Origin of the sequence: Arhodomonas sp. KWT2, from assembly GCF_041949875.1 — a bacterium.
Classification (GTDB): domain Bacteria; phylum Pseudomonadota; class Gammaproteobacteria; order Nitrococcales; family Nitrococcaceae; genus Arhodomonas; species Arhodomonas aquaeolei.
In genome coordinates, this window is the sequence record NZ_JBHFPQ010000048.1 from 52,662 (window position 1) to 107,551 (window position 54,890).

51 protein-coding genes (1 of these 51 only partly in view) are annotated in these 54,890 nt (G+C 70.6%); 19 read left to right on the forward strand and 32 right to left on the reverse strand.

Annotated elements, in window-relative coordinates:
- Positions 1-80 precede the first annotated feature (80 nt).
- Entirely contained in the window at positions 81-1,316 is a 1,236-nt protein-coding gene (locus tag ACEZHJ_RS12035) for a diguanylate cyclase (RefSeq protein WP_375036534.1), read from the reverse strand.
- A gap of 212 nt (positions 1,317-1,528) precedes the next feature.
- Between ACEZHJ_RS12035 and ACEZHJ_RS12040 the strand changes: the two genes are divergently transcribed.
- Both ACEZHJ_RS12040 and ACEZHJ_RS12045 read left to right on the forward strand, forming a co-directional pair.
- Positions 1,529-1,678: a DUF3149 domain-containing protein gene (locus tag ACEZHJ_RS12040; protein ID WP_018718826.1), complete on the forward strand. Its 150-nt coding sequence runs from the start codon at positions 1,529-1,531 to the stop codon at positions 1,676-1,678.
- A 95-nt stretch (positions 1,679-1,773) separates the two neighbouring features.
- Positions 1,774-2,607 carry a patatin-like phospholipase family protein gene (locus ACEZHJ_RS12045; protein ID WP_259201725.1) on the forward strand — a complete coding sequence of 278 codons (834 nt, stop codon included), beginning with the start codon at positions 1,774-1,776 and terminating at the stop codon, positions 2,605-2,607.
- Positions 2,608-2,639: 32 nt separating this feature from the next.
- On the opposite strand, the gene ACEZHJ_RS12050 is transcribed toward ACEZHJ_RS12045, so the two are convergent.
- The 4 genes from ACEZHJ_RS12050 to irrA all read right to left on the reverse strand — a co-directional run bounded on the left by ACEZHJ_RS12050 (position 2,640) and on the right by irrA (position 5,644).
- A complete protein-coding gene (locus ACEZHJ_RS12050) occupies positions 2,640-3,224 on the reverse strand; it encodes a DUF3501 family protein (RefSeq protein WP_163143092.1) in 585 nt (194 codons plus the stop codon).
- Between the two features lie 23 nt (positions 3,225-3,247).
- The gene (locus ACEZHJ_RS12055; RefSeq protein WP_259201723.1) at positions 3,248-4,588 is read right to left on the reverse strand and encodes a heterodisulfide reductase-related iron-sulfur binding cluster; all 1,341 of its coding nucleotides are present in this window, start codon (positions 4,586-4,588) and stop codon (positions 3,248-3,250) included.
- Positions 4,589-4,649: 61 nt separating this feature from the next.
- The gene (locus ACEZHJ_RS12060; protein ID WP_018718822.1) at positions 4,650-5,075 is read right to left on the reverse strand and encodes a rubrerythrin family protein; all 426 of its coding nucleotides are present in this window, start codon (positions 5,073-5,075) and stop codon (positions 4,650-4,652) included.
- Positions 5,076-5,218: 143 nt separating this feature from the next.
- On the reverse strand, positions 5,219-5,644 hold the full coding sequence (gene irrA / locus ACEZHJ_RS12065; RefSeq protein WP_163143992.1) for an iron response transcriptional regulator IrrA: 426 nt from the start codon (positions 5,642-5,644) through the stop codon (positions 5,219-5,221).
- A gap of 101 nt (positions 5,645-5,745) precedes the next feature.
- Here irrA and ACEZHJ_RS12070 point away from each other — a divergent pair, with 101 nt between their 5' ends.
- A complete protein-coding gene (locus ACEZHJ_RS12070; RefSeq protein WP_259201722.1) occupies positions 5,746-6,579 on the forward strand; it encodes a DUF3750 domain-containing protein in 834 nt (277 codons plus the stop codon).
- Here the strand turns inward: ACEZHJ_RS12070 and ACEZHJ_RS12075 are convergent.
- The gene (locus ACEZHJ_RS12075; protein WP_259201721.1) at positions 6,492-7,652 is read right to left on the reverse strand and encodes an MFS transporter; all 1,161 of its coding nucleotides are present in this window, start codon (positions 7,650-7,652) and stop codon (positions 6,492-6,494) included. The genes ACEZHJ_RS12070 and ACEZHJ_RS12075 overlap by 88 nt on opposite strands.
- 117 nt (positions 7,653-7,769) lie before the next feature.
- Between ACEZHJ_RS12075 and ACEZHJ_RS12080 the strand changes: the two genes are divergently transcribed.
- Genes ACEZHJ_RS12080 through ACEZHJ_RS12095 form a run of 4 tightly spaced genes read left to right on the forward strand, consistent with a single transcriptional unit; the run spans position 7,770 to position 10,645 of the window.
- Positions 7,770-8,672 carry a LysR family transcriptional regulator gene (locus ACEZHJ_RS12080; RefSeq protein ID WP_375036535.1) on the forward strand — a complete coding sequence of 301 codons (903 nt, stop codon included), beginning with the start codon at positions 7,770-7,772 and terminating at the stop codon, positions 8,670-8,672.
- The gene (locus ACEZHJ_RS12085; RefSeq protein ID WP_163142847.1) at positions 8,669-9,193 is read left to right on the forward strand and encodes an NUDIX domain-containing protein; all 525 of its coding nucleotides are present in this window, start codon (positions 8,669-8,671) and stop codon (positions 9,191-9,193) included. The genes ACEZHJ_RS12080 and ACEZHJ_RS12085 overlap by 4 nt, the downstream gene beginning before the upstream one ends.
- Entirely contained in the window at positions 9,190-9,912 is a 723-nt protein-coding gene (locus ACEZHJ_RS12090) for a DUF72 domain-containing protein (RefSeq protein ID WP_163142850.1), read from the forward strand. The genes ACEZHJ_RS12085 and ACEZHJ_RS12090 overlap by 4 nt, the downstream gene beginning before the upstream one ends.
- Positions 9,905-10,645, forward strand: a complete 741-nt coding sequence (locus tag ACEZHJ_RS12095; RefSeq protein ID WP_375036536.1) for a class I SAM-dependent methyltransferase — start codon at positions 9,905-9,907, stop codon at positions 10,643-10,645. The genes ACEZHJ_RS12090 and ACEZHJ_RS12095 overlap by 8 nt, the downstream gene beginning before the upstream one ends.
- A 6-nt stretch (positions 10,646-10,651) precedes the next feature.
- On the opposite strand, the gene ACEZHJ_RS12100 is transcribed toward ACEZHJ_RS12095, so the two are convergent.
- From ACEZHJ_RS12100 to ACEZHJ_RS12110, 3 genes are all read right to left on the reverse strand, one after another.
- Complete coding sequence (locus ACEZHJ_RS12100) at positions 10,652-11,485, reverse strand: NAD(P)-dependent oxidoreductase (RefSeq protein ID WP_259201717.1); 834 nt, start codon at positions 11,483-11,485, stop codon at positions 10,652-10,654.
- A 256-nt stretch (positions 11,486-11,741) separates the two neighbouring features.
- Complete coding sequence (locus ACEZHJ_RS12105; RefSeq protein ID WP_375036537.1) at positions 11,742-13,535, reverse strand: PA14 domain-containing protein; 1,794 nt, start codon at positions 13,533-13,535, stop codon at positions 11,742-11,744.
- 207 nt (positions 13,536-13,742) lie between these two features.
- Entirely contained in the window at positions 13,743-14,606 is an 864-nt protein-coding gene (locus ACEZHJ_RS12110; RefSeq protein ID WP_375036538.1) for a YheT family hydrolase, read from the reverse strand.
- Positions 14,607-14,915: 309 nt separating this feature from the next.
- Between ACEZHJ_RS12110 and ACEZHJ_RS12115 the strand changes: the two genes are divergently transcribed.
- The gene (locus tag ACEZHJ_RS12115; protein ID WP_375036539.1) at positions 14,916-16,802 is read left to right on the forward strand and encodes a DUF294 nucleotidyltransferase-like domain-containing protein; all 1,887 of its coding nucleotides are present in this window, start codon (positions 14,916-14,918) and stop codon (positions 16,800-16,802) included.
- Between the two features lie 324 nt (positions 16,803-17,126).
- On the opposite strand, the gene ACEZHJ_RS12120 is transcribed toward ACEZHJ_RS12115, so the two are convergent.
- The 7 genes from ACEZHJ_RS12120 to gluQRS form a co-directional block, all read right to left on the reverse strand.
- Positions 17,127-18,914 carry a sodium:solute symporter family protein gene (locus ACEZHJ_RS12120; protein WP_375036540.1) on the reverse strand — a complete coding sequence of 596 codons (1,788 nt, stop codon included), beginning with the start codon at positions 18,912-18,914 and terminating at the stop codon, positions 17,127-17,129.
- Between the two features lie 19 nt (positions 18,915-18,933).
- The gene (locus ACEZHJ_RS12125) at positions 18,934-19,206 is read right to left on the reverse strand and encodes a DUF4212 domain-containing protein (RefSeq protein WP_026321169.1); all 273 of its coding nucleotides are present in this window, start codon (positions 19,204-19,206) and stop codon (positions 18,934-18,936) included.
- A gap of 276 nt (positions 19,207-19,482) precedes the next feature.
- On the reverse strand, positions 19,483-21,420 hold the full coding sequence (gene acs, locus ACEZHJ_RS12130) for an acetate--CoA ligase (RefSeq protein WP_375036541.1): 1,938 nt from the start codon (positions 21,418-21,420) through the stop codon (positions 19,483-19,485).
- Positions 21,421-21,664: 244 nt separating this feature from the next.
- On the reverse strand, positions 21,665-23,011 hold the full coding sequence (locus ACEZHJ_RS12135; RefSeq protein WP_375036542.1) for a sigma-54 dependent transcriptional regulator: 1,347 nt from the start codon (positions 23,009-23,011) through the stop codon (positions 21,665-21,667).
- 14 nt (positions 23,012-23,025) lie between these two features.
- Entirely contained in the window at positions 23,026-25,947 is a 2,922-nt protein-coding gene (locus ACEZHJ_RS12140) for a sensor histidine kinase (protein ID WP_018718806.1), read from the reverse strand.
- Positions 25,937-26,134 (reverse strand): hypothetical protein, encoded by a 198-nt coding sequence (locus ACEZHJ_RS12145; RefSeq protein ID WP_163142114.1) that lies wholly within the window; start codon positions 26,132-26,134, stop codon positions 25,937-25,939. Before ACEZHJ_RS12145 ends, ACEZHJ_RS12140 begins: the two co-directional genes overlap by 11 nt.
- A 96-nt stretch (positions 26,135-26,230) precedes the next feature.
- Entirely contained in the window at positions 26,231-27,145 is a 915-nt protein-coding gene (gluQRS, locus tag ACEZHJ_RS12150; RefSeq protein WP_375036543.1) for a glutamyl-Q tRNA(Asp) synthetase, read from the reverse strand.
- Between the two features lie 170 nt (positions 27,146-27,315).
- On the opposite strand from gluQRS, the gene ACEZHJ_RS12155 reads away from it, so the two are divergent.
- A complete protein-coding gene (locus ACEZHJ_RS12155; RefSeq protein ID WP_259201710.1) occupies positions 27,316-28,500 on the forward strand; it encodes a pyridoxal phosphate-dependent aminotransferase in 1,185 nt (394 codons plus the stop codon).
- Here the strand turns inward: ACEZHJ_RS12155 and cysZ are convergent.
- Positions 28,479-29,279: a sulfate transporter CysZ gene (gene cysZ / locus ACEZHJ_RS12160; RefSeq protein WP_375036544.1), complete on the reverse strand. Its 801-nt coding sequence runs from the start codon at positions 29,277-29,279 to the stop codon at positions 28,479-28,481. The genes ACEZHJ_RS12155 and cysZ overlap by 22 nt on opposite strands.
- Positions 29,280-29,621: 342 nt before the next feature.
- Here cysZ and galE point away from each other — a divergent pair, with 342 nt between their 5' ends.
- Entirely contained in the window at positions 29,622-30,596 is a 975-nt protein-coding gene (gene galE / locus ACEZHJ_RS12165) for a UDP-glucose 4-epimerase GalE (RefSeq protein WP_259201708.1), read from the forward strand.
- On the opposite strand, the gene ACEZHJ_RS12170 is transcribed toward galE, so the two are convergent.
- The 13 genes from ACEZHJ_RS12170 to ACEZHJ_RS12230 form a co-directional block, all read right to left on the reverse strand.
- The gene (locus tag ACEZHJ_RS12170; protein ID WP_375036545.1) at positions 30,581-31,423 is read right to left on the reverse strand and encodes an alpha/beta hydrolase; all 843 of its coding nucleotides are present in this window, start codon (positions 31,421-31,423) and stop codon (positions 30,581-30,583) included. The two genes, galE and ACEZHJ_RS12170, sit on opposite strands and share 16 nt — an antisense overlap.
- A 38-nt stretch (positions 31,424-31,461) precedes the next feature.
- Positions 31,462-32,151 carry an ABC transporter ATP-binding protein gene (locus ACEZHJ_RS12175; RefSeq protein ID WP_018718799.1) on the reverse strand — a complete coding sequence of 230 codons (690 nt, stop codon included), beginning with the start codon at positions 32,149-32,151 and terminating at the stop codon, positions 31,462-31,464.
- Entirely contained in the window at positions 32,151-32,918 is a 768-nt protein-coding gene (locus ACEZHJ_RS12180; RefSeq protein WP_163143738.1) for an ABC transporter ATP-binding protein, read from the reverse strand. Before ACEZHJ_RS12180 ends, ACEZHJ_RS12175 begins: the two co-directional genes overlap by 1 nt.
- Positions 32,915-33,898, reverse strand: coding sequence for a branched-chain amino acid ABC transporter permease (locus ACEZHJ_RS12185; protein ID WP_375036546.1), 984 nt, complete (start codon positions 33,896-33,898; stop codon positions 32,915-32,917). The genes ACEZHJ_RS12180 and ACEZHJ_RS12185 overlap by 4 nt, the downstream gene beginning before the upstream one ends.
- Positions 33,891-34,808: a branched-chain amino acid ABC transporter permease gene (locus ACEZHJ_RS12190; RefSeq protein ID WP_375036547.1), complete on the reverse strand. Its 918-nt coding sequence runs from the start codon at positions 34,806-34,808 to the stop codon at positions 33,891-33,893. Before ACEZHJ_RS12190 ends, ACEZHJ_RS12185 begins: the two co-directional genes overlap by 8 nt.
- Positions 34,809-34,884: 76 nt before the next feature.
- Positions 34,885-36,066: an ABC transporter substrate-binding protein gene (locus tag ACEZHJ_RS12195; protein WP_018718795.1), complete on the reverse strand. Its 1,182-nt coding sequence runs from the start codon at positions 36,064-36,066 to the stop codon at positions 34,885-34,887.
- A 49-nt stretch (positions 36,067-36,115) separates the two neighbouring features.
- Positions 36,116-37,741, reverse strand: a complete 1,626-nt coding sequence (locus tag ACEZHJ_RS12200) for an AMP-binding protein (RefSeq protein WP_375036548.1) — start codon at positions 37,739-37,741, stop codon at positions 36,116-36,118.
- Positions 37,742-37,956: 215 nt separating this feature from the next.
- Complete coding sequence (locus tag ACEZHJ_RS12205; protein ID WP_018718793.1) at positions 37,957-38,349, reverse strand: RidA family protein; 393 nt, start codon at positions 38,347-38,349, stop codon at positions 37,957-37,959.
- A gap of 19 nt (positions 38,350-38,368) precedes the next feature.
- Entirely contained in the window at positions 38,369-38,797 is a 429-nt protein-coding gene (locus tag ACEZHJ_RS12210; RefSeq protein ID WP_018718792.1) for a thioesterase family protein, read from the reverse strand.
- Positions 38,794-39,969: an acyl-CoA dehydrogenase family protein gene (locus ACEZHJ_RS12215; RefSeq protein ID WP_375036549.1), complete on the reverse strand. Its 1,176-nt coding sequence runs from the start codon at positions 39,967-39,969 to the stop codon at positions 38,794-38,796. Before ACEZHJ_RS12215 ends, ACEZHJ_RS12210 begins: the two co-directional genes overlap by 4 nt.
- Position 39,970: 1 nt before the next feature.
- Positions 39,971-40,780, reverse strand: a complete 810-nt coding sequence (locus ACEZHJ_RS12220; RefSeq protein ID WP_375036550.1) for an enoyl-CoA hydratase family protein — start codon at positions 40,778-40,780, stop codon at positions 39,971-39,973.
- Between the two features lie 76 nt (positions 40,781-40,856).
- Entirely contained in the window at positions 40,857-41,621 is a 765-nt protein-coding gene (locus ACEZHJ_RS12225; RefSeq protein WP_163139570.1) for an SDR family NAD(P)-dependent oxidoreductase, read from the reverse strand.
- The gene (locus ACEZHJ_RS12230) at positions 41,618-42,073 is read right to left on the reverse strand and encodes a thioesterase family protein (RefSeq protein ID WP_018718788.1); all 456 of its coding nucleotides are present in this window, start codon (positions 42,071-42,073) and stop codon (positions 41,618-41,620) included. Before ACEZHJ_RS12230 ends, ACEZHJ_RS12225 begins: the two co-directional genes overlap by 4 nt.
- Positions 42,074-42,298: 225 nt before the next feature.
- Between ACEZHJ_RS12230 and ACEZHJ_RS12235 the strand changes: the two genes are divergently transcribed.
- A complete protein-coding gene (locus ACEZHJ_RS12235; RefSeq protein ID WP_375036551.1) occupies positions 42,299-44,665 on the forward strand; it encodes a bifunctional salicylyl-CoA 5-hydroxylase/oxidoreductase in 2,367 nt (788 codons plus the stop codon).
- Between the two features lie 42 nt (positions 44,666-44,707).
- Here ACEZHJ_RS12235 and ACEZHJ_RS12240 read toward each other — a convergent pair whose 3' ends face one another.
- Positions 44,708-45,220, reverse strand: a complete 513-nt coding sequence (locus ACEZHJ_RS12240) for a MarR family winged helix-turn-helix transcriptional regulator (RefSeq protein WP_163139574.1) — start codon at positions 45,218-45,220, stop codon at positions 44,708-44,710.
- A 241-nt stretch (positions 45,221-45,461) separates the two neighbouring features.
- Here ACEZHJ_RS12240 and ACEZHJ_RS12245 point away from each other — a divergent pair, with 241 nt between their 5' ends.
- From ACEZHJ_RS12245 to ACEZHJ_RS12255, 3 genes are read left to right on the forward strand one after another with little or no spacing between them, the layout of a single operon-like run.
- On the forward strand, positions 45,462-46,250 hold the full coding sequence (locus ACEZHJ_RS12245; RefSeq protein WP_018718785.1) for a cyclase family protein: 789 nt from the start codon (positions 45,462-45,464) through the stop codon (positions 46,248-46,250).
- 57 nt (positions 46,251-46,307) lie between these two features.
- Complete coding sequence (locus ACEZHJ_RS12250; protein WP_163139576.1) at positions 46,308-48,449, forward strand: indolepyruvate ferredoxin oxidoreductase subunit alpha; 2,142 nt, start codon at positions 46,308-46,310, stop codon at positions 48,447-48,449.
- 19 nt (positions 48,450-48,468) lie between these two features.
- Positions 48,469-50,049, forward strand: a complete 1,581-nt coding sequence (locus tag ACEZHJ_RS12255) for an indolepyruvate oxidoreductase subunit beta family protein (RefSeq protein WP_163139578.1) — start codon at positions 48,469-48,471, stop codon at positions 50,047-50,049.
- A 31-nt stretch (positions 50,050-50,080) separates the two neighbouring features.
- Here ACEZHJ_RS12255 and ACEZHJ_RS12260 read toward each other — a convergent pair whose 3' ends face one another.
- Positions 50,081-50,527, reverse strand: a complete 447-nt coding sequence (locus ACEZHJ_RS12260) for a MarR family winged helix-turn-helix transcriptional regulator (protein ID WP_018718782.1) — start codon at positions 50,525-50,527, stop codon at positions 50,081-50,083.
- Between the two features lie 225 nt (positions 50,528-50,752).
- Between ACEZHJ_RS12260 and ACEZHJ_RS12265 the strand changes: the two genes are divergently transcribed.
- The 5 genes from ACEZHJ_RS12265 to ACEZHJ_RS12285 form a co-directional block, all read left to right on the forward strand.
- Positions 50,753-51,769, forward strand: a complete 1,017-nt coding sequence (locus tag ACEZHJ_RS12265) for a TRAP transporter substrate-binding protein (protein ID WP_018718781.1) — start codon at positions 50,753-50,755, stop codon at positions 51,767-51,769.
- Complete coding sequence (locus ACEZHJ_RS12270; RefSeq protein WP_163139581.1) at positions 51,769-52,281, forward strand: TRAP transporter small permease; 513 nt, start codon at positions 51,769-51,771, stop codon at positions 52,279-52,281. The genes ACEZHJ_RS12265 and ACEZHJ_RS12270 overlap by 1 nt, the downstream gene beginning before the upstream one ends.
- Before the next feature lie 11 nt (positions 52,282-52,292).
- Entirely contained in the window at positions 52,293-53,582 is a 1,290-nt protein-coding gene (locus tag ACEZHJ_RS12275; protein ID WP_018718779.1) for a TRAP transporter large permease, read from the forward strand.
- Between the two features lie 26 nt (positions 53,583-53,608).
- On the forward strand, positions 53,609-54,622 hold the full coding sequence (locus ACEZHJ_RS12280) for a TRAP transporter substrate-binding protein (RefSeq protein WP_018718778.1): 1,014 nt from the start codon (positions 53,609-53,611) through the stop codon (positions 54,620-54,622).
- Positions 54,623-54,714: 92 nt separating this feature from the next.
- Positions 54,715-54,890, forward strand: partial view of a PDR/VanB family oxidoreductase gene (locus tag ACEZHJ_RS12285; protein WP_375036552.1) — the beginning only. Its footprint extends 802 nt past the window's final position; 176 of the gene's 978 nt are visible here — the first part of the coding sequence; it begins with the start codon at positions 54,715-54,717; the stop codon falls past the right edge of the window.

Here is a 54,890-nt window from a genome sequence, read left to right on the forward strand (position 1 = left end):
GTCATTCCTCCGCCCCGGGCTTTTCCGCTCCCGGAGCCGGTATGGCGGTATCCCTGCGCGAGGCGCGGCGATTACCTCCTCTACGGGACACTGTAGCCCGGGGTGGCACCGGCCGTGGTCGTCACCTCGCTCTGGCGGTGGATGACCTGATCACGGCCGGTCTCCTTGGCCTGGTAGAGGGCGTCGTCGACACGCTGGAGGGCGTTCTCCAGTGCCTCCCCCGGCTCGTAGGCCGTTACGCCCAGGCTCGCGCGCAGGGAAATGGTGGCGCCGTCCACGCCCTCGACCGTGGTGCCGGCGATGGCCTGACGCAGCCGTTCCGCCACCTCGACGGCCTGCGTGCTGCCAACGCCCGGGAGTATTGCGAGGAACTCCTCGCCGCCGTAGCGGCCGATGAGGTCGCCCAGGCGCAGCTGGCGGCGCATGACCTCGGCCACGTGCTGGAGCACGCGGTCGCCGCTCTGGTGGCCGTGGTCGTCGTTGATGCGCTTGAAGTGGTCGATGTCGAGCATGACCAGCGAGAAGCCCTGCCGCGGCCGGCCGCCGGACCACTGGCGTTGCAGCGAGCGGGTCAGCACCCGGCGGTTGATCAGGCCGGTGAGTGGATCACGGGTGGATTCGCGGTACAGGCGCAGCAGCATCCATAGCTGGCCGGCCTGTACCCAGAGGGTGATGCCGGCGACGAAGGCGAGCATCCACAGGGTGTTGAGCGTGGCGATGCTGGTCAGCGTCCCGCGCGTGAGCTCGACGACCAGGTGCATGCCCAGGGTGATGGCGATCAGGCCCACGCCGGTCACCAGGGTCACCGGGAACAGTGCCGTAAGCCCGATGAGCACGAACGGCAGTGCCTCGTAGCCGCCGATGGCCGCCGCCGTGCGCAGCCCGCTGCCATGCAGCCCCATGACCACGGCATAGAACACGGCAATGGCGAACACGCTCGCCGCGATCAGTCCCAGTATCCGCCGGTAATTGCCGCGGACCGGGCGGGCGGCGAGCCAGAGCGCGCACAGGGCCGCCGCGAGGCTGCCGCGGGCGATGGCGATGAGCAGCGCCTCGCGGGTGTGAAGCAGCAGAAAGTCCAGCGGGATCCAGGCAAGGAAGCCGAGCGCGAATACCAGCTGCATCACCTGAAGCCGGGCGCGCAGGTAGTCCGCGCGGATCGCGGTGAAGTCCGGCGAGTGGTGGCGGGCGCTCAGCAGGTCGTCAATGGTTACCCGCAGCACCTCGGTGGTCGTCTGCTCGGTGCCGGGACCGCCCATGGTGGGGGCGGTGCGACGCTCGTTGGGCTGCCCGCCCGGAAGAGGTTGATCGGCCATCGTTCATTCCGCGGTTACTGGATGTGCACCCCGTCCGGCGCCGTCGCCGGCCGGCATGCCGAAGCGCCGCATTAGCATGGCATACCTGGAATAAGCGGGAAGGCCTCCCGGTGTCCGGTGTTGACGCAAATCAACATAAATCGTGCCCGGCCGCAGCAAGCTGGCCCGAAATCGGCTTGCAGACAATCACAACCAACGGGAAGACGACGGTCATGGAAGCACTCACGAATCTCCTGTCCGGGCGACCGGATTTCTGGCTCAGCCTCGTTGTGATCCTGTTCATGCTCGGGATGGGCGGTTTCTTCGTGGTCTTTTTCCTTCGCCATATCCGGCGCGAGGACGCCGAGCGCCGCCGGCACTGAGCATCGCCGCCGATGGTGGCCGGCCCGCTTGCCCACCGGCGCGCGCTGCCGGATAGTGCGGGGCACGGCGTGGCGGTTGATCAGCGGAGGTGCCAGTGCGTATCGGTCTCGCCCTGGGGGCCGGGGGAGCCAATGGATTCGCCCATATCCTGATGCTCGAGGCCTTCGAGGCCCTCGGGCTGCGCCCGGCGCGCATCGCCGGGACCAGCGTCGGCGCGGTGATCGCAGGGCTCTACGCCTCGGGGCGCTCGGCGGCGGAGATCGACGCCATCGCCGGCGAGCTCGCGGTGCGGGACAGCCATGCCTGGCGGGAGCTGCTCCTCGAGCGCAAGCTGCTGCGCTGGCTGGAGCTGTTCGACCCGGCCATCGGCCGGGGCGGACTGGTGAGCAGCCGGGCGTTCCTGAATGCGCTCTACGGCCAGCGTATGCCCGAGACCTTCGAGGAGCTCCACATCCCGCTCAGTGTCGTGGCCACGGACTTCTGGGGCCGTGGGCAGGTGGTCCTGGATGCGGGGCCGCTACTGCCGGCGGTGCAGGCGAGCATGGCGCTGCCCGGCGTGTTCACGCCGGTGCGGATCGACGGCCGGCTGCTGGTCGACGGCGGCACGGTCAATCCGCTGCCCTATGACCTGCTCGTCGACGACTGCGATCTGACCGTGGCCATCAACGTCACCGGCAAGCGCTCGCCCAAGGCGGCGCTGTCCTTCGTCGACTCGGTGCTCAACACCTTCCAGATCATGCAGAGCGCGATCATCGCCGAGAAGCGTCGCCATCGCGAGCCCGACATCTACATCGAGCCGGACATCGTCGACGTCCGGGCGCTGGAGGTGGGGCGGCGGGACACGGTCTACGCCCAGTCGGGGCCCGCCCGCGACGAACTCAAACGCCGCCTCGCCGAGGCGGTCGAGGCCCGTATCCGCGGTGGCTAGCCGGCCCAGGCGGGTCTGGCTCCGACGGGCAGCTAGTCGAAGTCCCCGGCAAGGGCGGCGCGCACGTCCGCGGGCATGCCCGCCGTGTGGGTGTAGTTCGGGTGCTCGATCGCAAGCACGACCTCGGTCTCCGGGTCGGAGAAGCGCCGGACCTGGGCGTCGGTGAACGGGAAGTGCAGGAAGTGCACCGACGACGCCTTGCCCTCGGCGGTGGTCCGGTCCACGTCGGTTTCCGCCTGCGCGGCGATACGCTCGTCGCCCAGGTGCAGGCAGACGGTCTCCTCGACGCCGCCAAGCCGGCCGAGCACCTGCTGGCGGCGTTCCCGGTTGGGGATCTCGAACATCAGTGTCGCCACCAGCTCCCGCCCCTGGGGGATCAGCGGGTTGTAGGCCTCCAGCTCGTCGTCGATCTGGGCCTCGCCGCCGCGCTCGATGAACAGCATCTCGTGGATCTGGCGCCACATGGTGTCGTAGTTCTCGAAGTAGATCGTCGCGTCCGGGCCGACGCCCATACGCCGGTGGCGCTTGGCCGCGGAGATCTCGCGGGCCTTGTCGCGGCGAATGGCGCCGTAGGCCTCCATGCTCAGGATGTCGTCGCGGGTGATCTGTCTGGCCATGATCGCTGCCCTCCCGCCGGCGCTCAGGCGAGCCCGTAGGCCTGTGCCAGCAGCTGGATGGGGTGAACCGATGACTGGTGCGGCGGCGTGTCGCCGTCGCCGGCCTGGCGTTCCAGGCCCTGGACGATGTGGGCACCGGCCAGCGGGCACTCGGAGGCGAGGTGCTGCCTGCCGGACTTGAAGACCCGTCGCGCCAGGGGGCGGCCGACCTTGATCGCGACCTCGAAGTTCTCCTTCTTCACGCCCCATGCGCCGCCGTGGCCGGAGCATCGCTCCTGGACGTCGAGGTCGATGTCCGGGATCAGGCGCAGCATGTCCGCCGCCTTCGGCCCCATGTTCTGGGCCCGGGCGTGGCAGGCAAGGTGCAGCGAGACGCCGCCCTCCAGGGGCTGGAGGCCGTCGGCGAGACCCTCGTTGCGGGCGATGTCGACCACGTACTCGGCGACGTCCATGGTGTTTTCCGCCAGCCGCTGGATCCGCGGGTCGTCGACGATGAGGGGCCACTCGAACTTGAGCATCAGCGCGCAGGAGGGGACCAGCGCGATCACCCGGTAGCCGTCGTCCACCCAGGGCAGCAGTGCGTCCGCGGTGCGTGTCGCCGCCGCGGCGACCGCCTCCAGGTCGCCCTGCTCGAGCTTGGGCATGCCGCAGCATCCGGGATAGGCCACCTCCGTCTCGACCCCGTTGTGGGTGAGCACGGCGCGGGTGGCCTCGCCGATGTCGGGGTTGTTGTAGTTGCCGAAGCAGGTGGCATAGAGCACCGCGCGCCGCCCGTGGGCGGGGGCCGCGGTGTTCACCGCCGGGGTCCGGTCGGCGCGCCGGAGCAGGGTGTCGCGATGGAATGCGGGCAGCGCCGCGTCCCGGTGGACGTGGACGATGCGCTCCAGGGCCGGCCGGGTGAGGTGGTTGTCGCGCCGGTTCGCCCAGTTGGTCAGCGGTGCGAGCCTGCCGGCGAGGCGGCCGTTGCGGTCCGTCTCGGTGAGCGCCCGGTCGGCGAAGCCGGGCCGGCCCTGGTGCTGTTCCACCGCGCGGTGTCGCAGCATCAGGTGGGGGAAGTCCACGTCGAACTCGTGGGGCGGCACGTACGGGCACTTCGTCATGAAGCACATGTCGCAGAGCGTGCACGCATCCGCGACCTGCTGGAACGCGCTGTCCGGGACGCTGTCGAGCTCCATCGTCTCGGACTCGTCGATGAGGTCGAACAGGCGCGGGAACGCGTCGCAGAGATTGAAGCAGCGCCGGCAGCTGTGACAGATGTCGAAGACCCGTCGCTCCTCCGCGGCGAGCTTCTCCGGGTCGTAGAAATCCGGGTCCTGCCAGTCGATACGATGGCGCACGGGTGCGCCGAGACCGCCCTCGCTCATGGCTCTCTCCTCCTGGCGTGCGGGGGGCGATGGGCGGCCCGGTCCGGGCCGCCCGCCGGTCTCAGAGCACTTCCATCCCCTCGAGGGCCTTCTTGAAGCGCCCCGCGTGGGAGCGTTCGGCCTTGGCCAGGGTCTCGAACCAGTCGGCGATCTCGTCGAAGCCCTCGTCGCGGGCATCCCGGGCCATTCCCGGATACATATCCGTGTACTCGTAGGTCTCCCCCGCGATCGCGGAGCGGAGGTTGGCGTCGGTGTCGCCAATGGGCTCGTTGGTGGCCGGGTCGCCGACCTCCTCGAGGAACTCGAGGTGGCCGTGGGCGTGGCCGGTCTCGCCCTCGGCGGTGGAGCGGAATACCGCGGAGATGTCGTTATGGCCTTCCACGTCGGCCTTCTGTGCGAAGTAGAGGTAACGGCGGTTCGCCATGGATTCGCCGGCGAAGGCTTCACAGAGGTTCTTGTGCGTCCTGGAGCCCTTGAGATCTGTCATGACACACCTCCTCCCATAGGGCGGCTTGTCGGGTGGTTCAGTGCGCTCCCGTACATTGCGGGAGCGTATCCCCTGTAATAGCAGCACCCATGCCGTCGTCAACAATATAGAATGATTCTAAAGACGGGCGGTATGTCCGGCAGCTACGCCTCGTCGCGGCGCACGCGGATGACGATGTCCACACTCTCGATGTGGGTACCGTCCGGGATCTCGGGCAGGCCGTTGAGCTCGACCGCGCCCACGGGGACGTCCTCGAGCCGGCCTGCGTCCTCGTCGAAGAGGTGGTGGTGGGGCTGGGTATTGGTGTCGAAGTAGGTCCGGCGGCTGTCGAGGACGATACGCTGGAGCAGGCCGACGGCGGCGAGCCGGTTGAGGGTGTTGTAGATCGTCGCCAGGGAGACGTCGATGGCGGCGTCGCCGGCCTCGCGGTGCAGTGCCTCAGCGGTGAAGTGGCGGTCGCCCTCGCCGAAGATGAGCGTCGCCAGATCGAGCCGTGCCCGGGTCGCGCGCAGACCGGCGCGGCGCAGGTGTGTTCGGAGCTGGTCGCGGTTGATCGACGTGGTGGGCATAATCGGGGATCCGGCATCTCTATGGTGACCTTTATCGACAGGTTAGCGTGTCGCTGCCGCCGGTGCGAGGGGCTGGGGCGTCCGAGGCGGGGGGAAACCGGATGAGCGGGCGTCGCCGCCGCCTCGCCGTCGTCACCCTGCTGGCCCTGATGGTGACCGGCCCGGCGGTCATGTGGGCCAGCGGGGGCTTCGTCGTCGAGGGCGACTGGCGCACAGCGAGCCGTGCCAGCGCGGGCATTGCGCCCGTGCCCGGGGCGGCCCCGGAGGCCATCGTCCAGGTCTACGCCGCCCGCGCCTTCGAGTGGCGCGGCGCCTTCGCCGTGCACACCTGGATCGCCACCAAGCCCGCCGGCGGCGGGCGCTACACCGTCTATCAGGTCACCGGCTGGGGCGGCGGCCGGGTCCACCGCAGTGCCGCCGAGCCGGACCGCGCCTGGTTCGGGGCGCCACCGCGTCTGCTTGCCGATATCCGCGGCCCGCGTGCGGCGGCGTTGATCCCCCGCATCGACGGGGCGGTGGACGACTATCCCTTCCCACACACCTATCGCAGCTGGCCCGGTCCCAACAGCAACACGTTCACCGCGTGGGTGATCCGCCACGTGGACGGGCTGTCGGTGGCCCTGCCGCCCACGGCCCTGGGCAAGGACTACCTCGCCGACGGCGTGCTCGCCCGCGTGCCGAGCGGTAGCGGCTACCAGCTCTCGCTCTACGGCCTCGCCGGCGTAAGCGTCGCCGCGGTGGAAGGGCTGACGGTCAACGTGCTTGGCCTGGAGCTCGGTGTCGCGCCCTGGCCGCCGGCGCTGGTGCTCCCCGGCGTCGGCCGTTTCGGACCGTTCGGGCCTGGCATTCAGCGGCCGCCGCCGGCGGGGGACGCCCAGGCCAGGGCGACGGCGGCGAGCAGGGCGGTCGAGGAGATCGCGAACAGCGCCAGGTAGCTGCCTGTGTGCTCGAATACCGCCGCCAGCGCGTAGCCCGCGCCGGCCTGTAACAGGGCGAACGCGGTGGTCGCCCATCCCCAGACGCGGCGGTGATCGGTGATCCCGGCCAGCTCCGCCATTCGTGCCGAGGTCACCGCCACGGTGCCGGGTACCAGGGCGCCCATGACCAGCGAACTGGCCGCCAGCACCGCGGGCCCCGGCGCGGCCAGCGGCAGGGCAACGATCCCCGCCTTGGCCGCGAGGATGCCCACCAGCGCGCGTCGCCAGCCGAGATGCCGGGCCACGAAACTCGCGAGCGCGGGCCCGGCCACGGCGCCGAGCCCGAAGAGCGCCCACTGTACCCCGGCGGCGTCCATCCCCAGGCCGCGGCCGCGGGCGAGGTAGTCCACCCAGAATACCGTGTGCGGGATAAAGCCCACTGCATCCAGGGCATAGGCGGCAAGGGTGGTGCCGGTGAGCGCGAGCAGGTGCCCCGCCGGCCGGCCGGTATCCGTCGTCGCGCCGTCCGGTACGGGCAGCCTCCCCCATGCGGGCCAGGCGAGGAGGCAGGCGGCGAGGGCGAGACCGCCGAGGGTCAGCCAGGCGGTGCCGACGCCGGCGCGCAGCAGCATGGGGACCACCACAGCGGAGAGCAGTGCGCCCAGGCCTATCCCGGTGAACACCCGGGCCGCAGTGCCGGCACGGCTTGCCGCCGGCACCGCACCGATGGCGGCGGAGACACCGGCAATCATCAGTACGGCCCCGGTGACGCCGGAGACGAATCGCCACAGGGCGAACCATGCGAAGGGCGCCGGGGTCGCACACAGCAGGAAGCTCGCGACCACGCCGGCCAGTGACAGCCGGGCCAGGCGCGCCACGCCGAGCATGGCGGCCAGCCGGTTGGCGGTGATCGCGCCGACCAGGTAGCCGAGGAGGTTGGCCGCTCCCAGGTAGGCCGATTGTGCCGCCGAGAACCACCCCGCTTCCACCATCGCCGGGATGAGCGGTGTATAGGCGAAGCGCGCGAGACCGATGCCGGCGAAGGTGGCGGCCGCCCCGGCGAGGCCGGGACCGGGTGTGGGTAATCGCATGCCGTCTCCTGATGGTGATCCGGGGCCCACGGTAGCCGGGCCGGAGAATGGCATAAAGTGATTATTGCTGCTCGCTGCTATCATGTGTGGCGATAGAAAGCGACACCGGTTCCCACCATGCAGCTCCGTTCCCTGCGGCTGTTCGTCGCCGTTGCCCGTACCGGCAGCTTCGTCGCCGCGGCGGAGTCGGCGCATACGGTGCAGTCCAACGTCACCGCCCACGTCAAGAAGCTCGAGAGCGAGCTGGGGCGGCGTCTGCTCACGCGCACCGGCGGGGCCGGGCTGACGCCGGCCGGGCGCTCGCTGCTGGGCTATGCCGAGCGGCTGCTCGCGCTGCATGACGACGCGGTGGCCGAGGTCCGGGGGGAAGGCGAGCCGGGCGGCACGCTGCGTATCGGCACCCTGGAGACCACCGCCGCGGTCCGCCTGCCGCCCCTGCTGACGGTGTTCCACGAACGCTACCCGGCGGTGACCCTGGAGCTGATCACCGGGACCACCGCCGAGCTGCTCGCCGGGCTCGCGGACGGAACGCTGGATGGCGCCTTCGTGGCCGGCGACGTGCCGCTCGCCGGTCACGAGGTACAGGACGTCTTCCAGGAACGGCTCGTGCTCGTCGCCCCCCTGGCGGAGAAGTGCGTGCCCGACGCGGGCGCGCTTGCGCGCAGCGCGTTCATGGCTTTCCGCCAGGGCTGCAGCTACCGTCAGCGCATCGAGCTCTTCCTGGCCGGAGAAGGGGTGCCGGCGGCGCGGATCTTCGAGTTCGGCACCGTCGATGCCATGCTCGGCTGCGTCGCCGCGGGCATGGGCTACGCCATGCTGCCCGCCGCGGTGGTCGCGGATCGCGGGCCCCGGCTGGGCGTCCACGGCCTGACGCTGCCCGGGAACGTGGCCGAGGTCGTCACCCGGTTCGTGGCCCCGCCGGAGGCGGCGTGCTCGGCGGCCCTGAGGGCCTTCATGGCGATGCTGCCCGCGCCGCCGGATTCCAATGCCGCGGCGGACGCGCCTACAATGCGGGCATGAGCGAGGAGCGACGCCGGTACTGCCCCCAGTGCGGCGGGGCGCTGGTGCGCCGCGAGGTCGGCGGCGTGCCGCGTCTCGCCTGTCCCGGCGACGCGTGCGCCTTCGTGTTCTGGGATAACCCGGTGCCGGTAGTGGCCGCCATCGCGGAGACCCCGGACGGCCGGGTGGTGCTGGCGCGCAACCGGGGCTGGCCCGAGGGGCGGTTCGGGCTGGTGACGGGCTTCCTGGAGCCGGGTGAAACCCCCGAGGAGGGCGTCCTCCGCGAGATCGACGAGGAGCTGTGCGTCGCCGGGGCGTCAGCGGGATTTCTGGGCCTGTATCCCTACTACCGTAACAACCAGCTCCTCATCGCCTATCACGTGCCGCTCACCGGCGAACCCCAGGCCGGCGAGGAGCTCGCCGAGATCCGCTGCCTGGCCCCCGCGCGGGTGCGCCCGTGGCCCCACGGAACCGGGCCCGCGCTGTTCGACTGGCTGTCCGGGCGCGGCCATGAGCCCGAATGGGGCCCGGCGCTGCGATGAGCACGGCGGACGTCCATATCGCCACCTCGGGCTACGATTACGACCACTGGCGGGAACGTTTCTACCCGCCGGGGCTGGCGCGTACCCGGCGGCTTGCCTACTACGCGGAGCGTTTCCCCGCGGTGGAGATCAACGGGACCTTCTACAGCCTCCCGAAGCCGGAGACCGTGGCGGGCTGGCGGGAGCAGGTGCCGGAGGGCTTCCGCTTCGTGCTCAAGTTCAGCCGCTACGGCAGCCACATCAAGCGCCTGCGCGAGCCGCAGGCGAGCCTGCCCCGGTTCGCCGAGGTGGCGGAGGCCCTGGGCGGGGCGCTCGGCGGGGTGCTGCTGCAGCTCCCGCCGCGCTGGCGGCCGGTGCCGGAGCGTCTGGACGCCTTTCTAGCCGCCGCCCCGGCGTGGCCGTGGGCCGTTGAGTTCCGGGACGAGCGCTGGCTTACCGACGAGGTCCTCGGGGTGCTCCGGCGCCGCGACGCCGCGCTGTGCGTGCACGACGCTCTGGCCGGTCACCCGCGGGTGGCGACCGCCGCTCGCGTGTACCTGCGTCTGCATGGTGGCGCCGGGGAGGGCGGCGGCTATACCGACGCCGAGCTGGACGACTGGGCCTCCTGGCTGGCCGCCGAGCGCGACGCCGGGCGGGCGGTCTGGGCGTTCTTCAACAACGACCAGGACGGTCACGCCGTGGTCGACGCGGCGCGGCTGCAGGCCCGGCTCGGTGGCTGACCACCGGGACCACTTCGGCGGCCACGCCGGCGACTATGCCCGCGCGCGCCCGGACTATCCCGCCGGGCTGTTCGACTGGCTCGCCGACCAGACGCAGCGCCGGGACGCGGCCTGGGACTGTGCGGCGGGCAGCGGCCAGGCGTCGGCGGGGCTGGCGCGTCATTTCGGGGCTGTGATCGCCACCGACCTCTCGCAACGCCAGCTCGCGGCCATGCCCGCGGGGACTGTCCTGCCGGTGGTCGCCCGCGGCGAGGCCGTGCCGCTGACCGCCGCCTGCGTGGATGCCGTCACCGTCGCCCAGGGGCTTCACTGGCTGGATACCGCGGCGTTCTTCCGCGAGGTCGAGTGGGTGCTGCGCCCGGGTGGCGTGCTCGCCGTCTGGGGCTACGCCCTGTGCGCGGTGGCGCCGGCGATCGATGCGGTGGTGCGCCGGTTCCATGACGACACCCTCGCCGCGTACTGGCCGCAGGAGCGCTGGTGGGTGGCCGCCGGCTACCCGGGCCTGACGCTGCCCTGGCCCGAGCTCGCCGCGCCGGCGTTCGGGATGGAGCGGATGTGGACCCGGGACGCCTTCCTGGACTACGTCGCGACCTGGTCCGGCGTGAAGCGTGCGGAGGCCGCCGGCGCCGGGCCCATGGCGGGCCTCGCACGTGCACTCGACGGGCTCTGGGGCGAGGGGCCGCGCCGGGTGCGCTGGCCGCTCACCCTGCGCGTGGCGCGCCGGCCCGCCTGAGCGCCGTCACGGACGCACGAACAGGTCCAGCTGCAGCTCGTCCTCGCCGCGCTCCGGGTCCACCCGGTAGGGCGAGAAGTCGCTGACCCCGGCCTCGCGCAGCACGGTCTCGTCGATGAAGAACTGCCCGGTGCACTGCCGGGAGGGCCGCGTGACGATGGTGTACGCCGCGTCCGCGACGATGCTCGGGTAGCGGCCGCGGCCGGAGACCTCCGGGCCGCCGAGGAGGTTGTCCACGGCGGCGGTCTTGAGCAGGGTCCGCGGCCACAGCGCGTTGAATGCCACGCCCTGCTCGCGGAATTCCTCCGCCATGCCGAGCACGCACATGCTCATGCCGTATTTCGCGATGGTGTAGGCGGGGTGGTCGCGGAACCAGCGCGGGTGCATGTCCAGTGGTGGCGAGAGCATGAGGACGTGGGGGTTGTCCGCCTCGAACAGGTGCGGCAGGCATTTCTGCGCACACAGGAAGCTGCCCCGGGTGTTGACCTGCTGCATCAGGTCGTAGCGCTTCATGGGCAGCTCGAGGCTGCCCGAGAGATTGATGGCGCTGGCGTTGTTGACGAGCACGTCGATGCCGCCGAAGTGCCCGACGGCCTGGTGCACGGCGGCCTCCACGCTGGCCTCGTCGCGGATATCGGTGACCACCGGCAGGGCGCGGCCGCCGGCGGCCTCGATTTCCTCGGCGGCGGTATAGATCGTGCCCGGCAGGCGCGGGTGGGGCTCGGCGGTCTTCGCCGCGATCACGACGTTGGCCCCGTCGCGCGCCGCACGCAGGCCGATGGCCTTGCCCACGCCGCGGCTGGCGCCGGTGATGAAAAGGGTCTTTCCTGCCAGGCTCATCGGTGGTTCGTCCCCGTGCAGTGGTTTCCCGGAGACACTACTACCTCGCCGGTCTCATCGAAACCCGGTCGGTGGCCCGTATGGTGCGACCTCAGGGGGCAGGAAGGGGCACGGCCATGCATGCCGTGTGGGTTGTCGGCGCAGGCCATGAGGGGGCCGTGGAATGCGCGTGACGGGATCGGCCGGGGCTGTCTGTGGGGCGGGTTCGGGCCCGGATGCCCCGGGCCGCCGCAGCGGCCCGGGGGCGGGCAGGGGGTTACGGGGTGACCGAGACCGTCTCGGAGCGGTCGCTTTCCCCGCCGTCGCTGGCGATGGCGGTTACCGCGATGCGGTAGGTCGTACCACTCTCCAGCCCCTCGATGACGTACTCGGTCTGGTAGGCGTCATCGATGCGGGCGCCGGCCTGCAGCGACTGGCCGCTCTCGGCCCAGTAGATGCGGTAGCCGTCGATCTCGCTCATCGCGAGCGACGTCCCGTCGGTGCGCTCGGATGGGGCGTTCCACTGCACGGCGATCGCCGGGGCCGCCGGCACGCTCGCCGGATCCGTCGGGTCGGTCCCGGCGGTGTACTCCTCCAGGGCGGTGGCGCCGTCGCCGTCGGCATCGCTGCCGGCGTCGGAGGGGTCCAGCGGGTCGAGGCCGTTGGCCGTCTCCCAGGTGTCGGGCATGCCGTCACCGTCGTCGTCCGTGTCCTGATCGTTCGTGATCCCGTCCTGATCGGTGTCGACGGTGGTCGTGGAACCGGAATCCGTCGAGGAGCCGGAGTCCGTCGAGGAACCGGAGTCCGTCGAGGAACCGGAGTCCGTCGAGGAACCGGAGTCCGTCGAGGAGCCGGAGTCCGTCGAGGAGCCGGAGTCCGTCGAGGAGCCGGAGCCGTTATAGCCGCTCAGCGCATCCGCGTCGATGATGCGGCGCTTGAAGCCGGGGCCGGACCAGGCCACGGAGAGGTGGTCGCCGCCCTGGCCCTCCTTCAGCTGGGCCTCGATGTAGTACTGCTCGCCCGCCTCGAGGTGGATACGCTGGGAGCGCTGGGCCGCGTACTTGTTCCACTCCTCCGGATAGCTCCACCACGAGACGCTGGCGATGAGCTCGCGGCTCGCGGCGCTCGCGTCGCTGCCGAGGTACAGCCGGGACTGGTCGTCGCCGGCGATCCAGAAAGTGTAGTTGCCGGTCTTCGGCGCGGTGAGCACCCCGCGAACACGGGCGCCATAGTTGTCGGCGACGTTGCGTGGCAGGTCCAGGCGCTCGATGGTGATGCTGCGGTCCGGGTCATCCGGGAAACGGGGATCCTGGATCAGATTATCGATACGACCACCGGAGATGTTGCCCCAGTACTCCACGGTGAGCGGGGTGTCGGTGCCGCCGGCCGTGTCGCCCGATGTGTCCGACGTGCCGGAGCTGTCGCCACTGCCGGAGTCGGTCGCCGTGTCACCGCCATCCAGCGGCTCCAGTGCGCTCGTGCCGATCATGCGCCGGTCGAAGTCCGGACCGGACCAGGCCACGGACAGATGATCGCCGCCCTGGCCTTCCTTGACGCGGGCCTCGATGTAATAGCGCTGGCCGGCGTTCAGGTAGATGGGCTCGGAGCGCTGGGCGGCGTACTTGTACCACTCCTCGGGCTGGGTCCACCACGAGACGCTGGCGATCAGGCGGCTGCTGGCCTCGGTATCGTCGGTGCCGAGCAGCAGATGCGACTGGTCGTCGCCGGCCACCCAGAACGTGTAGTAGCCGCTGGAGGGGGCCACCAGCAGGGCGCGCATGCGGGCGCCGTAGTTGTCGGCGACGTTGCGCGGCAGGTCCAGTCGGTCCAGCTCACGGGTCTCGTCCGGCTGGTCCGGGAATCGCGGGTCCTGTTCGAGGGTGGAGATGTAACCACCGCCGTCGATCCCGTACCAGTACTCGGCCTGCACGGCGGCGGCCGAGGCGGCCCCGGGCAGGGTGCTGCCGAGCAGCAGGGTGGCGAGGGCGATGCGTAGCGGGGTCCGTCCCTGGCGTTCACGACCGGCGCTGCGGTTTCCCTCGCTGCGCGTCCGCTGGCCGAATTGGCTCATGGGAATGCCTCCAGGCGACACGGATTTGGGTTTCGCGGGAGGCACGGGCGGACACATGAGTCCCTTGCGGCGGGCGTGACGCCCGTCGTGGCCTGACATGTGCTGGGAATACCCCAGTGCCCGTGAGCCCCCCGACTCGGGGACGCAGTCTAAAGAGGGTGAAACGCGGCAAAGACCGCCACGATCACGGGCGTTTCGTGGGCAGGGTCACAGAATGGCGGATGCTGCGGCGATCCAGTGAGGTACTCGACGTTCCAGCCAGTAGTCCGCGGCGAGGGGGTGCGGACCGCTCACGAATCCTACATGACCGCCCCGGGGCTGGCGCTCCAGCCGGGTCCGCGGGCCCAGCGCGGAGGCCGTGGGGATGGTGGATGCCGGCACGAACGGGTCGTCCTCGGCCTGGATCAGCAGGCAGGGGCGGGTCACGGCCGCGAGCCGACCGGCGGTGCTGGCCCGCCGGTAGTAGTCGGCGGCGTTGCGGAAGCCGTGCAGCGGCGCGGTGATGCGCTCGTCGAACGCCCTCAGCGAGCGGATGCCGGTGAGCGCGGGCACCGGTGCACCGTTGCGGCGGGCGCGCCGGCGCAGCAGGCGTCGCAGGCCGTTGAGCAGGTAGGCCTGGTAGACGCGGGCGAATCCGCGGTCGATGTTTGCGGCACAGGCGGCGAGATCGAAAGGCGTGGACACGGCGACGGCCGAGGCCAGGGGGCAGTCCTCGCCGGTGGCGGCGAGCCAGTTCAGCAGGATGCTGCCGCCTATGGAGATGCCGACCGCATGAACGGTGCGTCTCGGATCGGCGACAGGCAGCCGTGCCAGTACCGCCGCCGGGTCCCGCCAGGCACCGGCGTGGTAGAAACGCCGTCCGGGCTGGCCGCCGGTGCCGCGACCCTCGATGACGACCGCCTGGAAATCCGCGGCGGCGAGGGCGCGCACGAGTCCCCGGCAGTAAGGGGCGCCGGCATCGCCGCCGAGTCCGTGGAGCAGGAGTACCAGTGGTCCCGGGCGTTCCGGCCCCCAGTAGGTGTGTATGACCGCGCCGTCGGGCAGGGTCACCGGGTGGCGGGTGAGTGTCACGTGCGGAGTAGGGCGGCACAGCGCCGGCCATATCGTCTGGGCATGGGCGCCGGGCAGCCACGGGGCCGGCCGGAACCCGTCTTCAGGGGGCGGGGAGGCGATCATGGGGTTATTGTAACGGGGTGGGCATGTGTTCCGCCCCCGGCACGCCGCTGGGCCCTGCCGCGGCCGTCCGGCGGTGTATCCCGCGTGCCGGCGTGGGAAGCGGACGAGCGGCCATCGGCCCCGGCGGGACGGTGCCGGGCGGGCACGCGGGGCCGGAATTCTGACACCGGGGCGTTGCATCTGGGATGATGGGGACCGTCAGGGATGGAGACAGAGGGGGCCGCCGTGGTACCGGGACCGGAAGAACGCCGAGACTTCCTGGCGGGGCAGCCGCCGTTCGACAGCCTGCCGGCGGACCTGCTGATGCTCGTCGCCGAGACGGCGGCCGTCCGTGACGCCGCCGACGGCGAGACGCTGCTATGCCCGGAGGACGGACCGCCGAAGGGGCTGTTCGTGATCGCCGCCGGACGGGTAAGCCTGGAGGCCGGCGACGACGAGCCGGCGGACCTGTTCGTCGGCGAGTCCTTCCCTATCGAGGCGGTGACCGAGCGCCGGGCGGTGGCCCATACCTATCGCGCCTCCGGGGCCGTGCGCCTCTACCGGGTTCCGGCGGCGGTGATCGTGCAGTGCATCGACTCGGTGCCGGAGTTCGCCGCGTTCTGCCGGCGCAGCGCCACCGGGCTGCTGGTTCGCGGCCAGGCGGAGAACCGGCGCCAGGCCGGCGACGAGCTCTCCCGGATCACCAGTCTGGACGTCAGCCTGCGCAGTGTCTGTGCCCATACCCCGGTCACCGCCGGTGCGGACGAGGATGTGCGCCGCGTGGTCGCGCGCATGCACCGCGAGGGGGTGGGCAGCGTCCTCGTGGTGAATGCTGGCGGCGGGCTTCTCGGGATCTTCACCCTGCATGACCTGCGCCGCGTGGTTGCCGACGGCGGCTCGCTGGAGGCCCGGGTTGACGGGGTGATGAGCGCCGATCCCCGGACCCTCCCGGCGGATGCGCTGGCGTTCGAGGCGGTGATCCTCATGGCCCAGCACCATATCCGGCACATCCCGGTGATGGACGGTGAGCGCATCGTCGGAGTGGTCTCCGAGCGGGACCTGTTCGCGCGCCAGCGGGTGAACGTCGTGCAGGTCATGCGCGCGCTCAACAACGCCGTGGACGTCGCGGGCATCGTCGCGGTCCGCGCCGACATCCCGCCGCTGATCGATGCCCTGCTCGGGCACGGTGCCGGGGTGGACCAGATCACCCGGGTACTGACCCTGCTCAACGACCGTACCGTGGCACGGGTCATCGAGCTGTGCGTGGGCGCTCACGGCGAGCCCGCCGCACCGTTCACCTGGATGGCCTTCGGCAGCGAGGGCCGCGGCGAGCAGACCCTGCACACCGACCAGGACAACGGCATGCTCTTCGATCCCGGCGCCCGTCCGGCGGACGAGGTCCGCGAGGCGCTGCTGCCGCTCGCCCGGGAGATCAACGAGGCCCTGGACCGTTGCGGTTTCGACCTGTGCAAGGGCAACATCATGGCCAGCAACCCGGAGCTGTGCCTGAGTCTGCAGGAGTGGCGGCGGCTGTTCTCGCGGATGATCGCCTCGGCGACACCGGAGAACCTCCTGCGCTCGAGCATCTACTTCGACCTGCGCAGGGTCTGGGGCGACGTCCAGCCGGTGGAGCAGCTGCGTGGCCACATCCTGGCCGAGGTACGGGACAATACCCTGTTCCTGCGCTCGCTCGCGGGTAACGCGCTCACTCATCGCCCGGCGCTGGGCTGGCTGCGGACCTTCGCCACCGAGCGGGGACGCGACGGCGAGACCTTCGATATCAAGATGCGGGGTCTCTTCCCGTTCGTCGAGGGCGCCCGGGTGCTGGCGCTGGAGTCGGGGATCGAGGCCACGGGTACCGCCGCGCGGCTGGCGGCCCTGCCGGAGGCGGGGGTCTGCACGCCGGACGAGGCGGAGGCGTGGGGGCATGCCCTCGATTACCTCCAGCTCATCCGCATGCGGGCCCACCAGGCCCAGACCCGGGCCGGGGAGGCGCTGAGCAACCGGGTGGCGCCGGGGGAGCTCAACCCGCTGGACCAGCGCGTACTCCGCGAGGCCCTGCGGCAGGGCCGGGATATCCAGCGTCGGCTCGCGGTGCGCTTCCAGCTCTAGGGCCTGTTCCGGAGGGCCCCGCGCCCCCAGCGTCCCGGGCAGCGCCTTCCCGTCTCCGACATCGCCCCGGGGGCCGTTGGATTCCACCGCGGCGGTTCAGCCTCTGCTGTAGGTCGGCTGCTCCCGGCAGCCGACATCCCAGCCGAATATGCCGTGAAGCGATCGCTCGAAGGCAATCGACCGTCGCCGGGCTGGAGAGTGGCGCCTGCCGGGAGCCGGCCAGGCAAGTGCATCGGGCACGGCGGCAGCTTCCACCTATTTGGTCACCACAAAGAGAAAGGGCCCCGCAGGGCCCTTTCGTCGGTGTCGTCGTGAGGCTGCGGCTCAGTGGCCGGTGGCCTCGCCCGCGCCGCGGGGGACGCGGACGTCCTCGACGAGCTGCTGGATGTGCTCCGGCGGCGGGGCCGTCACACGGGAGACCAGCGCGGCCGCGACCACGTTGAGCACCGCGCCGAGCGCCCCGAAGGACTCCGGCTGGATGCCCAGGAACCAGTACTCCGCGGTGTTGGGCAGCATGTTGGTGCCCGGCACGAAGAACCAGCCCTTGTACGTGAAGATGTACACCAGCGTGGTGGTCAGGCCCACGATCATGCCCGTCATGGCACCGGCGCTGTTCATGCGCTTGTTGAAGATGCCGAGCATGAGCACCGGGAACAGCGAGGAGGCGGCGAGGCCGAAGGCCAGTGCCACCACCTGGGCGGCGAAGCCCGGTGGGTTGAGGCCGAGGTAACCGGCCACCAGCACCGCACCCGCCATGGACAGCCGTGCCGAGAGCAGCTCGCCCTTCTCGCTGATCTTCGGGTTGAACACGCCCTTGATCAGGTCGTGGGAGACCGCCGAGGAGATGGCCATGAGCAGCCCGGCCGCCGTGGACAGCGCCGCGGCAAGGCCGCCGGCGACCACCAGCGCGATCACCCAGTTGGGCAGCTTGGCGATCTCCGGGTTGGCCATGACCATGATGTCGCGGTCGACGGTGAGCTCGTTGCCCTCCCAGCCGAGCTGCTGGGCCTCGCTGGAGAACGCCGGGTTGTCGGCGTTGTAGTACTGAATGCGCCCGTCGCCGTTCTTGTCGTCCCAGCTCAGCAGACCGGTCTGCTCCCAGTTCTTGAACCACTGGGGCCGCTGCTCGTAGGGCAGGCTGGCGTCGACCTGGGTCGGCGTGCCGTCCTTCACCGTGTTGATCAGGTTGTAGTAGGACATCGCACCCACCGCCGGGGCCGTGGTGTAGAGGATGGCGATGAACACCAGCGCCCAGCCGGCGGACTTGCGCGCGTCACGCACCCGCGGGACGGTGAAGAAGCGCACGATGACGTGGGGCAGACCGGCGGTGCCGATCATCAGCGACATGGCCAGCATCATCATGTTGAAGGTGTTGCCTTCCTGCATGGCCGTGTACCGGTCGAACCCGAGGTCGACGAGTATCTGGTCCAGTGTGCTCAGCAGGTGTTGGCCCTGGGCGCCGCCGACCTCCAGCGACCCGCCGAGGCCGAGCTGGGGCAGGGGGTTGCCGGTGAGCTGCAGGGAGATGAACACCGCGGGCACGGTGTAGGCGAAGATCAGCACCACGTACTGCGCGATCTGCGTGTAGGTGATGCCCTTCATGCCGCCGATGACCGCGTAGAAGAACACGATCGCCATGCCGATGAGCAGGCCGGTGGCGTAGTCGGTCTCCAGGAACCGCGAGAACGCCACGCCGATGCCCTTCATCTGGCCGATGACGTAGGTCAGCGAGGCCACGATGAGGCAGACCACGGCGATGATGCGGGCGGTCTTGGAGTAGAAGCGGTCGCCGATGAACTCCGGCACCGTGAACTTGCCGAACTTGCGCAGGTACGGCGCCAGCAGCATCGCCAGCAGCACGTAGCCGCCGGTCCAGCCGAGCAGGTAGACGGAGGCGTCATAGCCCATGAAGGCGATCAGCCCCGCCATGGAGATGAACGAGGCCGCGGACATCCAGTCCGCCGCGGTGGCCATGCCGTTGGCCACGGGGTTAACGCCCCGTCCGGCGGTGTAGTACTCGCTCGTGCTTCCCGCCCGCGCCCAGATCGCGATACCGATGTACAGCGCGAAGGTGAAGCCGACGACGATATAGGTCAGCGTCGTGAGATCCATGTCCGGTCTCTCCTCCTGGTTATTCTTCGTGGACGTCGTATTTGCGATCCAGGGCGTTCATCTTCACGACGTACGTGAAGATCAGGATCAGGAAGAGATAGATCGACCCCTGCTGGGCGATCCAGAAACCGAGCGGGTAGCCGCCGATCAGGATGTTGTTGAGCAGGGGAGCCAGCAGGATCCCGAAGATGTAGGGGACAATGAACCAGATCACGAGCAGCGTGAGCAGCAACCGGACGTTCTCTTTCCAGTATGCCGCCGCCGCTTCCTTACGAGCGGAATCGTTCGACATCGTTCTCCTCCTCGTTGTTGCTTCAGCGCCTCCGTGACCCGCTGTTGCGGGGGCGGAGGCGTTGACCCCGGGTGTGCCGGTCCCGGCACCCATACCCGTACCCGGTGTTTTGCAAAAAGCGTGCACAGTTCTGCGTGCGCGCTAAATGCGCGTCCATTCAGGGAATGCGGCACGGGGTTGGCGGGTGAGCGGCGGGGGAGTGTTACCGGAGGTAACCCGGGGTGTTTCCCGGGGTAACAGCCCCGGGCGCAGGGCCCGGGGCTGTCTGCGGGGCGTCTACTTGTGCGCCCGGTGCTCGATGAGCTCTTCGACCACGCTGGGGTCGGCCAGTGTGCTGGTGTCGCCCAGGCTGTCGGTCTCGTTGCTCGCGACCTTGCGCAGGATGCGGCGCATGATCTTGCCCGAACGGGTCTTGGGCAGCCCCGGCGCCCACTGGATGACGTCCGGGGAGGCGATGGCACCGATCTCGCTGCGCACGAGCTGCACGAGCTCCTTCTTGAGCGCCTCGGTGGGCTCGGCACCAGAGACCAGGGTCACGTAGCAGTAGATGCCCTGACCCTTGACGTCATGGGGGAAGCCGACCACGGCGGCCTCGGCGACCTGGTCGTGGAGCACCAGCGCGCTCTCCACCTCGGCGGTACCCATGCGGTGACCGGAGACGTTGATGACGTCGTCGACGCGACCGGTGATCCAGTAGTAGCCGTCCGCGTCCCGGCGGGCCCCGTCACCGGTGAAGTACTTGCCGGTGTAGTGGGTGAGGTAGGTGTTCATGAAGCGCTGGTGATCGCCGTAGATCGTGCGCATCATGCTCGGCCAGGAGCGGGCGATGCAGAGGTTGCCGTCGGTGGCGCCGTCCTGGACGTTGCCGTCGTTGTCCACCAGCTGGGGCTCGATGCCGAAGAACGGCAGCGTCGCCGAGCCCGGCTTGAGGTCGGTGACGCCGGGCAGCGGGCTGATCATGATCGCGCCGGTCTCGGTCTGCCACCAGGTGTCGACGATGCGGCAGCGGTCCTCGCCCACGGTGTGGTAGTACCACTCCCAGGCCTCCGGGTTGATCGGCTCGCCCACGGTGCCGAGCACGCGCAGGCTCTTGCGCGAGCGGCGGGTGACGTACTCGTTGCCCTGACCCATGAGCGCGCGGATGGCCGTCGGCGCGGTGTAGAAGATGTTGACGTTGTGCTTGTCGACCACGTCCCACATGCGCCCGGCGTCCGGGTAGGTGGGCACGCCCTCGAACATCAGCGTGGTCGCGCCGTTGGCGAGCGGGCCGTAGACGATGTAGCTGTGGCCGGTGACCCAGCCCACGTCGGCGGTGCACCAGTAGATCTCGCCGTCGTGGTAGTCGAAGACGTACTTCTGGGTCATCGCCGCCTGCAGCAGATAGCCGCCGGTGGTGTGCAGCACGCCCTTCGGCTTGCCGGTGGAGCCGGAGGTGTAGAGGATGAACAGCGGATCCTCGGCGTCGACCTCCTCCGCCGGGCAGTCCTCGGAGGCGCCGTCGATGGCCTCGTGGTACCAGACGTCGCGGCCGTCCTTGAACGATACGTCGCCGCCGGTGCGCTTGACCATGAACACCGTGGAGACGTCCGGGCACTCCTCGAGGGCGCGCTCGACGTTCTCCTTGAGCGGCACATGCTTGCCGCCGCGCACGCCCTCGTCGGCGGTGACCACCACGCGGCAGTCCGAGTCGAGGATGCGGTCGCGCAGGGCGTGGGGCGAGAAGCCGCCGAAGACCACCGAGTGGATCGCGCCGATACGCGCGCAGGCGAGCATGGCCACCGCCGCCTCGGGGATCATGGGCATGTAGATGCACACCCGGTCGCCCTTGTTCACGCCGCGTGCGCGCAGCGCGTTGGCGAAGCGGTTCACCTCGGAGTTGAGATCGCGGTAGGTGATCTTGCGGGACTGGTCGGGCTCGTCGCCCTCCCAGATGATGGCGACCTGGTCGCCGCGGGAGGCCAGGTGGCGTTCCACGCAGTTGTAGGCCGCGTTGAGCTTGCCGCCCTCGAACCAGCGGATCTCGCCCTTGGCGAGGTCGCTGGTGTTGACGCTGTCCCAGCGCTTGAACCAGGTCAGGAACTGCTCGGCCTGCTCCGACCAGAACGCGTCGGGCTCCTCCAGCGAGCGCCGGTACATCTGCTCGTACTGCTCGCGGTTGATGAGCGCGTTATCGGCAACGTCCTTGGGAACGGGGTACACCTTGGACTCGGACATCCTGCTTCTCCTCCCTTCAGGGCTGATGTCGTGGCTTTTTAGCGCACGTCCCGGGCGACGTGATCCATAGTATCGCCGGGACTTCGATCTTGTTCGATTCCAGCATGGAAGCAAATTCCGTTCCGGAAAACCCCATCCGTCGGGTACCGCATTCGCGCCCGGCTCGGGGGCGTGTCGGCCCGCCCGGGCCGCGGCCGGGCGTTACGACTCGTAACGATTTGTCACCTCCCGTAACGCTAACGCGTTACCCCGTCCGGGCGCCAGAGGCGGCGGGCCGGGGGATTCCGAGGCGCTGGCGTCGCTCCCACAGCGCCTTGCGGCTGATCCCCAGGCGCCGCGCGATCTCGGTCTCGGTGAGGTGGTCCTGGTGGTGGAGCACGAACTCCCGGAAATAGCCCTCCAGCGACATGTCGGGAAAGGCACCGGCGTCGCCGCCGCCCCCGACGGGCAGGCCCAGGAGATCGGCGGTGAGCGCGGTGCTCTCCGCCAGCATGACCGCACGCTCGATGGCGTTCTCCAGTTCCCGGACATTACCGGGCCACTGGTAGTTCCGGATCGCGCCGAGGGCATCGTCGCTCAGGCGCATGGGCGGGCGGTTGAGCCGCCGGCAGGCCTTCTCCAGGAGAAAGCGCGCGAGTGCCGGGATGTCCTCGCTGCGCTCGCGCAGCGGCGGCAGCCGGATCTCCATGACCTGGATGCGGAAGTAGAGGTCCTCGCGGAACGTCCCGTCGGCGACCATCGCCTCCAGGTCCCGGTGGGTGGCGGCCACCAGGCGGATGTCGACGCGGCTGGAGCGATCCGAGCCCACCCGGCGGATCTCGCCCTCCTGAAGGACGCGCAGCAGCCGGGCCTGGGCGGCGAGCGGCAGCTCGCCGATCTCGTCGAGGAACAGCGTGCCGCCGTCGGCGGACTCCACCAGCCCGCGCCGGCGTCCCTCCGCGCCGGTGAATGCGCCCTTTTCGTGGCCGAACAGCTCGGCCTCGATCAGCGATTCGGGGATGGCCGCGCAATTGACCGCCACCAGCGCCGCCTCCTTGCGCGTGCTGCGCTCGTGCAGCGCCCGTGCGACCAGCTCCTTGCCGGTGCCGGACTCGCCGAGGATCAGCACCGTCGTGTCCGTGGGCGCGACCTTGCCAATGCGGCGGAATACCGCCTGCATCGCCTCCGAGTCGCCCACGATTCCCGAGACCGGGTACTCCGCGGCGACGTCGGCGCGCAGGGCCTCGTTCTGACGCTCCAGCCGGGTCTCCTTGAGCGCGCGCTCGACGGTGAGCAGCAGGTCGTCGTTGTCGAAGGGCTTGGCGATATAGTCCACCGCACCCTCGCGCATCGCCTCCACCGCCGAGCGCACGCTGGCGTAGCTGGTCATGATGATCACCGGCACCTCCGCGGCCCGGCGCACCGCCTCGATGCCCTCGGCGCCGGGCAGGCGGAGGTCGGCGAGGATGATGTCGTGGTCGGCGAGGGCGGTGCTGTCCTCCGCCTCCTCCAGCGATCCCGCCTCGGTGACGCTCATGCCGTGACGGGTGAGCAGCCGCCGGATGGCGCTGCGGATGACTTTCTCGTCCTCGATCACCAGTACGCGTGGCATTGGGTCTCCCTCCCTCACTCCTCGATCGCCGGCAGCGCGATCAGGACCACCGTGCCGTGGCGCCGGCCCCAGCGTTCGCGCAGCCGCAGCTCGCCGTCGTATTCGCGGATGATGTTGTAGACCAGCGGCAGCCCGAGCCCGGTGCCCCGGCCCGGCTGCTTGGTGGTGAAGAACGGCTCCAGGACCTTGTCGCGGATATTCGCCGGGATGCCCGGGCCGTTGTCCATGACCCGGATCTCCACGCGGCCGTGGCGGCGCACCCCGGTGACCAGGATCTCGCCGCCCTCGCCGCAGGCGTCCACGGCGTTGTTGAACAGGTTCACGAACACCTGCACCAGCCGCTGCATGTCCGCGCGCACCCACAGGCCCTCGTCCAGGCGGTAGCGCATGGTCATCAGCCGCGCGCGCTTGGACAGGCGCACCACCCGCTCCGCCTCCCCGACGGCGGCGGCCACGTCCACCGGTACCGGCTGGTGGCCCTCGTTGTGGCCCGCGTGGGCGTAGCTCACCAGGGTCTGGACGATGGTGTTGATGCGCTGGGCCTGGGTGAGGATGTCCTGCGCGTATTCCGGCAACTCGTCCGCCTCGACGCCGGCACGCAGCTCCTGGGCCAGGCAGGTGATGCCCGTCACCGGGTTGCCGATCTCGTGGGCGACACCCGCGGCGAGGCGGCCGATGGAGGCGAGGCGTTCGCTGTGGGTCAGCTCCTCCTCCAGGCGCTGGAGCTCGGTGACGTCCTCCACCAGCAGCAGCCGGTCGCCGGGTTCGCCGCGGCGGGCGCCGCCGATGAAGGCCCGGTGCAGCGACAGCCAGCGCGTCTCCGCGGGCAGCTGCAGGGCGCGCTTGTGGGCGTGGTTCTCGTCCGCGGCGAGGAAATCGGTGAGCAGCCCGCCCCAGGGCTCGGTGAGCTCACTGACGCGCCGGCCCACCACCCGCGCGGCGTTCATGCCGGTGAGCGACTGCATCGCCGGGTTCCAGCGCACGATGCGGTCGTTGGGCGTGACCGCCACCACGCCCAGCGGCAGGTCCTCGAGGATCTGGCGGTGGTAGCGGCGCAGCTCGTCGAGCTCGGCGGCGAGGCCGCGGAAGCGGTTGCGCGAACGCTCCAGGCGCTCCTCGATGAGGCGCACGTTCTGTGCCAGCGCCGTGCGCGTGTCCGCGTCCACGCGCAGGCGCTCGTCGACGATCATGCGCGCGAGGATCGGGCCCATCATCCCGGAGAGGTTGCGTTCGATCTGCTCGCGCAGCTGCTGGAGCCGGTCCGGGCGGGTCTCGCTCCAGTCCAGGCCCTGGTCGGCCAGCGCCTTGGCGACCTCGGCCCGGGCGGCCGCCGCGCCGGTGACCGAGGTCAGCTGCTCGACGAACTGCGCCGGCGACTCCAGCACCAGCGCCCCGCGGGGGATCGCCGTGCTCACGTCGCGGCAGGCCGCCGCGGCCTCGGATTCGCGGTCGCTCTGGCGGGTGAGCAGCGAGACCGCGGCGAACACCAGGGCGTTGGCGGCCACCGACCAGAACGCCACCGCCGCGAAGTGGTCCGCGCCCTGGGTGCGGGCAATGTCCAGGCCGACGATGGTCACCGGGCTGACGGTGGTGAGCGCGGGCAGCAGTGCCGTGCCGCCCCAGATCGCACCGCCGGTGAGCAGCCCGGCGATGAAGCCGACCCGGGTGGCGCGTGTCCATACCAGCACGCCGACCACGCCGGGCACGAACTGGACCATCGCCAGGAACGAGATCAGCCCCCAGGAGACCAGCCCCTCCGTGCGTTCCAGCGCGAGGAAGAAGAGGTACCCGGCGGCGATGATCGCCGCGATCAGCATGCGCCGTGCCCAGCGCAGGGCCTCGTAGAGGTTGCGCTGGGGGTCCGGCCGGAACACCGGCAGGACCAGGTGGTTGAGGCACATCGACGAGAGCGCGAGCGTGGTCACGATGATCATCGCGCTCGCCGCGGAGATGCCGCCCAGGTAGGCCACCATCGCCAGCGTCGGCGAGCCGCTGACCATGGCCATGGCGAGGACGTAGTAGTCCGGGATGATCCCCGGGGCGAGTGCGTAGCCCGCCCACAGGATCGGGGGCACGGCGAACGACATCGCCAGCAGGTACAGCGGGAATCCCCAGCTCGCGGTGATCAGCCCCTGGGGCCGGGCGTTCTCGGTGAACATCATGTGGAACTGGCGCGGCAGCAGGAAGGCCGCGCCGAAGGCGATGAACAGCAGCCCGCCCCAGGCCTGCTCGCGCACCGGGGCGTAGAACGCGGCCAGCCGCTCCGGGTTGCGCTCGAGCCAGTCCTGGATGCCGCCGAAGCCGCCGAAGGCAAGGTGCACGGCCACCACCGCGACCACCAGCAGCGCGATCAGCTTGATCAGCGACTCGAAGGCGATCGCCGTGACCAGCCCGGCGTGCTTCTCCCGCGGGGTGACGTGGCGTGCGCCGAAGATGATCGCGAACACCGAGACCATCACGCAGAAGCCCACCGCGATGGGGCCCGGGGAGGCCTCGCCGCTGAGTACCTGCGTGGACTCCGCCACCGCGCGGATCTGCAGCGCCAGATAGGGCAGGCTGCCGGTGAGCATGACCACGGTGGCGAGCACGCCGGCGCCCTGGCTGTTGAAGCGGAAGGCGAAGATGTCCGCGAGCGAGGTGAGCTGCCAGTGCCGGGTGAGCCGCAGCAGCGGCATCAGCAGCACCGGCGTCAGTGCCATGGCCATGGCCACGCCGAGGTAGATGGTGACGAACGCGAGCCCCTGGCGGTCGGCGAAGCCCACCGCGCCGTAATAGCTCCACGTGGTGGCGTAGACCCCCAGCGAGAGGACGTAGACCGCCGGGTGTGCGGCCAGCCGCCGCGCCCGCGCGTTCCGCTCCGTGCCGTAGGCGATCAGGAAGAGGACCAGCAGGTACGCGATCGCGAAGGCGAACAGCGTGCCGAGCTCAAACCTCATGGCGGGCCGTGCGGCGGGCGCCGAGCCGGATGGCGACGATCACCAGCGCCCAGAGCGCGAAGGGCGCGTACCACGGTGGTACGAGCGCGGACCACCAGTCGCTGGCCGGCGAGGCGAAGGCCAGCAGGGTAAACGCGAACGTGATCAGGCTGGGCGCATGGGGCCCATAGTCGATGTGCGTGGCCATCGGTTCTCCTCCCGCTGCATCCGTGCGGCTATCGGGGTGTTGCCCCCGCTGTTTGTTACCTAAAGTAGCACAACCGGCGATGGCCGGGCGATGCCGTCAGCGTCCCTCCACGGGGATGTCGGTGGCGGAGAGGGTGTCGATGCGCCAGTGCCCGGTGGCCCAGGCCAGCAGCGCCGCCGGCGGTGCGCCCTCGAGGTCGGCGGGCGGCGCCAGGCCGAGGAAGGCCAGTACCGCGGCGATATTCGCCGACGGGGTGGCGTCGTCCACGGCTCGGGCGTGGGTGTGCTTGCTGAGCTTCCCGCCCGCGGGGCTGAGCGCCAGGGGCAGGTGCAGGTGACGCGGCCGCGGCAGCCCCAGGGTGTCACGCAGGGCCATCTGCGGCGCGGTGGCGATCAGGAGGTCGGCGCCGCGGACGATGTCCGTGGCGCCGAGGGCGGCGTCGTCGACGACCATCGCCAGGTGATAGGCGAACAGGCCGTCGCCGCGGCGGATGACGAAGTCCCCGATCTCCGTGGCGACGTCCACGTGCTGCGGGCCGAGACGGCGGTCGTCGAAGCGCACCGGCGCGGCCGGGGCACGCAGCCGCCAGGACCGGGCACTCTTGCCGGGGGGCAGGCCGTCGCGGCAGGTGCCGGGGTAGATCATCCCCGCCGGGCCATGGGTCGCCACCGCCTGCAGCTCGCGCCGGGTGCAGCCGCAGGGGAAGGCGAGGCCCGTGTCCACCAGCCGGTCCAGGGCGTCGGCGTAGGCGTCGTCGCGGGCGCTCTGGTAGACCACCGGGCCATCCCAGTGCAGGGCGTGACGCTCAAGGGTGCGGCGGATTGCCGTGTCGGTGCCGTTGACGGCGCGCGCCCGATCGACGTCGTCGATGCGCAGCGCCCAGCGCCCGTCGTGGCGGCGGGCGTCCAGGTAGCTGGCCACGGCGGCCACCAGCGAGCCGAAATGCAGCGGCCCGGTGGGGCTCGGTGCGAAGCGTCCGACGTAGTGCCCGGTGTCGGCGTCTGTGCTCATCGCTGCGGTTGTCGTCCCGGTGGCCCGTGTCCCTGTCGTCCCCGGATTCTACCTGACCTGGGCCGTGCCGGATCGTGTGCACGCAGCCCGCGGGGGATGGCCGGGCGCTGGCAAACCGTCCAGGAGCCTTAGTACGCTCTGGTGACCAGCCCGCGCCCACCGGAGGTACCGTGACCGACACGCCGCTGCCCTTCACGCCCGCGGGGCGGATCGACGAGGTCCGTCCGTTTCATGTCATGGAGCTGCTGCGCCGCGCCCGGGCGCTGGAGGCGGCGGGTCACGACATCGTCCACATGGAGATTGGCGAGCCGGACTTCACCACCGCCGAGCCGGTGGTCGAGGCCGGGCGGCGCGCGCTGGCCGAGGGGCACACCGGCTACCTGCCGGCGGCGGGGCTCACGCCGCTGCGCGAGGCCATTGCCCGGCACTACGCCGAGGAGTACGGCGCCGATGTCGCCCCGGAGCGGATCTTCATCACCCCCGGGGCGAGCGGGGCTCTGACGCTGGCCATGGCGCTGATCGCCGACCCCGGCCGTACGGTGCTGCTGCCTGAGCCCGGCTATCCGTGCAATCGCAACTTCGCGGCAGTGGTCAATGCGCTACCCAGGCCGGTACCGGTGACCGCGGCGACGGACTACCAGCTCACCGCCGCGCTCGCCGCCGATCATGTCGACGCGGATACCGCCGGTATCCTCATCGGCTCGCCGTCCAACCCCACCGGCACCATGGCCGACGGTCCCGCCCTGGAGGCCCTGGCGGCGCTCGCCGACGAGCGCGGCATCGCGCTGATGGTCGACGAGATCTACCACGGCCTGCACTACACCCCGGCGGCGGCCAGCGCGGTGGTGCACGCGCCGCAGGCCCTGGTGATCAACAGCTTCTCGAAGTACTTCGGGATGACCGGCTGGCGGCTCGGCTGGCTGGTGGTGCCGGAGGGGCTGGAGGCCGCCACCGAGAAGCTCATCCAGAACCTCTACATCAACGCCTCCACGCCGGCGCAGTACGCCGCGCTGGCCTGCTTCACCCCGGCGGCGCGGGAGATCTTCGAGGCCCGGCGCGAGGCCTTCCGGGAGCGGCGGGACTTCCTGCTGCCGGCGCTGCGCGAGCTCGGGCTGGCGATACCCGGGGAGCCGGCGGGGGCGTTCTACCTCTATGCCGACGTGAGCGCGGTCGCCCCGGACAGCGAGGCCCTGGCCCGTGCCCTGCTGGGCGAGGCCGGCGTCGCCGCGACCCCGGGGCTGGACTTCGAGTCCGCGCACCCGGGGCGGCACATGCGCTTCGCCTACACCACCGGCCTGGAGCGCCTCGCCGAGGGTGTCGAGCGCATCCGGCGCTACCTCGCCGCCGGCGGCTGAGCCGCCGGGGCGTCGCCGTACTCGCCGAGCTCGCTGCGCAGCAGCGTCGCGGCGATCACACCGGTGGGCATCGCCAGCAGGTTCAGCACCGGGATCAGGGTCATCGCCAGCAGCGCGCCGCCGAGGCCGAGGTGCAGCCAGCGCCGTCGGCGCAGCAGCGCGCGCTGATCGGCGAACGCCAGGCCGTGGTTGCCCAGCGGGTAGTCGCAGTACTCCAGCGCCATCATCCACGCGCCGAAGACCGCCCAGGCCGGTGGCGCGAGGATATTCACCACCGGGATGAAGAACAGCGCCAGCAGGGGGACGGCGAGCAGGGCGAAGTGGGCGATCTTGCGCAGCTCGTCGCCCAGGGCGCCGACCGTCTCCACCACCAGCCCGCCGCTGCTGACCTCCGGGGGCATGTGCCCGGTGGCCCGGGCCTCCACCCGGGCGGCGAGCATGCCGTTGAACGGCGAGCCCACGAGGTTGGCCACGGCAGTGAAGGTGTAGAACATCACCACCGCGGCGGCGAGGATGAACAGCGGCCACAGCAGCCAGCGCAGGAGCACCACGAATACCGTCAGCACGTCGCCGATCCAGCCGTCACCGAGCGCGGCGGTATCCGGCAGGAGGTAGTTCAGCAGCATCCCGTAGTACTCCGCGCCGAGCCAGAACAGGCCGAGGAAGATCAGCGCGTTGATGATCACGGGCAGGGCCACGAAACGCCGCAGGCCGGGCTCACCGAGCAGGGCGAAGCCGCGGGGGACGTAGCTGACGCCGCGGAGGAAATCACGGATCATGGAAAATCTCCCGGTGTGACGGTTCGCCCGTTTCCGCGCCCCGGAACGGGCGTTGCGTGACATGCCGTGCCCGGCGATGCGGCGGACCCGCGCTCCGGCGTACGGGCAGGCCCCCGGGAATCTATAACACAGCCGGTCGCTTGACGACGCCCGGCCGTGCCGTCGATCGCCACCGCGGCCCCGGCCCGCGCCGCCGTGGAGGAGACGTCGCGCACGTGCGGCGACCGTTCATGACACCGGCCGGCCGGTAACGTCGGCCCGGTGCTCGCCGCGGCGGCCGGTTCGGGGGTAGTCTGATCGTCCGGGGCCATGCCCCGATCCATCATGCAGAGGGAGCCGCGCATGCGCATTCTGGTGACCGGAGGGGCGGGCTACATCGGCTCGCACGTCGTCCACGAGCTGCTGGCCGGGGGGCACGAGGTGGTCGTCTACGACAACCTCTCCACCGGTCATGCCTGGGCGGTGGGCGAGGCGAGCCTGGTGGTGGCCGATCTCGCCGACCGCGAGACCCTGGCCTCGGTGCTGCGCGAGGGATTCGACGCGGTGATGCACTTCGCCGCGCACATCGTGGTGCCGGAGTCCATCGCCGATCCCCTGCGCTACTACGCGAACAACACCGGCAACACCCTGGGGCTGCTCACCGAGGTCACCGCCGCCGGGGTGCCGCAGTTCGTGTTCTCCTCGACGGCGGCGGTCTACGGCATCCCGGAGACCGAGCTCGTCAGCGAGGACACGCCACTCGCGCCGATCAATCCCTACGGTGCCTCCAAGATGATGAGCGAGCGCATGCTCATGGACGCCGCCGCGGCGTCCTCGCTGCGCTACGGCATCCTGCGCTACTTCAACGTCGCCGGCGCGCACCCGGACGGGCACATCGGCCAGGCCACGCCGGCGGCGACCCACCTGATCAAGGTGGCGTGCCAGACCGCCCTCGGGCGGCGGCCGTCGCTGTCCGTGTTCGGCACCGACTACGCCACGCCGGACGGTACCTGCGTGCGCGACTACATCCACGTGGTTGACCTCGCCCGCGCCCACGTCCAGCTCCTCGACCATCTCGCCGCCGGTGGTGACTCACGGGTGTACAACTGCGGCTACGGCCACGGCTCGAGCGTGCGCGAGGTGGTGGACACGGTGCGGCGTGTCCACGGTGCCCCGTTCGAGGTGGAGGAGGCGCCGCGCCGCGCCGGCGACCCGCCGGCGCTGGTGGCGGACAGCACCCGGCTGCGCCGTGAGCTTGGCTGGACGCCCGCCTTCGACGACCTGGAGACCATCGTCCGCCACGCCTACCAGTGGGAGAGCCGTTACGAGGAAGAGTGATCCCCCACGCCGGCCAGTCCGGCGGTGACGCCGAAGGCCTCGCCGTCGGCCAGGAACAGCGCCTCCAGCACGTCGAAGTGATTGCGCCCGGGCGGCGTGGTCACCGGCGCGTCGATGCCCGCGTGGCGCCGGTAGGCCTCGCTCTGCTCGTGGAAGGCAGCGGTCTCGGCGCCCCCCACCGCCAGGCGCAGGGGCACGTCCGCCGGCGGCGGGAGCTCGTACAGCGGCGAGCAGGCGCGGGCGGCGGCCTCGTCCAGGCCCAGGGCGTCGTTGATGCTGGTGGCGATCAGCGGCGCCAGGTCGAAGACCCCGGAGATCGCGAGTGCGCCGGCGATAGGGGTCTCCCCGGCGGTGCGGCCGGCGAGCAGCCGGGCCACGATCTGGCCGCCGGCGGAGTGGCCGGATACGGTCAGGGGCCCGCTGCCGAGCCCCAGCCGGGCGGCGTTGTCGTGGATGAACCGGACGGCGTCCGCGCACATCGCGTTGATCCCGGCGACGCTCACCGCGGGGCAGAGCTCATAGTTCACCACCACCACGGAGACCCCGCGGGGCACCAGGTCCCGGGCGACGAAGGCGTAGTCGCGCTTGTCCTGGCTGCGCCAGTAGCCGCCGTGGAAGAACGCATGCACCGGCGCGTCATCCGCCCCGGCGGGGAAGCAGTCCATCGTCTGCAGCGGCCCGTCGCCGTAGGCCACGTCCCCGATGCGCTCCGGCAGGCGCCTGCGGGTCTCCTCGGAGAGTGCCTGCAGGCGCTCGAAGTAGCGGGCGAACGCCGGTACCGTCACCCGCGGGTTGTACTCGTATTCCAGTGACTCGTGATCGCTCATGGCCTCGTCGATGCCCGTTCCGCGGCGGTAGGGGGTTCTCACACGCTCAGGTAGCGCCGCTGCAGCGCCCCGGCCTCGGCGCGGAACGCCTCGCCGTCGCCGTGCCAGGCGATGCGTCCGCGGTCGATGATGTAGTGGCGGTCGCACACCGCCAGCAGCGCCTCCAGGCCGGCGTCGATGATCAGCAGCGACTGTCCCAGCTCGCGCAGCCGGCGGATGCACGCCCAGATGTCCGAGCGTATCACCGGGGCCAGGCCCTCGGTGGCCTCGTCGAGGATGAGCAGCCGCGGGTTGGTCATCAGCGCGCGGCCGATGGCGAGCATCTGCTGCTCGCCGCCGGACAGCCGGGTGCCCGGGTTGTCCCGCCGTTCGGCGAGCCGCGGGAACAGCCCGTAGACCGCCGCCAGGTCCCAGCCGCGGCCGCGGGCGGCGGCCACGAGGTTCTCCTCCACGCTGAGGTTCGGGAAGATCTGCCGGCCCTCCGGGACCAGGCCGATGCCGGCGCGGGCGATGCGGTAGGCCGGGCGGCCGTCGATGCGCCGGCCCCGGAAGCGGATCGTGCCCGCCCGCGGCGGCGTCAGCCCGGTGATCGCACGCACGGTGGTGGTCTTGCCCATGCCGTTGCGCCCGAGCAGGCTCACCACCTCACCCTCGCCGACGGTGAGGTCCACGCCGAAGAGGACGCGGCTGCTGCCGTAGGCGCTCTCGACGCCCTCGAGCTCCAGCATCAGAACGACTCCTGCAGGTAGGCGGCCTGCACGTCCGGGTCGTCGCGGACCTCGCCGGGCGGGCCGCTGGCGATCAGCCGCCCGCCGACCAGCACGCTCAGGGTGTCGGCGAGGCGGAAGACCACGTCCATGTCGTGCTCGATGAGCAGGACCGCGTAACGCGCGCGCAGGCGCTCCAGCAGCGAGGCGACGACCTCGCTCTCCGCCGCGCCCATGCCGGCCATGGGCTCGTCGAGCAGCAGGACCTGCGGCTCGGTGGCCAGCGCCATGGCGATCTCGAGCTGGCGCTTCTGGCCGTGGGCGAGGGCGGCGACGCGGTGTCCGCCGGCATCGGCGAGGCCCACCTGCTCCAGCGCGGCGTCCGCCGCGTCGGTGAGCCGCCGGTCCCGGGCGGCGTTGCCGAAGAAGTGGAAGTGGTGGCGGGCCCGGGACTGCACGGCGAGGGCGACGTTCTCCCGCACCGTGAACGACTCGAACACGGCGGTGATCTGGAACGAGCGGGCAATGCCGAGACGGGCCCGTGCCGGCATGTCCAGCGCGGTGACGTCGCGGCCGTCGAGGTGGATACTGCCCTCGTCCGGGCGCAGCTCGCCGCTGAGCTGTGCCAGCGCGGTGGTCTTGCCGGCGCCGTTGGGGCCGATCAGCGCGTGCACCCGCCCGCGCTCGAGCGCCAGCGAGAGGCCGTCGGTGGCCTGCAGGCCGCCGAAGCGCTTGTACAGCGCGCGCGCCTCGAAGGTCGGGACCGCCGCCGCCTGTGCCTCAGTCATTGCCGTCCCCCCCGTCCGGACAGGGCACCGTAGAGGCCGCCGCGGAAGAACAGCACCGCCAGCACCAGCACCGGCCCGAGCACCAGCTGCCAGTGCTGGGTCACCGACACCAGCGTCTCCTCGAGCACCAGCAGCGCCACGGCGCCGTAGATCGGGCCGACGAGGCTGGCGAGTCCGCCGAGCAGGACGATGACCATGAACTGCCCGGACTGCGACCACGTCATCAGCGCCGGGCTGACGAATTCCTGGTGGTTGGCGACCAGTGCGCCCGCCAGGCCGGTCAGTGCACCGGAGATCACGAAGGCGGTGAGCCGGTAGGGCATGGGCCGGAAACCCAGCGCGCGCATGCGCCGCTCGTTCTCCCGGCAGCCCTGCAGGACGCGGCCGAAGCGCGAGTTCACCACCCGGGTGAGCAGCGCCCACACGGCCACGAGCACGCCCAGGCAGAGGTAGTAGAAGCCGGTGCGGTCGTCGAGCGCGACCCCGGCGGCGGTGTTGCGCAGCCACAGCGACAGCCCGTCCTGGCCGCCGTAGGCGGGCAGGGAGACGAACAGGTAGTAGACCATCTGCGCGAACGCCAGGGTGATCATGATGAAGTACACCCCGGAGGTGCGCAGCGAGATCACGCCTACGAAGGCGGCGTAGGCGGCGCTGACCGCCATGGCGAGGGGCCAGGCGATCAGGGCCTCGTTGCTCCCGTTCCAGCCGAACACCAGGGGGATGCCCTGCATCACGTGGGTGCTGAGGATGCCGACGGTGTAGGCCCCGAGGCCGAAGAACGCGGCGTGGCCGAAGCTCACCAGGCGGCCGTAGCCCATGATCAGGTCGAGCGCCATCGCGGCGAGGCCGTAGATCACCGCGCGGTTGGCCAGCGTCACCAGGTACGGATCGCCGATCATCGCCGCCACCGGCGGCAGCAGCGCGAGGCCGGCGAGGAGCACGACGGTGGCGAGTCGGGCGCGCAGCGGGGCGCTAGTCATGGGCGCCCCCGAACAGGCCCTGCGGGCGGATGGCGAGCACCGCGGCCATGAGTACGTAGATGGCCATGGACGACAGCGCCGTGCCCACCGTCCCGGCGGAGGCCGGCGGCAGCCACAGGGCGAACAGGTCGGGCAGGTAGGCGCGGCCCAGGGTGTCGACCACGCCCACCAGCAGCGCCCCGGCCACCGCGCCGCGGATCGAGCCGATGCCGCCGATCACGATCACCACGAAGGTCAGGATGAGGATGTCCTCGCCCATGCCGGACTGCACCGCCAGGAACGGCGCGGCCATCACCCCGGCGAGCCCGGCGAGGCAGGCGCCGAAGCCGAACACCAGGGTGTAGAGCAGCCGGATGTTGACCCCCAGGGCGGCGATCATCTCGCGGTTGCTGGCACCGGCGCGGATGCGCATGCCCACGCGGGTGCGCATGATCAGCACGTAGAGCAGGGCGATGACCGCCACGCCCACGGCGATCACCGCCAGCCGGAACGACGGATAGGGCACGCCGGGCAGCACCGTCTCGTGGCCCGACAGCCACGCCGGGGTGTCCATGCTGAGCGGCTGCCGCCCCCAGACCACGCGCACCAGCTCGTTGAAGAACAGGATCAGCCCGAAGGTGGCGAGCACCTGGTCGAGGTGGTCGCGGCGGTAGAGCCGCCGGATGATCAGTGCCTCCATGGCCATGCCGGTGAGCGCGGCGGCCGCCACCCCGGCAGCGAGGCCGAGGAGGAAGCTGCCGGTGTAGGCGAGCGCCGTCGCGCCGACGTAGGCGCCCACCATGAACAGCGACCCGTGGGCGAGGTTGATCAGCCGCATGATGCCGAACACCAGGGTCAGGCCCGAGGCCATCAGCAGCAGGGTGACCCCGAACTGCAGGCCGTTCAGCACCTGTTCGAGCAGCAGCTGCATCCCGATCGGCTCCCGAAGAGATCAAGGGCGCGGGCGGCGCCGCGGGCGGATGCCCCGGCGCCGCCCCGGCGCTACGTCACTGGCCCAGGGCGCACTCGCCGGCGTAGGCGTCCTCGTGGTCGTCGAAGACCTTCGCCACCAGCTGGTTGGTGAGGTTGCCGTCGTCCTCGCGGACCACCTTGCGGACGTAGATGTCCTGGATCGGGTGGTGGTTGGTGTTGAAGCGGAAGTCGCCGCGCACGGAATCGAAGTCCGCCGCCGCCAGCGCCTCGCGCAGCGCCGCGGTGTCGGAGACGTCGCCGCCGGTGGCCGCCAGCGCGCTGCCGATCAGGCGGGCGGTGTCGTAGCCCTGGGCGGCATAGAGGGTCGGCTCGCGGTCGTAGCGCTCGGTGTAGTCGGCGACGAAGCGGCGGTTGACCGGGTTGTCCAGGTCCTTGCTCCAGTGCGCCGAGTTGACGATGCCGAGCGCGGCGTCGCCGACGGCGTCGACCAGGGTGTTGTCCGCCGAGAAGCCCGGGCCGTACAGCGGGATGGACTCGTCGAGGCCCGCCTGGACGTACTGCTTGATGAAGTTGATGCCCATGCCGCCGGGATAGAAGAAGAACACGTTGTCCGGGTCGGCGTCGCGCAGCTCGGCGATCTCCGCGGCGTAGTCGGTCTGGCCGAGCTGGGTGTAGACCTCGCCGACGACGTTACCCTCGTAGTAGCGCTTGAAGCCGGTGAGCGCGTCCTTGCCGGCGGCGTAGTTGGGGGCGAGGAGGTAGACGTTGTCCAGTCCCTCGTCGGTGAAGTACTGCCCCATCGCCTCGTAGAAGTTGTCGTTCTGGTAGGCGGCGTTGAAGTAGTTCTCGTGGCACAGCCGACCGGCGAGCTTGGCCGGCCCGGCGTTGGGGGAGATGTAGATCACCCCGTCGCGCACGATCTTGGGGATGGTGGCCATGGCGACGTTGGAGAACACCGAGCCGGTCATGACTTTCACGCCCTCGCTCTGGATCAGCCGGGTGGCGATCTGGCGGGCGTTGCCGGGCTTGCGGCCGTCGTCCTCGACGATCAGCTCCACGTCGACGCCGCCGAGCCTGCCGTCGTTCTGCTCCATCGCCAGGCGGAAGCCGTTGCGGATGTCCTCGCCGAGGTAGCCGCCCCCGGTGGACAGCGTGGTGATCATGCCGATCTTCACCGGCGCGGCACTCGCAGCGCCCGCGACGGCGGTGCACAGTGCGGCCGCCGCAGCGGCCAGGCGGAAGGTTCCCCGTGTCATGCCGTTATCCTCGCTCGTGTTGTGATTGTATGCGCCGGGCCGGCACCGCTCAGGCCCCGCCGGCCTCCTCCCCGGCCTCGCGCAGCCGGAAGCGCTGGAGCTTGCCGGTGGCGGTGCGGGGCAGGGCGTCGACGAAGCCGATCGCCCGCGGATACTTGTACGGCGCGATGGTGGCCTTGACGTGCGCCTGCAGCGCCGCCGCCAGTTCGTCGTCGCCGGTCACCCCCGCCGCGGGGACCACGTAGGCCTTCACGATCCGTCCCCGGTCCACGTCGGGCACGCCGATCACCGCGCACTCGGCGACGGCCTCGTGGGAGAGCAGGGCGTTCTCGACCTCGGGCCCGGAGATGTTGTAGCCCGCGGAGACGATCATGTCATCGGAGCGGGCGACGTACCAGAGGTAGCCGTCCGCGTCGCGGCGGAAGGTGTCGCCGGTGATGTTCCAGCCGTCCTGCACGTAGCGGGCCTGGCGTTCGTCGTCGAGATAGCGGCAGCCCGTGGGGCCGCGCACGGCGAGGCGTCCGGGGGTGTTCTCCGGTGCCTCGTTGCCGTCGTCGTCGAGGATACGGACCTCGTAGCCGGGCACCGGCCGGCCGGTGCTGCCGGGGCGGATGTCCTCCTCGCGGGCGGAGATGAAGATGTGCAGCATCTCGGTGGCGCCGATGCCGTCGATCAGCCGCAGCCCGAGCTTTTCGTGGACGTCGTGCCAGGTCGCGGCGGGCAGGTGCTCGCCGGCGGACACTCCCTTGTGCCAGCTCGCGAGATCGAAGCGTCCCGCCTCGGCGGCCATCGCGCGGTAGGCCGTGGGGGCGGTGAACACCACGCTCACGCGATGGCGCTCGATATGGCCGAGCAGTTCCGCGGGCGGGGCGCGCTCCAGCAGCAGGGTGGCGGCGCCCGCGTGCAGGGGGAAGAGCACCAGCCCGCCGAGGCCGAAGGTGAAGGCGATAGGCGGGCTGCCCGTGAACAGGTCGTCCGGATCGGGGCGCAGGATCTGCCGGGAGAAGCCCTCGCAGATCGCGAGCATGTCCCGGTGGAAGTGCATGGTGCCCTTGGGGGCGCCGGTGGTCCCCGAGGTGAACGCGATCAGGCAGGTCTCGTCGGCGGCACTGTCCCACGCCTCGAAGGTCGTGGGCTGGTCCTCTAGCGCATTGTCCAGCGTGCCGGGACCGCCGCCGAAGAAGGCGCAGTGCTCGAGCACCGGGTGGGTCTCGGCGGTGGCGCACAGCTCGTCGGCGAGGCGGATGTCGCACAGGGCGTGAGTGATCCGCGCCTTTTCCACGATCGGCGCCAGCTCGCCGGCGCGCAGCATGGGCATGGTGCCCACGGCGATGCCTCCGGCCTTCATCACCGCCAGGTAGGCGGCCACCATCATCGGATTGTTGGGGGCGCGCAGCAGTACGCGGTTGCCCGGCACCATCCCCATCCCGGAGACGAGGTAGTTGGCGAGGCGGTTCACCGTCTCGTGGAGGTCGTTATAGGACCAGGTGGCATCCGGCGTGAGCAGGCAGCGGTGCCCGCCATGGCCGCGCTCGATCCAGCGGTCGAGCAGCTCGGTCACGCAGTTGAACCGGTCCGGGAAGTGATAGGCCGGGTGCGACAGGTCGAGGACCGGCCATTGCGACGGTGGCGGCAGGTGCTCGTCCGCGAACGTATCCCGCAGCGGGCGCGTCATTGCTCCTCTCTCCCCTTGTCCGCGTGCCGTCCGGGGCCGCACGTGGGCGGTGGTCTCCACGTGGGGTGGCGGCCCGGCGGCCGCATTGTCGTTATCCGTCCCGTCAGCGGCGGTCAGCCGCGTTACGGGACAAAAGTTTAGATTTTACTTTTTTATATGCAAAGTGTTTTCGTTGACGCGCCGCCGCATCCCGCGGCGGCGCGCCGCGGGACGGCTCAGTCCGGTACCACGGCGGTGGTCTCGACCTCGACCTTGGCGTCGTCCTCGATCAGGGCGGCGACCTGTACCATGGCCATGGCGGGGAAGGTGCGGCCCATGACCTCGCGGTAGGCCTCACCCATCTCCTTGAGCCGCGCCAGGTACTCGTGCTTGTCGGTGATGTACCAGGTCATGCGCACGACGTGCTCCGGGCCGGCGTCGGCGGCGCCGAGCACGGCGACGGTGTTCTTCAGCACCTGGCGGACCTGGTCGATGAAGTCGCTGCTGGGAAAGCTCTCGGTCTCGTCCCAGCCGACCAGGCCGCCGGTGAAGACCATGCGGCCCCGGGCGGTGGTGCCGTTGGAGTAGCCCTTGGGGCGCTTCCAGCCTTCCGGATTGACGGTCTGCATAGCGGTTACTCTCCTTGGATCAGGTTCGTTGCGCCGGCGGGCCCAGCCGCGTGCGCAGGGTCGGCGGCAGCGCCGCGGCCTCGGGCCGGGGCGCGAAGCGGTACCAGCGCAGCACGATCGTGCCGGCGACCCGCTCCTCCGTGCCGTGCTGGATGCGGTAGTCGAGGGTCACGCGGGCGGCGTCGACGTCCCGCACCTCGAGCGTGTAGTCGATGTGCTCGCCGAGCAGGCTCGGACGGGAGAACCGGCACTCCAGCCGCTCGATCCTCGGTGCTTCGCCGCGGGCAGCGAGCAGGGCGGCCTCGCTGCCGGCGTCGGTGAGCGAGGCGAGCCAGGTGGTCACGATCTCCTCCAGGAGCTCGAAGTAGCGGGGGTAGAACACGATGCCCGCCGGGTCGCAGTGCTGGAAACGCACCTGGCGGGTGGCGCGGTGGACCGGCGTGCTCATGCCCCGTTACCCCCGCCGTCGCGGAAGGCCGAGAGCACCTGGCGGGCGATCACCTGCTGCTGGATCTCCGAGGCACCCTCGTAGATCCGCAGCGCGCGGATGTCGCGGTAGAGCCGCTCCACTGGCACGCCGGAGGTGACGCCGTGGCCGCCGTGCATCTGCACCGCCGCGTCGATCACCCGCTGGGCGTGCTCGGTGGCGTGGAGCTTGGCCATCGAGGCCTCGCGGGTGACCCGCTCGGCGTGGCAGTCCTTCGCCCAGGCGGCGCGGTAGACCAGCAGCGCGCTGGCGTCGACGTCCAGCGCCATGTCCGCGAGCTTCGCCTGGGTGAGCTGCATGTCGGCGAGCGGTGCGCCGAAGAGCTCGCGGCGGGTGGTGTGGCCAAGGGCCTCGTCCAGCGCGCGCCGGGCGAAGCCGAGGGCCGCCGCGCCCACCGTGGACCGGAACACGTCCAGAGTGGCCATGGCGATGCGGAAGCCCTTGCCGGGCTCGCCGATCCGGTTCGCGGCGGGGATGCGGCAGCCCTCGAAGCGCAGGGTGCCGAGCGGGTGCGGCGCCATCAGCTCGATACGCCCGGGCACCGAGAAGCCCGGGGTACCGGCGGGCACGACGAACGCCGAGAGGCCCTTCGCACCGGGACCCTCGCCGGTGCGGGCGAACACCGTGTAGACGTCGGCGATGCCGCCGTTGGATATCCACGTCTTGGTGCCGTCGAGCACGTACTCGTCGCCCTCGCGCCGGGCCGTGGTGGCGAGGGCGCTGACGTCCGATCCCGCCTCCGGCTCGGAGAGGGCGAACGCGGCGACGGCCTCGCCGGCGCGCACCGGCGGCAGCCAGCGCCCGCGCTGCTCCGGGGTGCCGAACAGCGAGATGGGACCGGTGCCGAGCCCCTGCATGGCGAAGGCGAAGTCGGCGAGCCCGTCGTGCCGCGCCAGGGTCTCGCGGGTCAGGCACAGGGTGCGCACATCCAGGCGGTCGCCGGCGTCCAGGGCCACGCAGGGGGCGAGCCAGCCGCCGGCGCCAAGACGGCGGACGAGCTCGCGGCAGGTGGCGTCCACGTCCGACTCGTCCAGGCCGGTCACGGCCTCCCGCGCCCAGGCGTCCAGGTCCGCGGCGTGCGCGCGGTGCCGGGCCTCGAAGAAGGGCCAGTCGAGGAAACTGCGGTCGCTCATGTCAGTCGCCCTCGAACACCGGCTGCTCGCGGGCGACGAAGGCCCGGTAGGCGCGCCGGAAGTCCTCGGTCTGCATGCACACCGCCTGGGCCTGGGCCTCGGACTCGATGGCCTGGTCCAGCCCCATGTTCCACTCCTGGTTGAGCATGGTCTTGGTGATGCCGTGGGCGAAGTTCGGCCCGGCGACGAGCTGCTCCGCCATCGCCAGTGCGTCGTCGCCGAGTGTCCCGGGCTCGCAGAGGCGGTTGTAGAAGCCCCAGCGCTCGCCCTCCTCGGCGCGCATGCTGCGCCCGGTGAACAGCAGCTCCGAGGCGCGGCCCTGGCCGATGATGCGCGGCAGGATCGCGCAGGCGCCCATGTCGCAGCCGGCGAGCCCCACCCGGGTGAACAGGTAGGCGACCTTCGCCCGGGGGGTGCCGTAGCGGATGTCCGCGGCCATGGCGATGGCCGCGCCGGCACCGGCGCAGACGCCGTCGATGGCGGCGATCACCGGCTGGGGGCAGGCGCGGATGGCCTTGACCAGGTCGCCGGTCATGCGGGTGAAGGCGAGCAGGCCCTTCATGTCGCGCTCGGTCAGCGGGCCGATGATCTCGTGCACGTCGCCGCCGGAGCAGAAGTTCCCGCCGGCGCCCTGGATGACGACCGCCTTGACCCCGTCGACGTACACCAGCGAGCGGAACAGGTCGCGCAGCTCGGCGTAGGAGTCGAAGGTCAGCGGGTTCTTGCGCTCCGGCCGGTCCAGGGTGATCAGCGCGGTCTCGCCGCGCATCTCCCAGCGGAAGTGCTCGGGGCGGTAGGTATTCGGGTCCATGCTCGTTCTCTCCTCTGATTCGCGTCGTCCGTTCCGCCGGATCGGGGCCGCGGTTCCGCGGCGCGCGCGCCGGCGGCTACATCACCTCGCCGCCGGACACGGAGATCGCCTGGCCGGTGACCGCGGCGGCGTTCGCGCGGCACAGCCAGGCCACCGTCTCCGCGACCTCCTCGGGCTGGACGAGGCGCCGCTGCGGGTTGACCTTCACGAACTCCTGGAGCGCCTCCTCGCGGGAGCGCCCGGTCTTCTCGGTGATGGTGTCCAGGGCGTTGGCCACCAGCTCGGTGTCCGTGTAGCCGGGGCACACGGCGTTGACCGTGATCCGTTCGCGGGCGAGCTCCAGGGCCACCGCCCGGGTCAGCCCCACGACGCCGTGCTTGGCGGCGCAGTAGCCGGCCACGTAGGGGTAGCCCTTGAGCGCGGCGGTGCTGGCGATGTTGACCACGCGCCCGCTGCCGCTCTCGCGCATGTCGGCGACGGCGGCCTGCATGCAGTGGAAGACCCCCGAGAGATTGACGTCGAGCATCGCCTGCCAGTCCCCGGCAGAGAGCCGGTGAAACGGCGCGGTGCGCGCGGCGCCGGCGTTGTTCACCAGCACGTCCACCGGGCCGTGTGCCGAGCGCGCCTCGGTGAACGCCGCGGCGACGGCGTCGGCATCGGTGACGTCCGCCGTGATCGCGCGTGCCCCCGGGATGCGGGCGGCGGTGTCCTCCAGCGGACCGGCGCGGCGGCCCATCAGGGTGACGTCCATACCCTCGGCGGCGAGGCGCCGGGCGATGGCGGCACCGATGCCGGTGCCGCCGCCGGTGATCACGGCGTGGCGTGGGGCGTTATCGTTCATGCCTCGGCTCCCGGTTGTACGGTTTCCTTGTCCCCGGATCCATCGAGCCACGTGCGCATGCGCCCGCGCAGCGCCTCCGGGATGGGGCGGCTGGCCAGTCGGCCGTTTTCGTTGTGCACCCACACCAGCGTGGCCTCGGCGTCCAGCCGCGGCGCGCCGTCACAGGTCCCGGTAACCCGGAAGCCCAGCGAGCTGCGGCCGAGCCGGAGCAGGCGCAGCCGCACCTCCAGGGTCTCGCCGAGCCGTGCCGGCGTGGCCACGTCGAGGGTGAGCCGGGTGGTGGGGGTGCCGGTATCCGCGCTGACGTGCATGTCGGTAAACGAATGCCCGACCCGCTCGAACCAGTCCTCGATCAGGCGGTTGACCACCTCCAGGTAGCGCCAGCCGTGTACCGTCGCGGTGGCGTCGCACCAGACGCCGGTGACCGGCAGTGACGTGATCAGTTCCTGCATCCGTTCCGCTCCCGGGGGCGGCATGCCCCGTATTGGTGCGCTCAGGCTAAGCGGTGCCCCGATTTAATTCAAGTATAAAATGTTTAGCTATGATCGAACTGCGGCATATCCATTATAGGTAAGAAGTTGACGTGTAAGATAACGCGATTATACTGCCTCTATCCACGGCCGCTGGCGGCCGGATACGGACAATCGGGCAGACAGAACGACGACTGCGGAGGAGCGATGAAGATCACCATCATCGGCGGCGGACCGGGCGGGCTGTACATGGCGCTGCTGACCAAGAAACAGTGGCCGGACTGGGAGGTCAGCGTCTACGAGCGTAATGCGCCGGACAGCACCTTCGGCTTCGGCGTGGTGTTCTCCGACGAGACCCTCGGATTCCTCGACGACTACGACAACGCCTCCTACGAGGCGATCCGCCGCAGCTTCGCCTACTGGGGCGACGTGGACGTGCACTACCAGGGCCACGTGCTCACTTCAGGCGGCAATGGCTTCTGCGGCTGCTCGCGGCTGACCCTGCTGCAGATCCTCCAGCAGCGCTGCCGCGAGCTCGGCGTGACCATGCATTTCAACACCGAGGTTGAGGACGAGTCACGGTTCGCCGACAGCGACATCATCGTCGCCGCCGACGGCATCAACAGCCGCATCCGCGAGAATCACCGCGACTGGTTCCGGCCGCGCTTCGACTGGCGCCGGAACTACTTCTGCTGGCTGGGCTCGAGCCGCGAGTTCGATGCCTTCAAGTACTTCTTCCAGGAGACGGAGTACGGCGTGGTGGTCGCCCACTGCTACCAGTACGAGCCGGGCCGCAGCACCTGGGTGGTGGAGATGGCACCGGAGACCTGGCAGGGGCTGGGTTTCGACCGGATGGGCGAGGACGAGTTCATCCCGGTGCTCGAGGAGGTCTTCGACCAGGAACTCGACGGCCACCCGCTGATCGCCAACCGCTCGATCTGGCGGCAGTTCCCGATGATCCGCAACGAACGCTGGGTCAAGGACAACATCGTCCTGCTCGGTGACTCCCAGCACACCGCGCACTACTCCATCGGCTCGGGCACCAAGCTCGCCATGGAGAGCGCCATCGCCCTGTTCGAGTCCGTGAAGGCACACACCGGCGACGTCGCCGCGGCCCTGGCGGACTTCGAGGAGGGCCGCCGCACCGAGGTGGAGATCACCCAGCACGCCGCGGACGTCTCCCTCGCCTGGTTCGAGAACATCGACCGGCACTGGGGCATGGACCCGGAGCCGTTCGCCTTCGCGCTCATGTCCCGGGCGAAGAAGCTGACCTACGAGAACCTCCAGCTGCGTGACCAGTCCTTCGTCGACCGCTGCAACGCGTGGTTCCTGCGCCGCGAGCGCGAGCGCGGCTTCGAGGCCGCCGACGGCACGCCGCCGATGTTCACGCCGCTGCGCCTGCGCGGTATGACCGTGCCCAACCGCGTGGTGGTCTCGCCGATGGCGCAGTATATGGCCGAGGAGGGCGTGCCCAACGACTGGCACCTGGTGCACTACGGCAGCCGTGCCGTCGGCGGCGCCGGGCTGATGTACACGGAGATGACCTGCGTGTCCCCGGACGCCCGAATCACCCCCGGCTGCACCGGGCTGTGGAACGAGGCCCAGCGCGACGCCTTCCGCCGGATCGTGGATTTCGTCCACGCCCAGTCGGACACGCGCATCTGCATGCAGCTCGGTCACGCCGGGCGCAAGGGCTCGACCCAGGTGGGCTGGGAGCGCATGGACCACCCCCTGCCGGAGGGCAACTGGCCGGTCTATTCCGCCTCGCCCATCCCCTATTTCGAGGGCGAGAGCCAGGTGCCGGTGGAGATGAGCCGCGCCGACATGGACCGGGTACGGGACGACTTCGTGCGCTCGGCGCGGCTCGCCGAGGAGGCGGGCTTCGACATGCTCGAGGTCCACATGGCCCACGGCTACCTGCTCGCGAGCTTCCTCTCGCCGCTGACCAACGTCCGCGACGACGAATATGGCGGCGGCATCGAGAACCGTCTGCGCTATCCCCTGGAGGTCTTCGAGGGGGTCCGCGCGGTCTGGCCGCAGGACAAGCCGATGTCGGTGCGTATCTCGGCGACCGACTGGAAGGAGGGCGGCCTCTCGGACGCCGACCTGAGCGCCATCGCCCGGGCCTTCCGCGACGCCGGGGTCGACCTCATCGACGTCTCCGCGGGGCAGACGGTGCCGGACCAGAAGCCCGTATACGGGCGCATGTTCCAGACCCCGTTCGCCGACAAGGTGCGCAACGAGAGCGGCGTCGCGACCATGGCCGTGGGCAACATCACCACCGCCGACCAGGTGAACACCATCCTCATGGCGGAGCGTGCGGACCTGGTCGCGCTGGCGCGGCCGCACCTCTCCGACCCGTACTTCACCCTGCATGCCGGGGCCTGGTACCAGCAGCGGGACGTCGCCTGGCACCGGGTCTACGGTGCCGGCCGTTTCCAGGCCTACCGCACGGCCGAGAAGGACCGCGAGGAGCTCACCGACCTGCAGGTGCGCACGCGCCCGCGCAGCCACGAGGTCACGGACGACTCCGGTGCCGGGGCCGAGCGCCCGGGAGCGGGCCGGGCCGCCTGAGTACGGTCGTACCGGCGGCGCCGACGACGGTGTCGCCGGGGCTCAGTCCTGGTCCCCGCGGGCCTCCAGGCGGTGGCGCACGCGGTCGAGCAGGCCGACGAGCTCGTCGAGCTCGCCGTCGTCGAGGATGCCGAAGATCTCGTCGGACCACGCCTCGTGGGCGTCGGCCATGGCATGGAACAGCCGGGTGCCGGTGTCGGTGAGGTAGACGTCGCTCACCCGGCGGTCGCGGCTGGAGGGGCGGCGATGGATCAGCCCGTCGCCCTCCATGCGGTCGAGCAGCCGGGTGATGTTGCCCTTGGAGGCGAGCAGCCGCTGGGCGAGCGCGGATGTGCTCAGGGCCTCGGGGTGGACGTAGTCCAGGTGCGCGAGCACGTCGAAGCGCGACAGCGAGCTGTCGAAATCGTCGCGGAAGAGATCGGAGATGGCCTGCTCCACGCGCTTGGAGCACTTGATCAGGTGCAGCCACGCGCGCAGCGAGCGCTTGCTGTGGGGCAGCATGGTCGCCTCGTCGAGCGGCGTCGCGCCGCCGTGCTCACGGCCGGGCTGTGTCATTCGCTCCTCCTCGTTCGCGACTGCGTCCGCCGGCGGCGGGACGCCGGCGGATCGACACGCAATGATACCAGCGGCAGCGGTACGCGTGACGGGTTGATATCTGACAGTTAAATGTTTTATACGTAAACAACATAAGCGGACACGGTCCCGGGCCGCCGCGGTAATCGTCTACAGTTACCGGCGTTCCCGGCCCTTCAGAACACGCCAACGCCAAACGCCATATCCGGGAGGAGAGCGCATCATGCAGTCCAGCAACCTCGTCACCCAGCTTGCCGGCGCCATTGCCGGCGGCGACGTGCGCATCGTCGATCTCAGCGTCACCCTGACCAATGACACCCCGGTGCTCCAGCTGCCGGAGCAGTTCAACCAGGGCTGGCCCTTCCGCAAGGAGGAGATCTCCCGCTACGACGAGCGCGGTCCCGCCTGGTACTGGAACAACATCTCCTGCGGCGAGCACACCGGCACCCACTTCGATGCGCCGATCCACTGGGTCACCGGCAAGGACTTCGAGCAAAACGCCACCGACACCGTCGATCCGCAGCATTTCATCGCCCCCGCCTGCGTGATCGACTGCACCGCCTACGCCAGCGCGGACGAGGACTTCCTGCTCGGCCGCGAGCATGTCGAGGCCTGGGAGCGCGAGCACGGACGCATCCCCGCTGGCCACTGGGTGCTGTTCCGCACGCAGTGGTCCGAGCGCACCGACCCGGACGCCTTTCTCAACATGCGCGAGGACGGCGCCCATACCCCCGGGCCCAGCCACGAGGTCGTGAAGTTCCTCGCCGAGGAGCGCGACGTGCTCGGCTTCGGCACCGAGACGGTGGGCACCGATGCCGGCCAGGCGCCGCAGATGGACCCGCCGTTCCCCTGCCACAATGTCATGCACGGCACCAACAAGTTCGGGCTCGCGAGCCTCACCAACCTCGACCGGCTGCCCCCCACGGGGGCCGTGGTGATCGCCGCGCCGCTGAAGATCGAGGACGGCTCGGGCAGCCCCTGCCGCGTCGTCGCCCTGGTCACCGGCGACTGAACCCGCTGTCGTCCGCGGCGGCCGTTGGCGGTCGCCGCGGGCACGGAGTAGAGAGCTATGGCGGAGCGTTCTTTCGCGAAAGAAGTCAAGAAGCTGCGCATGGGGGCCGGCGAGGAATTCCACGGAGAGGGGATACTCGCGGTCACCAAGGCGCTGCTGCAGTCGGGGGTCGGTTACGTCGCCGGCTACCAGGGTGCGCCCATCTCCCACCTGATGGACGTGCTCACCGACGCCAACGAGATCCTCGAGGAGCTGGACGTCCACTTCGAGTCGTCCGCCTCCGAGGCCACCGCCGCGGCGACCCTGGCCGCGTCGGTGAACTATCCCATTCGCGGGGCGGTGGCGTGGAAGTCCACCGTGGGCACCAACGTCGCCTCCGATGCCCTCGCGCAGCTCGCCTCCGGTGGCGTCACCGGCGGCTCGCTGGTGATCGTCGGCGAGGACTACGGCGAGGGCTCCAGCATCATGCAGGAGCGTACCCACGCCTTCGCCATGAAGTCGCAGATGTGGCTCCTCGATCCGCGGCCCAACCTGGGCAGCATCGTCGAGTCGGTGGAGAAGGGGTTCGAGCTCTCGGAGGCGAGCAACACGCCGGTGATGCTGGAGCTGCGCATCCGCGCCTGCCACGTCCACGGCCGTTTCGAGGCCAAGGACAACGTGCGCCCGGCGTACACGCTCAGCGACGCCATGGAGCACCCGGTGCGCGATCCGAGCCGCATCGTGCTGCCGCCCTCGAGCTTCCTGCACGAGCACGAGAAGGTCGACCGCCGCTGGCCGGCGGCAGTGTCGTTCATCCAGGAGCACGGGCTCAACGAGTTCTTCGAGGGCGAGCGCGGCGACATCGGCCTGATCCTCCAGGGCGGGCTCTACAACAGCGTCATCCGCGCGCTGGAGCGCCTCGGGCTGGCGGACAGCTTCGGCGATACCCGCATCCCGCTGTATGTGCTCAACGTCACCTACCCGCTGGTGGACGACGAGGTGAAGTCGTTCTGCGCCGGCAAGGATGCGGTGCTGATGATCGAGGAGGGCCAGCCGGAGTACATCGAGCAGGCCCTGCACGCGATCCTCCGCCGCGCCGACCTGCAGACGCGCATCCACGGCAAGGACATGCTGCCCAAGGCCGGCGAGTACACCGGCGCGGTGCTCGCCGATGGCATCCGGCAGTTCCTGGAACAGCATGCCCCGGACGTCGCGCGCCTGCCCGGCGCCGCGGCCTCCAGCGCCGCCGCCGGCATGGAGGGGCTGGACGAGGTGGTGCCGCCGCGCCCGCCGGGCTTCTGCACCGGCTGCCCGGAGCGGCCGATCTTCACCGCCATGAAGCTGGTCGAGCGCGAGCTCGGCGAGCACCACGTGAGCTGCGATATCGGCTGCCACCTGTTCTCGATCCTGCCGCCGTTCAACATCGGCAACACCACCATGGGCTACGGTCTGGGCGGTGCCGGCGCGGCGGCGTTCAACGCCCCGGGGGCGCGGCGCAGCATCAGCATCGTCGGCGACGGCGGGTTCTGGCACAACGGCCTGGCGAGCAGTGTGGGCAACGCGGTGTTCAACCAGAGCGACAACGTCACGGTGATCGTGGACAACGGCTACTCCGCGGCGACCGGCGGCCAGGACATCCTCTCCTCGAAGGCGGAGAACCCGATCCGCAGCACGAAACAGTCCATCGAGCAGGCGGTGCGCGGCGTCGGCGTGAACTGGGTGCGGCGGATCACCAACACCTACGATGTCGGCACCATGCGCGACACCCTGCGCGAGGCGCTGACCACCGAGTCCTCCGGGCCCAAGGTGGTGATCGCCGAGTCCGAGTGCATGCTCAACCGCCAGCGCCGCGAGAAGCCGGTATTCCGCAACCTGCTCAAGGGCGGCAAGCGCGTGGTGCGCGAGCGCTTCGGCGTGGACAGCGACACCTGCACCGGCGATCACTCCTGCATCCGCCTCTCCGGCTGTCCGTCGCTGTCGGTCAAGCCCAACCCGGACCCGCTGCGCAGCGACCCGGTGGCCCACGTCGAGGACAGCTGCGTGGGCTGCGGGCTGTGCGGGCAGGTCGCGCACGCCGCGGTGCTCTGCCCGTCGTTCTACCGGGCCGAGATCATCCACAACCCGACCGCCTGGGACCGGTTCGCCAAGCGCGTGCGCGACGCGGTGATCGGTTTCTTCCAGCGCCGCGAGGCGCGGCGGATCGAACGCTACGCGATGTAGCGGCGCACAGGAGGCATTCGTGGACCGTTCCATCAGACCGATCAGCATCGCCATACAGGCGATGGGCGGGCAGGGCGGCGGCGTGCTGGCGGACTGGATCGTCAGCCTCGCCGAGTCCCAGGGCTACCTCGCCCAGACCACCTCCGTGCCCGGCGTCGCCCAGCGCACCGGGGCGACGCTGTACTACGTGGAGATCTTCCCCGAGCACGCCGCCCGCAAGGCCGGCCGGGACCCGGTGCTGGCGCTCATGCCCATGCCCGGCGACGTGGACGTGGTCATCGCCGCGGAGTTCATGGAGGCCGGGCGTGCGGTACAGCGCGGGATCGTGACCCCGGATCGCACCACGCTCATCGCCTCCACCCACCGCGTCTACGCCATCGGCGAGAAGACCGCGATGGGCGATGGCATCCTCGACGACGGCAAGGTCCTGGAGGCCGGGGAGCAGGCGGCGAAGTCGTTTATCTACTTCGACATGGCCGCGGTGGCGGAGTCCCACGGCAGCGTTATCAGCTCGACGCTGTTCGGGGCGCTGGCCGGCTCCGGGCGGCTGCCCTTCGAGCGGGCCGCGTTCGAGGAGGCCATCCGCCGCGGGGGCATCGGTGTGGAGGCGAGCCTGGCGGCCTTCGGCGACGCCTTCGAACGGGCCCAGGGCGAGCCCGAGGCGCCGGATCACAGCCGCCCGGCGCCGTCCGAGCCCGACCCGCAGCACCCCGTGCTGCGCGAGCAGCTCGAGCGCGTGCGCGGCCGCTTCCCCGAGGTCGCCCACTTCAACGTGGTCGAGGGCATGCGCCGGCTCGCCGACTACCAGGACCCGGCCTACGCGCGGGACTACGTCGACCGCGTGGAGGCGGTGCTGGCGCTGGACGAGGCCCACGGCGGCGAGACCCGGGACTACCTGCTCACCACCGAGGCGGCCCGGTACCTGGCGCTGTGGATGTCCTACGAGGACACCATCCGGGTGGCGGACCTCAAGACGCGGGCCAGCCGGTTCGAGCGCTTTCGCCGGGAGGTGCGCGCCGGCGACGATCAGCTCGTCTACGTCACCGAGTTCATGCACCCGCGCATCGAGGAGATCTGCGACACCCTGCCCGCGCCGCTGGGCCGGCTGCTGCTGAACTCGCCGCGCCTGCAGCGCCCGCTGGAGCCGTTCACCCGCAAGGGCCGGCACGTGCGCACCGCGACGCTGTCGGGGTTCATGCTCCTGTGGACCGTCTCGCGGATGCGGCGCTGGCGGCGCTCGACCCTGCGCTTCCGCGAGGAGATGGCGCGTATCGAGGCCTGGCTCGGGCGCATCCACCAGACCGTGGCTCCGGACTACGCGCTGGCGGTGGAGATCGCCCGGTGCCAGCGCCTGGTCAAGGGCTATGGCGACACCCACGCCCGCGGGCTGAGCAACTTCAACACCATCATGGGCGTCATCGACGGCTATGACGGCGACGAGGAGCCCGCCGCGGTGGTCCGGCGCCTGCGCGAGGCGGCGCTGGCCGACGAGCAGGGCGAGAAGCTTGCCGCCGCGGTTGCCGCCCTGAACGGTGGCGACGACGGGGAGACGCCGCAGGCGGCCACCACCCGGGCCCGTCCCGTGCGCGTCGGGGCCTGATGTCCGTGCCCCCGGGCGTCGCCCGGGGGCGTTACTGCCCCTCCCTCAGGCGCGCGATCATCTCGCGCAGGCCGGCCTTGAGCGTCTCCACCTCCGCCTCCGGGTAGCCGCTGAGCACCTGGGCCTCGTGGGCCTTGGCCCGCTCGATCAGCGGCTGCACCTTATCCCGCCCCGCGGGCGTGATCGATACCCGGGTGATGCGCCGGTCCTCCGGCTCGTTGCGCCGGAGCACCAGCCCGCAGTCCTCCAGCCGCGCGACCACCCGCGTGAGCGTGGGCTGCGTCAGCAGGGTGATCTCGGCGAGGTGGCCGATGGTCATGGCCTCGCGGTCGTAGAGCGTGGCGAGCACGCGCCACTCGGGGATGCGCAGCCCCGCCGCGCTCACGCGGGCGTGGAACTGCTCGCTCACGAGCGTGCTCGCCCGGGCGAGCAGGTAGGAGAGGTAGTCGTCGGTGAAGTAGCGCACCGGCTCTCGCATGGTCTGAGGGTTCCACTGTCTGTGCGTGTCGGGGCGTTCGTCACGGCCGATTGTCGTGGGCCCGACGGGGCGGGTCCAACGATATATTTTTTATGTACTAAATTTTTATCTACAAATCTATTCAAATGCATCTAACCCTGTGCTAGGTTCAATCCACAGGGTTGATAAATATCAAAGACACACCGTGGCCCTGTGACCCCGGCCCATGACGGAGGAGACACGATCATGACGCGCTGGACCGGACTACTCGCGATCGCGCTACTTGCCTGGGCGCCGCTGGCGCTGTCCCAGACCACGCTCCGCGTCGCCAACTGGCTGCCGCCGAGCCACCTGCTGGTCTCGGACGTGCTCAAGCCCTGGGGTGAGGCGGTGGAGAAGGCCACCGGCGGCAGCGTGCAGGTGGAGGTGATGAGCTCGCCGCTCGGCCCCCCGCCGGCGCAGTACGACCTCGTCGCCGACGGCCTGGCGGACGTCGGCTTCAGCGTGCACGGCTACACGCCGGGGCGCTTCTCGGTCTTCGAGCTCGCCGAGCTGCCGCTGCAGACACCCTCCGCCGAGGTCAAGTCGGTGGCCTACTGGCGCGCCTACCAGGAGACCATGGCGGACTCCGGCGAGCACCGCGGCGTCCACCTGCTGGGCCTGTTCACCCACGGGCCCGGGCATATCTGGAACAGCCGGCGGCCGGTGCACAGCCTCGATGACCTGAGCGGGCTGAAGCTGCGCGTGCCCGGCGGCGTGGCCGCTCAGCTCAGCGAGGAGCTCGGGGTGGTACCGGTCAACGCGCCCTCCTCGCAGTCCTACGAGCTCCTGTCCCAGGGCGTGGCCGACGGCATCGTCTTCCCCTACGAGAGCGTGACCTTCTTCAACCTCCAGGACACGGTGGACTACGGCACCGTCGTCCCCGGCGGGCTCTACACCGTCAGCTTCTACGTGGTGATGAACCAGGCGAAGTGGCAGTCCCTGAGCGATGACGAGCGCGCCGCCATCGACAGTGTCTCCGGCGAATACCTCGCGCGCCTGGCCGGCCGGGCCTGGGACCGGGCGGACCGCCAGGGGCGCAAGGACCTGCGTGCCGCCGGCGTGCGCATCGAGCAGGCCGACGACGCCATGATCGAGGCGATCGCCGAGCAGGCCGACGGCCTGCGCGAGCGCGTGCTCGAGCGGGTCGCCGAGGACGGGGTCGACGGGCAGGCGTTCCTGGACGCACTGCACCGCGAGCTCGAGGCCGCCGGGGCCGAGTGATGCGGACCCCGGCAGCCGTCGCTCTCGTCCGGGGCGTGCGCGGGTTGCGCGGCGTCATCGGCGCCGTCGCCGCCTGCCTGCTGGTGCTCATGCTCGCGGTGACCAGCGTGGACGTGGTCGGGCGCTACTTCTTCGATGCCCCGCTGCTCGGGGCCTTCGAGATCAGCGAGGTGGCCATGGCGCTGCTGATCTACGCGGGCCTGCCGCTGGTCTGTCTCGAGCGCGGCAACGTCTCCGTGACCCTGCTCACCGAGCGTCTGGGGCCGGCGGCACGGCGGGTGCAGGAGAGCGTCGTGCACCTGGTCGGCGCCGGGGTCGCCGGCGTGCTGGCCTGGCGGCTCGCCGCGCACGCCGCGCGGCTGTTCACCTACGGCGACGCCACCATGTTCCTCGGCATCCCGCTGGGGCCGGTGGCGGCGGTCATGGCGGCACTGGCCGGGCTGGCGGCGGTGATCCTCGCGGGCAACGCGTTCGCCGTCGCCACGGGCCTGCGCGCCCCCGGTGACGGCTGAGGAGGCGCGGCATGGAATACTGGCTCCCGGGGCTCGCCGCCGTGCTCGGACTGATCGTGCTCGGCCTGCCCATCGCCTTCGCCATGATGCTGGTGGGCGTGGTCGGGGTCGCCGCCATCCTCGGCGTGGACCCGGCGCTGTCCCTGCTCGGGCAGGTGGGCTACGACACCGGCAAGTCCTACACCCTGACGGTGGTGCCGCTGTTCGTGCTGATGGGCAACCTCATCGTGCATGCCCGGCTCGCCGACGACCTCTACGCCGCCAGCAACGCCTGGCTCGGTCACCGCAAGGGCGGACTGGCGATGGCCACGGTCGCCGCCTGCGGCGGTTTCAGCTCGGTGTGCGGCTCCTCGCTCGCCACCGCCGCGACCATGTCCAAGGTGGCGATGCCGTCGATGCGGCGCTACGGCTACTCCGAGGCGGTCTCCAGCGGCGTGATCGCCGCCGGCGGGACCCTCGGCGTGCTGATCCCCCCGAGCGTGATCCTCGTGCTCTACGGGATCATCACCCAGCAGAACATCGGCAAGCTGTTCATCGCCGGCCTGGTGCCGGGGCTGCTCGGCGTGCTCGGCTACATGGCGGCGGTGCGGCTGCACTTCTGGTGGACCGGCGACGCCACCGAGCCGTACCCGAAGCTCGCGTTCGGCGAGCGCCTGCGTGCGCTGCGCGCCGTCGGCGGCGTGCTCTCGCTGTTCGCGCTGGTGATGGGCGGCATCTACCTGGGCGTGTTCACCGCCACCGAGGCCGCCGGCATCGGCGCGAGCGGGGCGCTGGTGCTGGCGCTGTGGCGGCGGGCGCTGACCCCGGCGTCGTTCTACCGGCTGCTGCTGGAGACCGCGCGCACCACGGCGATGATGTTCGCGATCCTCATCGGCGCGGTGGTGTTCTCCAACTTCGTCAACCTCGCGGGGATGCCCGACGACCTCGCCGCCTGGGTGAGCGCGGCGGACCTCGCGCCGATGGCGGTGATCCTCATCATACTGGGCCTGTACCTGGTGCTCGGGGCGGTGCTGGAGAGCCTGTCGATGCTGCTGCTCACCGTGCCGATCTTCTTCCCCATCGTGCAGGGGCTCGGCTTCGATCCGATCTGGTTCGGCATCGTCGTGGTGGTGGCCATCGAGATCAGCCTGATCACCCCGCCCATCGGACTCAACGTGTTCGTGCTCAACACCGTGCTGCCGGAGACCCGGCTGGGCACGATCTTCCGCGGCGTGACGCCGTTCCTGCTCATGGACATCGTCCGGCTGCTGGTGCTCGCGTTCATCCCCGCGATCACCCTGTGGCTGCCGTCGATGATGTAGCCCCGCGCGGGCAAGGAGTGAACAACATGCTGAACCGACTGATCGCCGCCGCCCTGATGCTGGCCGCCGCCGTGCCCGCCGCCGCGGGCAACGTGACCCTGCGCTTCTCCAACTGGCTGCCGCCGGAGCACTACGTGGTCACGGAGATGATCCGGCCCTGGGCCGAGGACGTCGCCGAGGCCACCGACGGCCGCGTGACCGTCGAGATCATGCAGGCGATGGCCAAGCCCGAGGCCCACTTCGACCTGGTGCGCGACGGCGTCGCGGACCTCGCCTTCGGCGTGCACGGCTACACGCCGGCGCGGTTCAAGCTCACCGGGATGGCGGAGCTGCCGCTGCTCGCCGACGACGCCGAGGCCAACTCGGTGGCCTACTGGCGGACCTACCAGCGCTACTTCCGGCCCGCCAACGAGCACGAGGGCGTCAAGCTGCTCTCGCTGTGGACCAATACCCCGGCGCAGATCTTCCTGCGCGGGGGCGACGTCGCCGGCGTCGGCGATCTGTCCGGGCGCAAGGTCCGGGTGCTCGGCGCGACCACCGGCGAGGTCGCCCAGCGCCTGGGTATGACGCCGATCTCCGCGCCTGCCTCCCAGAGCTACGAGCTGCTCTCCCGCGGCGTGATCGACGGCACGTTCTTCCAGAGCGACTCCATCGTCAGCTTCCGGCTGCAGGACTACGTCGACACCGCGGTCACGGTGCCCGGGGGCTTCGCCCACAGCAGCCAGTACCTGGTGATGAACCGCGACAAGTGGAACGCCATCTCCAAGGCGGACCGCGAGGCCATCGAGGCGCTCTCCGGCGAGGCCATGGCGCGGCGCTTCGCCCGGGTATGGGACCGCAAGGCGCGCGAGGCGCGGGAGACGCTCAGGGGCGCCGGCGTGCGTTTCGTCCGGCTGGACGGCGACGCCCGCGACCGGCTGGCCGAGCGCCTGGCGCCGGTTCGCGCGGACTGGGTGGAGACCGCGGCGGAGCGTGGGGTCGATGGCGAGGCGGCGCTGGCGTATTTCCACGACCAGATCGAGGCGCTGAACGCGGAGTAGCGAGGCGGGTGGAGCCGGGAGGGTTCCATCGTCCGAATATATTCATTTGGATGTTTATTGCCGCTGACCTTTCGCGGGCAGGGGGAGAGGCCATGACCAAGCTGGAACTTGAAGTCCGTGCCGCCGAGTGGCTCACGCCGCAGATCCGGCGCATCGAGCTGCAGCGTGCCGGCGGCGGGACGCTGCCCGGGTTCACCCCCGGCGCCCACCTGCGCTTCGAGCTGCCGCTGGACGGCGGCAGCGGGCAGCGGCAGTACTCGCTGATCGT

Excerpts from the sequence above, each read along its gene's own strand:
- ACEZHJ_RS12140 (WP_018718806.1), bottom strand. The coding sequence starts at position 25,947 with ATGAGGTTTGAGCTCGGCACGCTGTTCGCCTTCGCGATCGCGTACCTG.
- ACEZHJ_RS12100 (WP_259201717.1), bottom strand. The coding sequence starts at position 11,485 with ATGAGCCTGGCAGGAAAGACCCTTTTCATCACCGGCGCCAGCCGCGGC.
- ACEZHJ_RS12205 (WP_018718793.1), bottom strand. The coding sequence starts at position 38,349 with ATGCAGACCGTCAATCCGGAAGGCTGGAAGCGCCCCAAGGGCTACTCC.
- cysZ (WP_375036544.1), bottom strand. The coding sequence starts at position 29,279 with ATGATCCGTGATTTCCTCCGCGGCGTCAGCTACGTCCCCCGCGGCTTC.
- gluQRS (WP_375036543.1), bottom strand. The coding sequence starts at position 27,145 with ATGAGCACAGACGCCGACACCGGGCACTACGTCGGACGCTTCGCACCG.
- ACEZHJ_RS12220 (WP_375036550.1), bottom strand. The coding sequence starts at position 40,780 with ATGGACCCGAATACCTACCGCCCCGAGCACTTCCGCTGGGAGATGCGC.
- ACEZHJ_RS12180 (WP_163143738.1), bottom strand. The coding sequence starts at position 32,918 with ATGACTGAGGCACAGGCGGCGGCGGTCCCGACCTTCGAGGCGCGCGCG.
- ACEZHJ_RS12275 (WP_018718779.1), top strand. The coding sequence starts at position 52,293 with ATGGAATACTGGCTCCCGGGGCTCGCCGCCGTGCTCGGACTGATCGTG.
- ACEZHJ_RS12190 (WP_375036547.1), bottom strand. The coding sequence starts at position 34,808 with ATGCAGCTGCTGCTCGAACAGGTGCTGAACGGCCTGCAGTTCGGGGTC.
- ACEZHJ_RS12125 (WP_026321169.1), bottom strand. The coding sequence starts at position 19,206 with ATGTCGAACGATTCCGCTCGTAAGGAAGCGGCGGCGGCATACTGGAAA.
- ACEZHJ_RS12280 (WP_018718778.1), top strand. The coding sequence starts at position 53,609 with ATGCTGAACCGACTGATCGCCGCCGCCCTGATGCTGGCCGCCGCCGTG.
- ACEZHJ_RS12260 (WP_018718782.1), bottom strand. The coding sequence starts at position 50,527 with ATGCGAGAGCCGGTGCGCTACTTCACCGACGACTACCTCTCCTACCTG.
- ACEZHJ_RS12230 (WP_018718788.1), bottom strand. The coding sequence starts at position 42,073 with ATGCAGGAACTGATCACGTCACTGCCGGTCACCGGCGTCTGGTGCGAC.
- ACEZHJ_RS12080 (WP_375036535.1), top strand. The coding sequence starts at position 7,770 with ATGCAGCTCCGTTCCCTGCGGCTGTTCGTCGCCGTTGCCCGTACCGGC.
- ACEZHJ_RS12070 (WP_259201722.1), top strand. The coding sequence starts at position 5,746 with ATGAGCGGGCGTCGCCGCCGCCTCGCCGTCGTCACCCTGCTGGCCCTG.
- ACEZHJ_RS12250 (WP_163139576.1), top strand. The coding sequence starts at position 46,308 with ATGGCGGAGCGTTCTTTCGCGAAAGAAGTCAAGAAGCTGCGCATGGGG.
- ACEZHJ_RS12060 (WP_018718822.1), bottom strand. The coding sequence starts at position 5,075 with ATGACAGATCTCAAGGGCTCCAGGACGCACAAGAACCTCTGTGAAGCC.
- ACEZHJ_RS12235 (WP_375036551.1), top strand. The coding sequence starts at position 42,299 with ATGAAGATCACCATCATCGGCGGCGGACCGGGCGGGCTGTACATGGCG.
- galE (WP_259201708.1), top strand. The coding sequence starts at position 29,622 with ATGCGCATTCTGGTGACCGGAGGGGCGGGCTACATCGGCTCGCACGTC.
- ACEZHJ_RS12120 (WP_375036540.1), bottom strand. The coding sequence starts at position 18,914 with ATGGATCTCACGACGCTGACCTATATCGTCGTCGGCTTCACCTTCGCG.
- ACEZHJ_RS12265 (WP_018718781.1), top strand. The coding sequence starts at position 50,753 with ATGACGCGCTGGACCGGACTACTCGCGATCGCGCTACTTGCCTGGGCG.
- ACEZHJ_RS12185 (WP_375036546.1), bottom strand. The coding sequence starts at position 33,898 with ATGACTAGCGCCCCGCTGCGCGCCCGACTCGCCACCGTCGTGCTCCTC.
- ACEZHJ_RS12145 (WP_163142114.1), bottom strand. The coding sequence starts at position 26,134 with ATGGCCACGCACATCGACTATGGGCCCCATGCGCCCAGCCTGATCACG.
- ACEZHJ_RS12105 (WP_375036537.1), bottom strand. The coding sequence starts at position 13,535 with ATGAGCCAATTCGGCCAGCGGACGCGCAGCGAGGGAAACCGCAGCGCC.
- ACEZHJ_RS12240 (WP_163139574.1), bottom strand. The coding sequence starts at position 45,220 with ATGACACAGCCCGGCCGTGAGCACGGCGGCGCGACGCCGCTCGACGAG.
- ACEZHJ_RS12090 (WP_163142850.1), top strand. The coding sequence starts at position 9,190 with ATGAGCACGGCGGACGTCCATATCGCCACCTCGGGCTACGATTACGAC.
- ACEZHJ_RS12115 (WP_375036539.1), top strand. The coding sequence starts at position 14,916 with ATGGAGACAGAGGGGGCCGCCGTGGTACCGGGACCGGAAGAACGCCGA.
- ACEZHJ_RS12055 (WP_259201723.1), bottom strand. The coding sequence starts at position 4,588 with ATGAGCGAGGGCGGTCTCGGCGCACCCGTGCGCCATCGTATCGACTGG.
- ACEZHJ_RS12170 (WP_375036545.1), bottom strand. The coding sequence starts at position 31,423 with ATGAGCGATCACGAGTCACTGGAATACGAGTACAACCCGCGGGTGACG.
- ACEZHJ_RS12035 (WP_375036534.1), bottom strand. The coding sequence starts at position 1,316 with ATGGCCGATCAACCTCTTCCGGGCGGGCAGCCCAACGAGCGTCGCACC.
- ACEZHJ_RS12245 (WP_018718785.1), top strand. The coding sequence starts at position 45,462 with ATGCAGTCCAGCAACCTCGTCACCCAGCTTGCCGGCGCCATTGCCGGC.
- ACEZHJ_RS12075 (WP_259201721.1), bottom strand. The coding sequence starts at position 7,652 with ATGCGATTACCCACACCCGGTCCCGGCCTCGCCGGGGCGGCCGCCACC.
- ACEZHJ_RS12085 (WP_163142847.1), top strand. The coding sequence starts at position 8,669 with ATGAGCGAGGAGCGACGCCGGTACTGCCCCCAGTGCGGCGGGGCGCTG.
- ACEZHJ_RS12175 (WP_018718799.1), bottom strand. The coding sequence starts at position 32,151 with ATGCTGGAGCTCGAGGGCGTCGAGAGCGCCTACGGCAGCAGCCGCGTC.
- acs (WP_375036541.1), bottom strand. The coding sequence starts at position 21,420 with ATGTCCGAGTCCAAGGTGTACCCCGTTCCCAAGGACGTTGCCGATAAC.
- ACEZHJ_RS12200 (WP_375036548.1), bottom strand. The coding sequence starts at position 37,741 with ATGACGCGCCCGCTGCGGGATACGTTCGCGGACGAGCACCTGCCGCCA.
- ACEZHJ_RS12040 (WP_018718826.1), top strand. The coding sequence starts at position 1,529 with ATGGAAGCACTCACGAATCTCCTGTCCGGGCGACCGGATTTCTGGCTC.
- ACEZHJ_RS12135 (WP_375036542.1), bottom strand. The coding sequence starts at position 23,011 with ATGCCACGCGTACTGGTGATCGAGGACGAGAAAGTCATCCGCAGCGCC.
- ACEZHJ_RS12195 (WP_018718795.1), bottom strand. The coding sequence starts at position 36,066 with ATGACACGGGGAACCTTCCGCCTGGCCGCTGCGGCGGCCGCACTGTGC.
- ACEZHJ_RS12210 (WP_018718792.1), bottom strand. The coding sequence starts at position 38,797 with ATGAGCACGCCGGTCCACCGCGCCACCCGCCAGGTGCGTTTCCAGCAC.
- ACEZHJ_RS12270 (WP_163139581.1), top strand. The coding sequence starts at position 51,769 with ATGCGGACCCCGGCAGCCGTCGCTCTCGTCCGGGGCGTGCGCGGGTTG.
- ACEZHJ_RS12050 (WP_163143092.1), bottom strand. The coding sequence starts at position 3,224 with ATGGCCAGACAGATCACCCGCGACGACATCCTGAGCATGGAGGCCTAC.
- irrA (WP_163143992.1), bottom strand. The coding sequence starts at position 5,644 with ATGCCCACCACGTCGATCAACCGCGACCAGCTCCGAACACACCTGCGC.
- ACEZHJ_RS12225 (WP_163139570.1), bottom strand. The coding sequence starts at position 41,621 with ATGAACGATAACGCCCCACGCCACGCCGTGATCACCGGCGGCGGCACC.
- ACEZHJ_RS12215 (WP_375036549.1), bottom strand. The coding sequence starts at position 39,969 with ATGAGCGACCGCAGTTTCCTCGACTGGCCCTTCTTCGAGGCCCGGCAC.